Consider the following 53,139-nt stretch of genomic DNA (forward strand, 5'->3'; position numbering starts at 1 on the left):
TGTGCCAGACCGTGACTTCATCGAGGACGGCATCAGTGACCGCGGACATTGTTTCATGAGAGATATCTACCCGCATCGCTGTTGCCATATGATGCTGGATATCCCGAATGGTCATTCCGCCGGCATATAAGCTGACAATCATGTCGTCAACATCTGTCAGCCGCCTTAAGCCTTTGGGCACCATAGTAGGGGGAAAACGTGCCGTTTCTATCTCGTGGAACATCAATGCTTACTGGCCCAAAGTGAGAATCTACGGTTTTCGGATACGTCCCATTGCGGTAGTTATCTTCTTCCAACAGTAGCTTTAGCTGGGCTATCACCGGATGCATAGCCCAGGTGGGTATCCATTTCCGCGTTCAGACCGCGGGTAATTGAAGCTTGCAACATACCGCGAACCAAATCATTGGCATCCGTGGTGGACGTGCCTAGCTCGTCAATAAGTTTCGCCATCTCAGGGTTAGCAAGAAGCTTCTTTTCAATCGCATCAAATTGTGGCCTTATCAGCCGGGTCTCGTCGTGCCACACTAGTCATTCTGGCTTATCTCCTTATGTAGATTGGGAACCTACACACAAACCATTAGACACTCTCTTCCCCCACGTTGCCAGCTACCTGGAAGAAGCCCTCGACGAGCTCTTAGCTTTTACCAACGCCCCGAAATCCGTCTGGAAGAAAGTCTGGTCGAATACCCCTACTGAACGGCTCAATCGTGAAATCCGCAGGCGTACGGATGTTGTAGGCATCTTCCCCAATCGTGACGCTGTCGTGCGCCTTGTTGGTGCTGTCCTAGCAGAACAACACGATGACTGGATCCAGCAAAACCGCTACATGTCACTAACCAGCCTGGAACAGACCAAAGCATTGATTACCGCCAACGTCATAGACGCTGACACCACCAAGGAGGTCGCATGAACCAGTTAAAGCACCGAGCACGTGCTGGCCCCTGACACCATCACACTGCATGCTCTATCGAAAGGTAAAAACACCACTCAAACGGACTTGACCCGCAGCGCCCAATTGCTCATGTAGCGAAAGAAATTGGTGTCGCACCTGGTCTTTTAGGCCGATGGGTGAAAAATGAGCGTGAACGCCTAAGGATCCTCCGATGGGCTAAGCCAGGCGGATCTTCGTGCTGAAAATGCTCGTCTGCGCTGTGAGTTGGCAGAAGCCAAGATGGATAATGAGTTTTTGTCACAAGCGACAGCCTTTTTCGCCGCACAGCAACGCGAGAAGAAAAGTTCGAATTGATGTGGCCAGAGCAAGGCTAACTACAGTATCAAGCGCATGGCACGCCTTGTGAAGGTGTCCCGGTCTGGATACTACACATGGTTTCATATGCAGCAGCAACGCTTATCCGGAAAAGATGATCGGACATCTTTTTATGATGATGTTGATCGCAAGATTCACCAGATCTGAAAAAGACTCCGACGAGGTCTATGGTGCCCCGCGGATCACCGCAGAACTTACCGAGCGCTACCAGATCAGTGTGAATCGCAAGACTGTGGCTAAGCGGATGCGTCTGATGGGCATTGAAGGAATTTCACCGCGTGCTTTTGTGCCGGTGACAACAATCCAAGCCAAGCGTAAATCTGCTCTTGATGACCTGGTCAAGCGCATGTGTGATGCTGGTGAGCTCAACCGAGTATGGATGTCGGATATTACCTACCTGCGCACCGGTGAAGGCTGGTTGTACTTGTGTGCAGTCCGCGACGGTCATTCCCGCAGGGTACTGGGCCAGGCTATGGATAGCGTTCAAGATACATTCCTGGTTGAGCGGGCCCTACGGATGGCACATACACTTCCGTGGTGACGTTGTTGACGGGCTGGTGTTTCACGCTGACCGGGGGACGCAATTTACCAGCGAGCAGCTCTGGGAGGTGTGCCGCAACCTGGACATCGCTCAATCCGTGGGGCGTACCGGAGTGTGCTTCGATAACGCGATGGCCGAATCGTTCTGGTCGACGCTTAAGACTTAAGTTCTACGACCGGAAGCGCTGGCCAACCCGTGATGCCGCACGCAAGGCTGTGGCTTACTGGATTGAGGTGGTCTACAACCGTCGGCGTCGGCATTCCTCACTGGGGATGGTAAGCCCCGTCGACTTCGAGAACCACACCAGCCTAACCACCAGCAGAAAAGAAATAGCTGCCTAACCACTAGGTAGCTCCACTACGTGTCCACGATTTGCGGGCAACCCCAGATCGTTGGCTCACATGGATACCTGCAACTAGGAGTGGATTTCTATGGCCTGAGCTGAAAGCTCTACAACGTGTTCAGCGTCAGGATGCTGAGACAACAATTCAAGATACTCCTTTAGCTTTTCGTGATCTCCACTTGGATTCCGATTCCAAAATGTAACTAAAGCTTCTGCTGCTAGGTCAATTGAATGGGGTAGGTCAACTAAGGCAAGAACGTAGTTCTCCGCTAGTGCTTGCACTTTATCAAATTCAGTGTTTAATGGAAGGACACGCACGATTTGTTGGATGAACTCACTTACACGTAACGCATTTTCCTGTTTCCATTCGTATAGTTCGCTTCCCCATTCCGCAGCCGAGAACCTATCAAAAGTGCGGATGGCTGCGTCGAAGTCCCCCCGTTCGAGCGCGTCTATTGCGCTCTCAAAATCAGAATTATTCATAAGCACTGTCCTCCAATCTTGTTGCTCCAACCGTCGCTGATTTGACCGCCATTTCTATTATAGGTTACGGTTATCGTTCGTCCCCTGATAAGATCATCCAGCTTTCCGTGCCTGTGAACCATGATCACTGTGGTGCCATTAAGTCGTAGCACGCCTTAGCATATCCGCAATCTATTCCTTAGATTTAGCCCCGATCTTGCTCCAGCAATGTTTCGGGGCCATGATGTGTCCCCATTTGTTGGCGTTTTGTCGCAAAAGAAAAAATTTTGCCGCCTTCTTGACCTGAGCCTTACTGAATTGGTTGATAACCGCACGAAGCCCAATTCGAGGTAAAATTCCTAGCACGATTATTGCGGGAATCGCTTGCGTTGTCGCTGTCTCGCTGTTGACTAAAACAGATTGACCTGTCGTTCGTCCAGTTAGTGCGGCAGTGAAATTGTCGGAGGACTCTCCGGTCACAGCAAAATTATCGACGTCATAGACCTCAGAAATCTTCTCGCGGGCCCGACCTCCGAAAATGTGGACACATCGGGGGCTATAAGATTGCACCAGGAGTGCCGCCGGCGCGTGTTGTAGCGCATGCACCACCGGAAGACGTCCTGCCGGCAGGTCATCGGATCGTCAAAGATCTTCTTATCACGCAAGACTTCCCGCTTTAAGGTGGCGTTAAAGGATTCTGCTAGGGCGTTATCCGCACTCGTTCCTACCGCTGTCATGGACTGGCGCACACCCAACGACGAGCAATAGTTCCTAAACGTTTGTGAGGTGTACACACTGCCGTGATCGTCAATGTTAAATGGCCCCGTCAAGGCTGCCACGCACACCATGTGCGTGAGCTAAAGCATCGATGACCAGTGAGACCCGCATGTGGTCTGCGAATGCCATATCCTGTACGTGTACGCGAGTGAAGTGTCAATGACTGTGGCCACATACATGTTTTTGCCTCCCTTGCACGGCAGGTAGATACATGTCGCCGACATAGACACGGTTCGGTGCGCTGGCTGTGAATTTACGGCCTAGCAAATCCGGCATGACGCGGTGGCCAGGCTGACGCCTGGTAGTGATGCATCGGCGGCGCTTGGTAAAGCCCTTCAGGCCCATGGCTTTTGATAATTCGTGCAACTTTCTTGTGGTTGACCGGGGTAAACGCCGTGTCCTCCTTAAGGCTCGCAGCGATCCGTTTGAGCATCGTTAAAGACCAAGCTCATCATCAAAGATGGTTGTGATTCTTGCACCAATAACGGCATCGCGTGTGAACTGTTCTCAGTACCTTGACATGGTGGTAGATTACCAATCTTGCTAACTCGACTGGGCTGGATATCAGGTGTCCACCACATGGGGGTCGGGTCCTTTCGAATACGCCCGCTATGCGCACTAATGTTGAGCAATGGATTTGCTGTCCACCACGAAATCTCATCTAATCCCCTAGGAGAACACATGACGCACCGCTCGGACGCAGAGGTTGATACGGCGAAGAAGCCGGCATCGTCAGGCACCGGTGTGCCCCAGGCCGGCAACCAGGAGGCACGCCAGGCGGACTTGCGGCGGTGGAAGGCGATTGCGTTGTCGCTGCTACTGCTGGCGGCAGTGATCTTTTTGGGGTGCTCGTGGTGGCAGGCATCGGAAAGCGGGGCGCCGGTGTGGGTGGGCTACGTGCGTGCAGCGGCCGAAGCCGGCATGGTCGGTGGCCTGGCGGACTGGTTTGCGGTGACCGCACTCTTCCGTAGGCCGATGGGCTTGCCTATTCCGCACACGGCGCTGATTCCAAATAACAAGGACCGCGTGGGCGATGCGCTGAAAGACTTCGTGGAGGAGAACTTTCTTACCGCGGATGCGCTAAGCGCCAAGGTACGGGATGCGGAGCTGCCGCTGTGGCTGGCGCGCCAGGGGGCAGAACCCGGCAAGGCGGAGGAAGTCTCCGAATGGATTGGTCAGCGCGCCGCCAGCGTGGTCGAGGACCTTGACCCGGCTGAGGCGGAGCATCTCATCCGCACCCAGGTCATGGACCGCTTGGCGGAGCCGGAGTGGGGGCCGCCGTTGGGTCGGTTGCTGGAGGGCTATATTGCGGATGGCAAGGCGCGCCCGCTGGAGGATGACCTCATTGAGTGGGCGCACAAGGAGATTCTTGGCATGGAATCGACGGTAGTAACAGCAATCGATGAGCGCATGCCTGGGTGGGCGCCGCGCTTTGCGCGTGAGATGGTGGGGGACAAGGTCTATAGCGAGCTTGTTCATTTCGCCGAGGAAGTCCGTCGCGATGGCAACCACGAGGCCCGCCTGGCCATCCGCCGCAACCTATCCAAGCTGGCTGCGGATCTACAGTGGGATGCGGATATGCGCGAGCGCATTGAGAACATCAAGCAAGAGATGCTTGCTTCTGATCAAATGCAGCAGGCACCTGCGGCGATGTGGCGCACGGTGTCCACCGCGCTGATTGAACAGTTCAATGACCCGGAGTCTTTCCTGCGGCAAAAGATGACGGCTAAGGTGAAGGAATTAGCGCACCGTTTGCTGGAGGATTCCGAGTTCTTGGCCCAGGCCAATGAACTCGTAGACAAGGCCGCACGCTACGCGGTGGAGAAGTTCGCCCCGGAGGTTATCGCGATTATCCCGGAGACCATCAAGCGTTGGGATGCGCAGGAAGCCTCCCAGAATATCGAGCTGATGGTGGGCAAAGATCTGCAATTTATTCGCCTTAACGGCACGATCGTCGGTTCCCTGGCAGGATTGGTTATATATGCTGTCAATCATCTCATTTTCGGTGCCTAATGCGCCGTAATAAAAGCATCACACGGAGGGTCCTATGACTGAGAAGAAGAAGCTTTTTGATTCCCTGAAGGAAGCTGGCGCGTCCGCACTCAACACCGCTAAGGACTTCGGCGGACGCTTGCAGGAAGAGCGGGATAACCAGGGGTTGCAGGGCGCACGTGCACAGGGCGCGGATGCGCAGGCTTCCCAGGGGGACAATGACGGCATGCTGGATAAGGCCACCAACACCGCTAAGCGGTGGGGTGCGTCCATTAAGAAGGCGGCGGAAGAAACCCGCGAGTCGGAGGCTTTCTCTGAGACGAAGGACAAGTTTGCGGATGCCTACCGGAAAACCCGCGGGGGCGTCAAGGATGCGTATGACTACGCCCAAAAGCGCATGAATGAGAAGAACAACGCGCCCCAGAATGGTAATTCCGCTGCTGCGGACAAGGACGATAATATTATCGATGGCGAAGTTATCGATACCGACGAAACCACGAATTAATCTGCATGTACGTATTACTTGATATTGCCTTTAAGTTTCCCATCTACTTATTCCAGGCCCTGACCATCGCTGCCATCATCGGGGCGGTACTCGCGGCATCTACGCGCGAGGACGCATTTCGGGCCGGCGACCGCAAGGGTAAATGGGTATGGGTAGGTCTGCTTGCGGGATCGGCGGTTGCGATGGCTACCGGCCTGCAGTTTCTGGCATGGATTGGCACGGTCATTACCGGCGTCTACTGGTTTGACGTGCGACCGCAGCTCAAGGCCATTATCAACGGCGACTACAGCTACTAAACATGAAAAATCTTTTGCACGCTGCAGCCGCTGAGGTCAGGGAGCAGGCCGCCGGGCAGCATGTTGTGGTCTCGCCGCACCACGTGACGGTGGCAGCAGCAGCTGAACCGACGGGGATCATTGCCGTGGCGGGCTATCCCACCGGCCGGCACCACTCGCTCATCAAGGCCTCTGAGGCCCGCTTGGCCATCCAATCCGGCGCGGACGAGGTGTGGGTCAGCGTTGACGCCACGCTTGTCGATGGCTCCCCTATCCTCTCCGAGCTCATAACTATCCGCGAGGCCTGCCCAGAACCGGCTCGCGTAGGCCTCATCCTGCCAGAAACGGAACCAGCACGGACCCTCGCGGAAACCGCCGCCGCTCAGGCTGGTTTTCAAAGGCTCGTCATAGAAAAAGGCAGCGAGCTAAAAAGCTCGCTGCCGATCGTAGAATTTCCCACTGCCTAAGTTGGCTCAGTCTAAGTCGGCTCAGCCTAGGATAGTTCCGTCCCTAGGCCGTCGTTTCTAGGCGTCTTTCTTCTGCTCGTTGCTGTCGCCCGAGAAGTGTTCCAAATCATTCACCGGGACATCGGTGCCGGTGACGGTCAGCGTGAGCTGGCCATCGCCCACGTCCACGGATTCGACCTGCATGTGATGGGCAACGAGTTGTTTAGACAGGCCGTCCTGTAGGGCATCAGAAATGGCGCTGGTGGCTTGCTCGGGCAGCGAGAGGCCAAAGATGGCAGCCTTGGTGGTAGTGATCTCCAGCTTGCCGTCATGGGCGCTGGGTTTGAGCGACAGGCTGGCCACGCCGCCGCCGAATTTCACTTCCAGCTCGTCGCCTTGGTCATTTGCGGTGATTTCAGTGACCACCATATTCCCGATGATTTCACTGCCGGATTGGTCTGCGATTCCTTTTTGGAAGCTGGCCAGCAGGTACTCATCCGGAACGGTGGTGGTAGCGCGGAGGAAGCCGGCCACGGGGTTACTCGAATCTGTGGACAGATCTTTTGCGTGAATTTCAGCGGCGGGTTGTCCCTTGATGTGGGAGCCTTCGATCTGCAGCGTCGATGGCGTTGTCATATCCACCTGGGAAATCGAGCCCCGTAGCAGTCCAAAAAGCAAGGGACTACCGCCGAAGCTTATCGAGGGATCCTCCGTGACCGCGATGCCTTGTTCTTTGGCGCTATTTTTAAACTCTTCGGTCATTTGATGACCGATGAACCAGCGCAGGCCAAACTCGGCGATGAGGATGATAACAAGCAGCGCTACGAGGACGCCTAAGACAATTTTCCAAGCGAGCGATCCGCCCGATTTCTTTCCAGCCATGACTACCAGTGTGGCGCATGAGGCGGCCGGTGGCAACGTGTGCTGGATATTAGCGGGGTGCGATGCTCGCCCAGCTCACAGTGAGCGTATTATCGCGCAGCCGGCGGCGGGGAGGCTGGAGGTTAAAGGGGGCACCAGCAAGCAAGGCCTGTGCCATGCGCCACCGCACCCGCGGGCCATGCGGCGCCCATCCAGCAGCGCGATCCCACGCCCTATCTGCGGCCTGCAGGAGCTCGTGGATGGGCTCGCCGGGGACATTGCGGTGGATGAGCACCTTGGGCAGGCGCTCGGCCACATCGGAGGGGCGAGCCACGTCGAAGGGATCCCACGCGAGCGTCAATGTTTTCGGGCCATGCTGATCGAGCAGGATCCACGCCGCGCGACGGCCCAGCTCATCGCAGGTGCCCTCGACGAAGAAACCGCCGGGGGCCAGGTGCGAGCACACGGTGCGCCAGGCCTTAGCAACCTGGTCTACGTCGTACTGACGCAAGACATTAAAGGCGCGCACCACCTGGGGCCGATATCCCGCGAGCTCAAATCCGCCCAGTTCAAAGCGCACGCCATCGCGCGGCGGCAGCACCCGGTCCGGGTGTATTTCCAGCCCGCGCACATCCACGCGCGGATTGATGCGCCGCAGCCATCGCGCCCACTCCACCGTGGTGGTATGGGAAGCGCCATAGCCCACGTCGAGGGCGAGCGGGGTGGGCACGTGGCGCAGCAGCGCTGAAATCTCCGGGTGGGCCACCATCCACCTATCGCAGCGCCGCAGGCGGTTGTAGTTGGTGGTGCCACGGGTAATAACGCCAAAAGGCCGACCCGCTGCTGCGCTGGCGCGCAGGTTATGAGCGTGGTCGGCCATATGGGTGTGAGGGCGATTCTGAGGTCGGAGTGCTCTAGGCGTTTTCAGAGATCCACTGTTCGGTCAGCTTGCCCTCGTTATCAAAGAGCTCGGCGAGGGATTCGCCCACCTTTGGCTCGATGGCCGCGCCCATCATCGGGATCTTGACGGAGATCTCATTGGTGTAGGTCAGTGTGGTCGTCTCACCCTCGCCGGCCAGGGAAATATCCCCCTTGAAGTCGACCGGGGTGCCCTTGACGTCTGCGGTGTAGTTGACGTCAGCGGCCTGGCCGTTGAGCTCACCCACGGTGACCACGCGCTTGACCTTGAGGTCCTGCGAGACCATGGCGCGCACGGCTTCCGGCAAGAGGCTTGTCGGCAGGACTTCGTAGAGTGTTGCTACGTTATCGGAGAAATCGTGGACCTCGCCTGCCTCTGGAGAGAGATTTTCTACAATGTACTCCCAGTACTCCTGGGTCAGCAGCGCCTTGTGAACCATGTCGATGGGCTGATTGATGGTTACGGTGTTTTCACTACGAGTTGACATGCTCAACAGACTACCTTGGTATACGTGCTTGATAAATTTTTTACGCAACAACTCACAGCAATCGACGGCGTTGACGTGGATCCCACGGCGAGCTTTGCTGATCTCACCACCTTGCGCGTGGGGGGAAAGCCACGGGTAACGTTGCGTTGTTCGCTGCCTGGATCAGCGGTTGCTGCATTGCGGTACCTCGAGAAAGAAAGTATTCCTTTCATTGTGGTCGGCGGCGGTTCCAATCTGCTGGTCGCAGATGGTGAGGTCGACGTGGTTGCCGTTGTTCTCGACTTTGCCGCAGTGGATATGGATACCGAAACTGGCCTCGTGCGCGCCCAAGCCGGTGCGGTATGGGATGAGGTCGTAGAAGAATCCGTGGGGAAGTCCTTGGGCGGTATCGAGTGCCTTTCCGGAATCCCTGGCTCGGTGGGCGCCGTGCCCGTGCAAAACGTGGGTGCCTATGGTGCCGAAATCGCTGAGGTTTTGACCCGCGTGCGCCTGTATAACCTGCGTACAGATACCGATGAGTGGGTTCCGGTATCCGATCTTGATTTGGCCTACCGCTATTCCAACCTGAAATTTACCGGTCGCGCGGTGGTGCTTGAGGTCGAACTGCAATTGACTCCGGATGGGATGTCTCGACCCTTGCGTTTTGGCCAACTTACTGATAATCCCGGCGAGCGCCGACCCGTCGCGCAGGTGCGCGAAGAGGTCCTCGCGCTGCGCCGCGGTAAGGGCATGGTGCTCGATGCTGCCGACCACGACACGTGGTCCGCCGGGTCCTTTTTTACCAACCCCGTGGTTGAATCCAGCGTTGCTGATGTCATCCAGGACAGGGTGCGTGCCACGCTTGGTGATGCCCCCGCCGACCGCATGCCCCGCCACGCCGCCGCTGCTCCAGCGCAGGGTGAGTCGTCTTCTTACGAGAAGCTTTCGGCCGCCTGGCTTATCGATAATGCCGGTTTTACAAAGGGCTACCCTGGCTCCGGTCCGGCAACGCTATCGACCAAGCACACCCTGGCATTGACCAACCGTGGCACCGCTACCGCCGCAGATATCGTCGCGCTGGCTCGTATTATCCGCGATGGTGTTCGCGAGGCCTTCGGTGTTGAGCTTGTGCCCGAGCCGGTGTGGGTGGGCGTATCTTTGGACGAGGATTAGGCCGCGCCTCTCGGCGTGAGCGCCATAAAGTCGCCCTTGTGCGCCGCCCGGCGCAATGCCAGGCACTATGGACGGCGCATTCTTAGGCGGCCATGACCTTGAGCCAGACCGCCTTGGCGTCCAAGAACTTGCGAGTCGCATCTTGGGCACCCTGCAAGCTGTGGTGAGCGCCCCAACCGCACTGCTTTTCGTTGGCGGCGGGAACCTCGGTGGCAGTGAGGATATCGTTGAGCGCACCCTCGACGGCGTGCAGCAATTCATCCTGCTCCATGCCATTGGTGATGGCGTAGAAGCCCGTGCGGCAACCCATAGGGGCAAAGCCGATGAGCTTATCGGTGTAGTTGCGCATAAAGTTGGCCATCATGTGTTCTACGGAGTGCAGCGTTTCGGTGTCTAAGTGCTCCTTATTAGGCTGGCAGAAGCGTAGGTCATACTTGATAATTTCCACGCCGCCGCCCAAATCGGTGCGGTCAGCCACGCGGATATAAGGCGCGCTAACGAGGCGGTGATCGAGCTCGAAGGACTTGACGTTAATTTTCTCTTCGGTTTGTTCAGTCATACTCCTCAGCCTAATCGCGGCGGGTGTTACTTCACAGAATAGATTCTTCAACCGAATGCGTGCCGCGAATTAGCGGGATACATCCGCCAGCAAGATTTCTCGCACCTCGTGGCGGCGGAGCTTGCCCAATTGGTCGGTAGGTAATTCTTTGCGTATCACAAAATGGCGCGGGACCTTATAGCGAGCTAAGAGGCCGCGGCAGTGCTCGCGCAGCGCTGTCGCGTCGAAGGTCGTGCCGGGGTGGAGCACCAGGCAGGCGGCGACGTCTTCGGAACCATCGGCGCGCGGCACGCCCGCCACCGCGGCTTGGCTCACCATCGGGTGGCTCAACAATGCGTGTTCCACTTCGCTGGGGTAGACGTTAAACCCACCGGTGATAATGACTTCTTTAATCCTGCCCACCAGCCGAAAATGGCCATCGGCCTCGCGCACACCCAGATCGCCGGTGCGCAGCCAATCGCCGTGGAAAGCCTCCCGGGTGGCGGTGGGATTATCGAGGTAGCCCGCAAAAACCTGGGGTCCGCGGGCGAGGATTTCGCCGGGCGTGCCATCGGGGAGGCTGCGGTCTAGGTCAGTGGGATCCCCAATGCGCAATTCGGTATTGCTCAGTGGTTTGCCGATGGTCCCCACGCGCCGCTCTTCATTGAGCGGGTTAATGGTCAGCACGGGGGACGCCTCGGTGAGTCCGTAGCCCTCGACGAGCATGCCACCGGTTCGGTCTTGCCAGGGCTCGATGATGCGTGCAGGCAGCGATGCTGCCCCGGAAATGGCGTAGCGCACCCCACCTAAGTCCGCGGTTTGCTCGGCGGCTGGTTTAGCAGTGGCTCCGGCCTCAGATCCAGTTGCCGGTTCGCTCATTGCGCGCTCATAAATGGTTGGGACACCCGGCATCCATGTCGGGCGGTGCTGTGTCAAGGCGCTGACGACGGCCGCGGGGCGGGGGGAAGGTAGCAGGATGATTTCGGCGGCGCAGCGCACGGCGAGCAAGACACTCATGGTCAATCCATAGGAATGGAACATCGGGAGCGTGGCGAGGAAGCGCTCGTGTCCGGGGCGCAGATCGGCCTGGGCTTCCAATTGCAGGCAGTTGGCGGCGAGGTTGCGGTGCGTGAGTACCACCCCCTTGGGCTGGCCTGTGGTGCCGGAGGTGTAGAGAATAAGGGCGGCATCGGCAAGCATGGCCTGGCGGTGGGGCACTGGGGCTCCGGAAAGGGGAAGGGGGACCGCCAAGGACACGGGGATTACCGTGCTGGCCAAGCCGTTGACCACGGCGGTGACCTGATCCCAGACCAGGGCGATGCGGGCGCCGTGGTGGGCAAAGAGCGGGGCCAGTTCGTGAGCGGTGTAGTGCGGGTTATGTTCGACGACGACTGCGCCCAGACGCAGTACTGCAAAAAACGCAATGACATGCTGCGGGCAGTTGGGCAAGACCAGCGCTACACGGTCGCCGGGGCGGATTCCCATTTCCTGCAGGCCGCCGGCGGCAGCGGCGATGCGGGTATCAAGCTCCTTGTAGCTCAGGGTCTCGCCCTCGAAAAAGGTGGCGGGACGGTGGGGAAAGTTGGCTACTGCGGTGGCGAGGAAATCCGTCAGCGTGGCGTCGTATTCGTGGTCTGACATGGTGGTTAATATTAAGCCTTCTGCTTTATGAGGTCGAGCAGATCCTCCTGCACCATGCGGCGGCGGACCTTGCCCAACTGGTCCGAGGCTAGCTCCTTAAAGTGGTAGAAGGTGCGCGGGACCTTGTAGCGGGTCAGGCGCTGGCGGCAGAAGGACTTGAGGCCGTCTGGGTCCAGCACTGCGCCATCGCGCAGGACGACGCAGGCAACGACATCCTCGGAGCCATCCTTGCGCGGACGGCCCACCACCGCGACGTCTTTGACGTCTGGGTGCTTGCGCACTACTTCTTCGACCTCTGCTGGGTACACGTTAAATCCGCCGGTGATAATGATTTCCTTGATGCGGCTAACCAGCCGGACCCAGCCGTCTTCGTCCATGATGGCCATATCGCCGGTGCGGAACCACCCATTGTGGAAGCACTCCTCGGTGGCTTTCTCGTTATTGAAATAGCCTTGGAAGACCTGCGGTCCGCGGGCCAGCATCTCGCCCGGCTCGCCATCCGGCTGGGTTTCATCGAGGTTATCTGGGTTGCCAATGCGCACCTCGACATCGGGAAAGGGCAGGCCTATATATCCGGGGCGGCGGTTGCCGTTCATGGGGTTGCCAACGAGGACCGGGGAGGTCTCCGTCATGCCAAAGCCCTCGACAAGGCGGCCGCCGGTCATAAATTCCCAGCGCTCCATGACATCAACCGGCAGGGTAGCGGCGCCGGAAAAGGCATTGCTTATCCCGGCGAGATCCACCCCCTTTTCCTCGGCGGCGTCCATGATTTTCTCGTATAGCGTGGGTACGCCTGGTAGCCAGGTGGGGGTGTGCTTCTTGATGGTGTCTATGATGAGCGGCATGTGCGGGGAAGGGACCAGGATGAGCTCGGCGCCGAAGTAGATGCTGAGTACGCAGAGCGTGGTCATGCCGTAGGCATGAAAGAGTGGTAAGGCGGCGAGGAAGCGCTGTTCGCCGGCGTCCATATTTGTCAGCCAGGCTTCGCCCTGTACGCAGTTGGCAATGAGGTTGCCGTGCGAAAGCAGCGCGCCCTTGGGTTTGCCGGTGGTGCCGGAGGTATAGAGGATGAGCGCGATATCTTTCTGTGTGACCTGGGCAATCTCGAGGTCCTTGCCGTCACCGCCGATGGCGGAGCCGATCAGGGTGGACCAGGCCACGGTGTTAGGAGCCGCTCCGGTCAGCTGCTCGCGTTTGGCGGCCAGCGGGGGCAGGGGAATCCGGAGCGCGAGGCGCTTGAGCGGCGGCATTGCATCGATCATATTGACGGACACGATGGTCTCTAGCGGGGTGGTGGCGCGAATTTTCTCCAAGGTGGGCGCGGTTTTATCCCAGGCGATGACCACGCGCGCGCCGTGATCCTGGAAAAGCCCCTCGAGCTCGTGGGCGGTGTAGAGCGGGTTGTGTTCTACTGCGGTGGCGCCGAGCAGCTGGATGGCATAAAACGCCACCACGTGTTGGGGGCAGTTGGGCATGACGATGGCGACCCGATCACCAGGACGGATGCCAAAGGCCTTAAGTCCTGCGGCAGCGGCGCGCACCTGTGCGTCTAATTCCGCGTAGTTTTGCGTATTGCCAAAGAAGTAGGTAGCGGATTTATTCGCATTGATGCGGAGGTTATTGACGTAGTAGTCAACGATGGTTTTATCGCCGTAATCAAGCGTGGCGGGGGTCCAGTCGCTGTAGTGCTTAATCCAGGCCCGGGATTCATATGCAGACACACTCTTCCCTTTCGTTTGGTGAACAAAAATAATATTAGGGGAGAGTATATCCGGAACGTGCGGAACTCCTCTAGTTTTCTTCGAGTGCCAGCAAAAAACGCTTGATGTCCAGACCTCCGGCATAGCCGCCGAGCGATCCATCGCTGCGCAGTACGCGGTGGCAGGGCCGAATAATCGGCAGGGGATTGGCGCCGCAGGCGCTGCCAACCGCCCGGCTAGCAGTGGGGCGCCCTACGGCGGCCGCGAGTTCGCCATAGCTTGAGACCATGCCGTAGCCAATGGTGTCGAGCTGCGCGTGAATTTGGGCGCGAAACTCGGTTGTCGGCGCCGGGTTAAGCGGCAGTTCGAACTCACGGCGGCACCCGGCGAAATATTCCGCCAACTGCTCATGCGTCGCGTCTAAGATAGCTGCACTGCGCTTGTTGATGCCCCCATTTTCCGCGCTGGTGACCTCTCCGTGAACTTTGCTAGCTTCGGTGCAGCCCGCCCTGAGCACACCGAAATCGACGCGGGACAGCCCGTCTGCGTCCGCGGTGAGCAATAGGGGGCCGATGGGGGTATCGATGATGCGCAGCATGGTGGCGTGAACTTTAGGAGTCCTTTTCCGCCTCGAGGCGGTTAATGAGGTCTTCTTGCACCTCGCGGCGCCGAATTTTACCCATCTGGTCCTTGGCTAGCTCCTCAAAGTGGTAGAAGGTGCGCGGTACCTTGTAGCGGGTTAAGCGCTCGCGGCAGTAGTCCTTAAGGCCCTCGGGATCGAGTGCGGCGCCATCAGCAAGGTCGAGGCAGGCCACAACGTCTTCAGAGCCATCGTCGCGCGGCCGGCCCACCACGGCAGCTTCGTCGATGCTGGGGTGCTCGCACAGGATTTGTTCGACTTCGCCGGGGTAGACGTTGAAACCGCCGGTGATGATGATTTCCTTGATGCGGCTGACCAGGCGGATGAAGCCGTCTTCCTCCATGATGCCCATGTCACCGGTGCGGAACCAGTCACCGTGGAAGGCGGCGTCGGTGGCTTCCGGGTTATTGAGATAGCCCTTGAAAACCTGGGGGCCGCGGGCCAGCACCTCGCCCTCGACGCCGTCCGGCTGGGTCTCATCCAGGTTATCGGGGTTGGCGATGCGCACCTCGGTATCCGGGAAGGGGATGCCCACGTAGCCCGGGCGGCGGTCAGTACTCATGGGGTTTGCCACGATGATGGGTGAGCACTCGGTAAGGCCATAGCCCTCCACGAGCAGACCGCTGGTGGCGTGTTCCCACCTAGTGACGGTCTCTGAAGGCAGGGTGGATGCGCCAGAGAAGGCCGCGCGCACGCCCTTGATGGGAACCTCTTGCTTCTCGGCGGCCTTGACTATGCGCTCGTACAGAGTAGGAACGCCCGGGACCCAGGTCGGGGTGTGCTTCTTCATTAGCTGCATAATGAGCGGGATCTGCGGCATGGGTAGGATGACCAATTCGCCGCCGATGAGCTGGGCCAAGGTGACGTTCATGGTCAGGCCATAGGCGTGAAAGAAAGGCAAAGCGGCAAGCATGCGCTCCGGTTTATCACCCAAGCCCGGAACCCAGGCCTTGCCATGGAGCAGGTTGGATACGAGGTTGCCGTGCGAGAGCATCGCCCCCTTGGGGGCACCAGTGGTACCAGAGGTGTACATCACCAGCGCGATGGTGTCCTTATCAATGTCCTCCGGTGTCTTAATATCGCTGCCGTTGCCGCCGATCGCATCGCCAATCAGCGCCTCCCACGGCACGGTATTTGGGGCGGGGGTAGAAAGCTGCTCGCGCTTGGCCTTGAGCGGGGGAAGCGGCAGGCGCAGCGCGGCGCGCTGCAGGGCGGGCATGGCGTTGATCATGTTGATGGACACGACCGTTTCCAGATTGGTGGTAGCCCGCAACTTCTCCAGAGTGGGTGCGGCTTTGTCCCAAGCGATGGCGATGCGCGCTCCGTGGTCTTGGAACAGGCCCTCCAGTTCGTGGGCGGTGTAGAGCGGGTTGTGCAGCACCACCTGGGCGCCCAACTTCAAAATGGCATAAAAGGCCGCGATGTACTGCGGGTTATTGGGGGCGACGATGGCTACTCGGTCACCGGGGCGCACGCCAAAGGCCTTCAGACCGGCTGCGGCGGCGCGCACTTGGCGGTCCAGCTCGGAATAGTTTTGGGTGCGTCCGAAGAAATACGTGGCTGACCTATCGCCATTGACCTCGAGATTATTGTCATACAAGTCCAACAGGGTGGTGTTGCCATAGTCGAGGCTATGCGGCGTCCATTCTGGGTAATACTGGAGCCATGCCTTTGATTCATAAGCGGACAATGCGTGGCCTTTCGGTAGCGTAGGTTGCTGGCAGGGGCCAGTATAGCGTCGCTAAAATGGAGCAACATGCGCATCGCCATGATTTCTATGCATACCTCCCCTATTGAGCAGCCTGGCTCCGGAGATGCCGGCGGAATGAATGTTTACGTTTTAAATGTTGCCTGCCAATTAGCCAAACTTGGCGTTGAGGTAGATGTCTTTACCCGCGCTACGCGCCCCAGCCACAAAGAAATCATGGACGTGGCCTCCAACTTGCGGGTGATTAATATTGTGGCCGGCCCCTTTGAGGGTCTAGAAAAGGAAGATCTGCCCACCCAGCTCGCAGCCTTTTCCGGCGGGATGGTGCAATTTGCCAGGCGGCAGGGCAAAAAATATGACCTCATTCACTCCCACTACTGGCTCTCCGGCCAGGTGGGGTGGCTGTTGCGCGATCTCTGGGGCATTCCCCTAGTCCACACGGCCCACACTCTGGCCGCGGTTAAAAACGCCCACCGCACCGCCGAAGACACCGTGGAATCGGAGGCGCGGCGCATCTGCGAGCAGCAATTGGTGGATAATGCTGATGTCCTCGTGGTCAATACCGATCAGGAAGCCCGCGATCTTGCCGAGCATTATGATGCCGAGCGTGACATTATCCGCGTGGTCTCGCCGGGTGCTGACGTGGGCCTTTTCACCCACGGTACCGACCGCAACACTGAGCGCTCCCGCCGCGAGCTGGGTATCCCGCTGCACACCAAGGTCGTGGCTTTTGTTGGCCGCTTGCAGAAATTCAAGGGGCCGGAGGTACTCATCCGCGCTGCCGCCGAGCTCTATCGCCGGGAACCCACCCGCGATTTTCAGGTCCTCATCTGTGGCGGGCCATCTGGGGCAAATGCCTCGCCGGAGGCTTATAGAGAACTGGCCCGGGAGTTGGGCGTTTACAAGCGCGTGCGCTTTCTCGGCCCCCGGCCTCCCGAAGAGCTGGTGGGGGTGTACCGCGCTGCGGATATTGTTGCGGTGCCCAGCTACAACGAATCCTTTGGACTGGTGGCGCTCGAGGCCCAGGCCTCGGGGACGCCGGTCGTCGCCGCAGCCGTGGGTGGGCTGCCCATCGCCGTTCTCGATGGTCAAACCGGCCTACTGGTGCCGTCCCATTCGCCGCAGGAGTGGGCAGATTCGCTGAGCGAGCTACTTGCTGATGACGCCCGGCGCATCGCCATGGGAGAGGCTGCTGTCGCGCATGCCGCTCGCTTTAGCTGGACTAATACGGCCCGGGCACTGAGGAAGATTTATGCCGACACCCAGCAGATCCCAGTGCCTGACTGCTATCAACGTCGCGCGAAGGGAGACTAGCCTCACTGACGCGCCGGTCAGTTTCGTGGCATGCTGGAGGCATGACTAACGGAAAACTGATTCTTCTTCGTCACGGCCAATCCACTTGGAATGAATCCAACCAATTTACCGGTTGGGTTGATGTTGATCTGACAGAAAAGGGTGAAGCAGAGGCCAAGCGCGGCGGCGAGCTACTCGCACAAGAAGGCATCCTGCCCAACGTGCTGTACACCTCCTTGCTGCGCCGTGCCATCCGCACCGCCAATATCGCTCTGAATGCGGCCGACCGCCACTGGATCCCGGTCATCCGCGACTGGCGCCTCAATGAGCGCCACTACGGTGCCTTGCAGGGGCTGAACAAGGCAGAAACCAAGGAAAAATACGGCGAGGACCAGTTCATGGCCTGGCGCCGTTCCTATGACACGCGCCCGCCCGAGCTTGCCGATGGCGCCGAGTACTCCCAGGCCGACGATCCCCGCTACGCGGATGTGAGCAAGGTTCCACAGACGGAGTGTCTAAAGGACGTTGTCGAGCGCTTTGTTCCCTACTTCGAGGAAGAGATCCTGCCGCGGGCCAAGAAGGGCGAGTCCGTCATGATCGCAGCGCACGGCAATTCCCTGCGTGCCTTGGTCAAACATCTCGATGGCATTTCCGATGATGACATCGCCGGGCTGAATATCCCGACCGGTATTCCGCTGGTTTATGAGATTGCGGAGGATGGCTCCGTGGTCAATGAGGGCGGCACGTACCTAGACCCAGAGGCCGCCGAGGCTGGGGCCGCTGCCGTCGCCGCGCAGGGTGGTAAGTAACCCATCGCTATATATTAAGTCCCCGGGGAGATACTTCCTGGGGGCTTTCTAATGGTTAGTCTTAAAGACGTGGAAGTAATTTTGGTCTTTCTCGCGGGCATGCTCGCCAGCGCGGTGGCGTTGCCATTAATTTCGCGGGTGCGCAAGCACATGGCCCGCCGCCAGCGTGCCAGCGATGCCCAGGCAAACCAGGTCACCACGGTGAGTCAAGGTCTACATCTTGCGGTGCAAGGCGCCCCCACGGCGCTGACGGTGCTTGATAGGAACCAGGACATCATCCTGTCCAATCCTGCGGCACACGAGATGTCCGTGGTTCACGATCGTGCGGTCAACCCGGAAATCTGGAAGACCGCAGAAAAGGTCTTCGAGGATAAGGAAACCCGGACCGTGGACCTGGCCATACCCAAACGCCGCACTGGCCACCGAGTCACGCAGGTCAAGGCCGTTGTCAAGCCGCTGACGCTAAATGATGGCCGCTTCATCATTATCTATGGCACCGATGAGAGCGAAAACGTGCGCATGGAATCCGCGCGCCGCGATTTCGTGGCCAATGTCTCCCACGAGCTGAAAAACCCGGTGGGGGGCATCGCACTGCTGTCCGAGGCCCTGCTTCAAGACCCTGCGGATCCGGAGCACGTGAAGTACTTCGCCACCAAGGTACAAAAAGAGGCCAACCGCATGGCGGACATGGTCAGTGAACTCATCTCCTTGTCCAAGCTGCAGGGCGCCGAAGCGCTGCCAGAGATGGAACCGCTCTACGTCGACGATGTCATCGACGAGGCAATGTCGCGTAACCAGCTCGCTGCGGACGCACGCTCTATTACGCTCACCCAGGGGCCCTCTGAAGGTGTGCAGGTCAAAGGTGACCGCTCCCTCTTGGTAACCGCGTTGTCCAACCTGATTTCCAATGCGATTAATTATTCTCCGGAGGAATTGCCGGTCTCTATCTCGCAGAAAGTGGTGGGAGATGATGTCGTGCTGATCCGGGTGACGGACCGCGGCATTGGCATCCCGCCGGAGCATCAAAAGCGCGTCTTCGAGCGCTTTTTCCGCGTAGACCAAGCCCGGTCGCGGCAGACGGGAGGCACTGGCCTAGGATTAGCAATTGTCAAACACGTCGTGGCCAACCACGGGGGCAATATCAAGTTGTGGTCGCGCCCGGGCACGGGCTCTACTTTTACCATCGAGTTGCCCATATACAAGGAAAAGAAGCCAGCGCACGAGGCTGACTTGCAGGATAATGAAGATAAGGAATCCGTCGATGCGGCGGCTCCCGGGCTTCAGCGTGCGGTAGCACGCGTTGCAGCACGTCGAAAGGATAAAGCACAATGACCACCATTCTCATCGTGGAAGATGAAGAGTCGCTGGCTGATCCGCTGGCATTCTTGCTCCGCAAGGAGGGATTCGACCCAATTATCGCCCTCGATGGTCCATCAGCGCTGGAGAAATTCGCCGATAATGACATCGACATCGTGCTGCTCGACCTCATGCTGCCCGGCATGTCTGGCACCGACGTGTGCAAGCAGCTGCGCGCTACCTCATCCGTTCCAGTCATTATGGTCACCGCACGCGACGCGGAAATCGATAAGGTGGTGGGGCTTGAGCTAGGCGCGGACGATTACGTCACCAAACCGTATTCCTCCCGCGAGCTCATCGCACGCATACGGGCCGTGCTGCGTCGCGGCAACGAACAGTCCTTTCACGCGGACGCAGCGGAGAGCGCAAAGGTTGAAGACGAGCAGATCCTGTGCGGCGGCCGCGTGAAGATGGATGTGGAGCGCCACATCGTCACCGTGGCGGATGAGCCGGTACCCATGCCGCTCAAAGAATTTGACCTGCTGGAATACCTCCTACGCAATGCCGGGCGCGTGCTGACCCGCGGCCAGCTTATTGATCGCATCTGGGGTGCCGATTACGTAGGCGATACCAAGACACTAGATGTGCACATTAAGCGCCTGCGCACCAAGATTGAAGAACACCCCTCCCGCCCCCAGCACCTGGTGACCGTGCGCGGGCTCGGCTATAAATTCGAGCTTTAGTGCCAGCCGGCCTTAATGCTGGCTGGGTGTTGGGTCAGTTGTACACCGTGCTCGGCGGCTTGCGCGCGGGCCTTACATTGTTGTGCCAAAATATCGTAGCTTTCGCGTCCCATGAGTGCGACGAGCTCGTCTTCGTGTGATTGCCAGATCGGCAGCGGATTAGCGTGGCAGGTGCTATCGGTAGAGCAGTACCAATCAAAGTCCTCGCCGCCATTGCCCCAGCCACGGCGGTCATATTCGCCGATGGTGGTGCGTAAAATCTCCTGCCCATCGGGGCGCTCTTCGTAGTCCTCGTAGCGCCGTAGTGGAAGCTGCCAGCACACCTCCGGCTTGACTACGGTAAGCTCCTCGTCGCTGTCGACGGCCCATTGGTGCAGTGCGCAGCCGCTGCCCGTGTCCCAGTCGGCACGATTGGCAAAAATGCAGGCTCCATCAACAATGGGCGTTTTCAGTGCGGGTTCGGGCTCGCCGTCCTCACCATCGAGCTCGTCCCATTCTAACCACGGCTCTAGTTCATCGGTATTTCCTTGCGCAAGGAACTCATCTACCCCCGCCGGGCGTAGCTGCCAGTAGCGCGCAGGCATGCGGGCGACGGCATCATAAAGCTGGTCGCGGTCTTGTTCATCGGCCATATAGGCACCGTGCACGCAGCAGCCTACATCGGGCTGGTTCTTATCTATGCCCCGGCATGCCGGCGTGCCAAATTGGCAGCTGTAGTGCGATTCCACCCACGTGAGATCGATTGAAAAGACGTGGTAAGGGTCGTTTGGGTTAGTAAATTCGAACCACTCCCGTGGAAAATCTGGGGCCTCTTCGCACCCGGCTTTAATCGATGCCGCCGCTGGCGAGCTCGCGGGAAAACCTAGGTAAACGGTGTCAGATTTAGGGCGATTCACACCTAACCACGGTAGACCTACTACGCTATTGGTGTGCGATTAGGTGTATTAGACGTTGGAAGTAATACCGTCCACCTCGTTGCGGTCGATGCCGCAATGGGGGGACGGCCTACTCCGATGAGCGATTGGAAGACCCCACTGCGTCTGGTAGAACAGCTGGATAAGAAGGGAAACATCCACGAAAAAGGCCTGAAAAAGCTCATTAGCGCCGTCGGTGAGGCAAGCGAGCTGGGTGAAAAACTCGGGTGTGCCGAATTTATTGCTTTCGCAACTTCCGCGGTTCGCTCTGCCCCTAACTCTGAAGCAGTACTCGATGAGGTGGAAAAGCAGACCGGCGTGCGCCTGCAGATACTCTCTGGTGTGGAAGAAGCGCAGCTTACCTTCCTCGCCGTCCGCCGCTGGTACGGCTGGTCCGCCGGACGCATTACTAACCTAGACATCGGCGGTGGCTCCCTGGAACTATCCACCGGTACCGATGAACACCCCGACCTGGCTTTCTCGCTCGATCTGGGCGCAGGGCGGCTTACTCACAACTGGTTCGATACCGATCCGCCGGAGAAAAAGAAGGTCAGTGCGCTGCGCGATTTTATCGATGCAGAGCTAGAGGATGCCACTACGCAGATGAAGGCGAGGGGGCCTGTCGGCCTTGCCGTGGGTACCTCGAAAACCTTCCGTACCCTGTCGCGGCTGACGGGCGCGCAACCCTCGTCTGCAGGGCCATATGTCAAACGAACATTGACCGCGCCGGGTCTCCGCCAGTTGATTTCATTCATCACGCGCATGACTGCAGCCGACAGAGCGGACCTGGAGGGTGTAAGTTCGAACCGATCGCACCAAATCGTCGCCGGCGCTTTGGTTGCTGAGGCAAGCATGCGAGCTCTGGGAATTGAAAAGCTAGAAATCTGCCCGTGGGCGCTGCGTGAAGGTGTTATTTTGCGCCGGACCGACAAGGGATTGGAATAGGAAGAGATCATGGCTGACGAAAAACAGTTGACCGTGGCCGAGCTGCTGGCTCGCAATAAGAAGGATCATACGGATGAGAGCGGGAAGACCTCCCGCCGCCGTCGGCGGAGCGTCGAGGAGGGCGGCGTATCCGTTGCCGAGCTCACCGGAAGCCTAAAGAAAGTAAAGTCCACTCCGCCTGAGGCGAAGCACACCAACGTATCCATTGACGATGGCGCACCGGTTATACGTGTACCGAAGTCTAAGGATGAGCAGGCAGCGGAGGACAAGACGCAGCGGGCGAGCGATTCCACGGCGAAGTCGGCCGGTTCCAAGGCTGCCGAGGCCAAGTCCGCCGAGGCTAAGCTCGCTGCCAGCAAGCCCGCACAGTCGGAGCCGGATGATATGGCGGGCACTGAGGCCACCGAGAAGACGTTCCAGCAGCCTTCCGCGGATGACACTGCGGTGATTCAGCGGATTGACAAGTCGCCATCCTCGAAGGGCGAGCCCAAGGACGTTCGGGACGCTGACATTGAGGGTAAGTCCGCTGCCCCTGGGCACCAGCCTGCGGCGGCTGTGCAGAAATCCGACGATACCGGCGAGCTGCCCCAGGTACAGGACGAAGAAATCACCGAAGAGAACGAGAAGCTCAACCCCATGTCCATCCTCATGATGGTGGTTGTGGGCATCGTCCTAGCGATTATCATCTTTAAGGGCTTTGAAGTGCTGTGGGATAACTTCCCGCGCATCGTCGTAGCCATCCTGGCGCTCTGCGTTACCGCAATTATGGTGGGTGTTACGCATGCGCTGCGCTCCGCTCACGATGGCTTTTCCATGTTCCTAGCAGGCATGACCGGCCTTATATTGACTTTTGGGCCACTTCTTTTGGTCATGCTTTAAAACCGGCGACTCGCTGAGAATCACCCGACTGCTTCCGCGGTGGAGGTAGCCGGGTGTCGTTATTTTTGGCATGGTGGGGGCTATGACAAAGATTGCAATCTTAGGTGGAGGACAGATTGGTGAGGCGTTGACCTCGGGGCTCGTGGAATCGGGTTTTAATGCCTCTGATATCACTGTGACCAACCGCACTGCCTCCCGCGGTGAAGAACTCAAGAGCAGGTACGGCGTTAACGTCACGACGGATAATGCCGCGGCCGTCGATGGCGCGGATTATATTTTCGCGTCTGTCAAGCCTTATGCCATCCTGGACCTGCTGAGTGAGATTAACCCTGCCAAAGATGCCGTGGTGGTTTCTATGGCCGCGGGGTTGACACTGGAGGCGCTGCAGTCCGCTGCGGGCCAGGGCGTGCCGATTGTGCGCGTTATGCCCAATACGCCGATGCTCGTGCGCCGCGGAATGTGCACCTGCGCTGCCGGCGAACACGTGACCAAGGCCCAGATGCGGAGCGTAACGGAGCTGCTTGAGGCCGTGGGTGAGGTCGCTGTCATTCCGGAGAAAAATATCGATGCCGCGACCGCTTTGGCGGGTTCCTCGCCGGCATACTTTTTTCTCGTGGCAGAGGCGCTTGTTGATGCCGGTGTGCAGCTCGGCCTTCCCCGCGATATCGCCGAAAAGCTCGCCGCCCAGGCGGCTGCGGGTGCTGGAGATATGCTGGCAAAGTCCGGTCGCTCGGCCACGCAGCTGCGTGCAGGCGTGACCTCGCCCGGCGGCACTACTGCTGCAGCCGTGCGGGAGCTAGAGGAGTCTGGGCTGCGTGGCGCCTTCTACCGCGCCGCTGAGGCATGCTCCGAGAAGGCCAAGGAGCTTGGTTAGGAGCCAACCTAACGCGGCCCCGTTCCCGGTGGTGGGGTGTAGCCCCGTGGTGGGGTGTAGTTACCCTCTGCGCGGGACCCCTGAGGTGGTTGTTACGCAGCGCTTTTCACGGTGAACTGAACAACTGCTGTGAAAAAATTTGGCACTTGGGTCGCATTAGTCACATGTTTCACGATAGGCTAGAACGAGCACGTGCGTGAAGTCCTGTGGGAGGGGAAGCCTACAGCGCGTAACGAGCTGAAGGGTTAGATAATTATGGCAAATGAAGAAAAAGGAACCTTTCTGACGATAGCGGAGGTCGCCGAAATTATGCGCGTCTCCAAGATGACTGTCTACCGTTTGGTTCATGCAGGCGAAATGCCGGCAGTGCGCGTCGGACGTTCTTTCCGCGTTCACGAGTCCGCTGTTAACGAGTACCTCGAGGCATCCGTTTACGGAGCGTAGGTTCTCGCGCCTTTAAGGCAGCGCCCACTTCTGTTGGCCATCTTGGTCAGCGGTGGTGGGCGCTGTCTCGTTCTACTGCGTGTGTAATTGCCGTGGGCTCGCCTTTTAACGCGCGCGCCATGGTGCCATTCGCTTCGTTTCCGTGTACTGCCGCTGGGGTGACTTTGGAGACGCGCTGGGGACTAGGTAAGATGAACCGCATTCGTGTCGGCACGCCGTGATGGCCCGCATATGTGCGGCCAAGGTGGCAAAGAGTGCACCTTTGCCGTTTTAGGCGCCGACAGGTTCACAGTACGTACTAAAAGAAAGTGAGGACGCCTGTTATGGGTTCTGTCATCAAGAAGCGCCGCAAGCGCATGTCCAAGAAGAAGCACCGCAAGATGCTGCGCCGCACCCGCGTGCAGCGTCGTAAGTTGGGTAAGTAAACCTAGCAGCCCAGGGTTCCTCCGCACCGCGCCTTAGCGCGGCGGCGGAGGTTTTCTGTTTTCGGATTAAGCTTGAGTTCAGAGGGGTCGTTCCTCCGCTGCACATCTCCACATACACTCGATTTTTTGAGCTGTAGAATCAATTCAACCCAATAAATGGGTCATGCGATGCTTCATGTGCTGAGCATCTGTTTCTAGGGAGGTTGCTGAGTGGGGTCATTATCTGTATTCGGTACGTATCTACTAGCCATCGTTTTGATCGGCGATGCCGTGCTTTCTGTGAAGCCGCCCAAGTTCATTAGTCGCTGCCTTAGCGGAGTCAATTTTCCGCAAGATTGGTGGTGGGCGCTTATCGGAATTAAGGCACTCGCTGCGCTTGGCTAGATCGTCGGAGCCGTTGTGAATAATCCTTCGATTTTAACCACTGTATCCGTCGGCGTACTTGCTTACTTTATTTTCGCCATTATCGCTCATATCAAGGCGAATTTCGTGGGGAAGGAGTTTTGGGTAAATTGCCTCGGGATGACAATCCTTAGTGCGGTTGTGCTCGTGTTGAACTTCGCGGCGATGGGGTAGCAATAGCCACACCGATGGGCTTGAGAAAGCAATTTGCCGTGGGCCCGTTTAGAAATGGCAGTGCTGGCTGTATTTCTATTTTCGGAAGTAGCGCCAGCCGCCATAGGAGAAGGCGGCCGTAACCAGGGCTGGCAGGCCGTAGGTGCGGATGGCACGGTGGATGGAGCGGTAATCGCGGACGATCCAGCCGCGCTCCTCTGCGATGTTGCGCAGTTTGCGGTCAGGGTTGATGGCCACGGGGGTTCCTACCATGGTGAGCATGGGGATATCGTTTGCAGAATCCGAGTAGGCGGTGCACCTGTCCAAATCGAGGCCCTCGATGGTGGCGAGGGCCGCCACGGCGTGTTTCTTACCTGGGCCGTGAAGGATATCGCCCACCAGACGGCCGGTGAATTTGCCGTCTTCTACCTCCGCGACGGTGCCCAGGGCGCCGGTAAAGCCGAAGCGGCGCGCTAATACCTGTGCGAGCTGGACTGGGGTAGCGGTGACCAGCCATACCTGTTGGCCGGCGGCCAGGTGCATTTCTGCGAGCTGCGTCGTGCCGGGGTACGCGCGGCGCGCCAGTGAGGCATCGACGATTTCCTCGCAGAGGTCAATCAGCTCGTCTACGTTGCGGCCTTTAACAAACTCCAAGGCCTGCGCGCGCCCCGCGGCAACGTCCTTGGCATTCTCCGCGCCAGAGAGACGGAATTTAAGCTGCTTCCAGGCAACTGGGAGTATCTCAGAGATGCGAATATAGCGCCGCCGGGCGAGCCCAAAGCCAAATTCCACCAAGGAGGAACCTTGCACGAGGGTATTATCAACGTCAAAAAAGGCGGCGGCGCCGGCATCGATGGGAACATCCGGGTCCTGGTCTGTGATGCGCTTGGAGCCTGCGGCATTATAAGAGCCGGAGACGGAGGCGATGCCGGAGGCGAAGTCCTCGAGCTCGAGCCCGAATTCTTCCAAGGCGGCGGTAGCGGCCGCCTCACCTGCAGCGCGCTGTTCTTCTTCGCCCAAGGGGGCCAGCGCCTGGTTTTCTAAGAAATTGCGCAGATTGCCGCGCGAGGCCGTCCAATTGGCCAAAAAGTCGCGGGGAGATTCGGGAAATCCGGGGGGAGGTGAAACGGACACGAGTGGAATAAACAGCTTTCGCAAACGCGGGGTGGATTACTATGTCCATAGTAAGCGTTGCACAGTAAGCGTTTCCACCGTCGGTGTCCTTATGAGGAGAATCCCGCCCTATGTCCCAGCATGTAGTCGAGCTCATGGTGCGCCCTACCTGCGGTTCCTGTAACCGGGTAAAAGAGCAAATTACCCCCGTTATCCAAGAGGCCGGTGCCAGGCTGGAAGTGCGCAACGTGGAAGACAACCGCGAGCTCGAGGTGGAATTTGGTGACCGCGTTCCCGTTGTAGTGATTGACGGGGAAGAATTTGCCTGCTGGGAAGTCGATAATGAAGAGCTGGCTGCCGAGCTGCGCTGACGATTCGGGTTCCGCGCCCATGCGGGGTAGTCTTTGGAACCATTGCGTTCAATCAAAAGGTTGAGGAGTGTGGGGCATGAGCGTGCTTGTTGTGGGGATGTCCCACCAATCGGCACCCGTGGCGTTGCTGGAAAAGTTGAGCATGGACGATGTGGTGCAGCATTCCGCCTGCGGGCAGTTGGTTGCCGCCGACTCCCTTACTGAGGCGATGATCATTTCCACGTGCAACCGCCTTGAGGTCTATACGGTGACCAATTCTTTCCACACCGGTGTGCAGGACGTCATTCGGGTGCTCACGAACGTCTCCCAGGTCGATGAGGAAGAGCTGCGCAATTACCTCTACGTGCGCTATGCTGACGCCGCCGCAGAGCACCTCATGTCCGTTACCTCCGGTTTGGATTCGATGGTGGTGGGCGAGCAGCAGATTATCGGCCAGGTGCGTTCTGCCTACCAGTCCGCCTCCGTGCAGGGCACAGTCGGCCCGCGCATCCACGCCTTGGCGCAGTCCGCGCTGCGGGCCGGTAAACGCGTGCACTCGGAAACGGAAATCGATAAGGCAGGCGTTTCGATGGTGACCTTCGCCTTTGACCAAGCGCTGCAGCGCCTCGATGCGGAGGATCTGCGGGGCAAGTCCGCGCTCGTTCTCGGGGCCGGGGCGATGGCGTCGCTTGCGGCCACCCATGCGGGCCGGCTGGGCATTGGCGAGCTGGTGATTGCTAACCGTACTCGCGAGCGCGCCGAGCGCCTTGCCGGTCACGCCGAGGAAGCCGGGGTGCGCACCCGCGTAGTGGATTTTCAGGATCGCGCCGTCGCGCTTGCCGATGTCGACCTTGCCATCTCCGCCACCGGGGCCGAGGGTTTTACCGTCACCGCGGCCGATATCCCGCCCGCGCACCCACTGATGCTCATTGATCTCTCCCTCCCGCGCGATATCGATGATGCAGCAACGAAAATCGATGACGTGGACCTGGTGAATATCGAGCGCCTCAGCAAATCCCTGTCAGCGGCCGGTACCGATGTTGCAGCCGGAACAAGCCCACACGAGCAGGCCCGCAGCATCGTAGACGAGGAGCTTGCCGCCTATACCTCCGAGCAGCGCGTGCGCGATGTGGCACCGGCGGTGAGCGCTCTGCACCGCCGCGCGGCAGACCTCGTGGAGTGCGAGGCTGCCCGCCTGCAGCAAAAACACCCGGAGCTAGAAGGAAAGCAGCTTGCTGATGTCCAGGGTGCTCTCAAGCGCGTCGCCGACAAACTACTGCATGAACCAACGGTGCGGGCGAAGAAGCTCGCGGCATCGGATAGCAGCTTTAGCAGAGAAAATGCCCTGCAGGAACTCTTCGGATTGCAGCTAGAAGGATCTGGCGTTGCCGTGACCGTCAATGAATTGCCCACGCTGAATGAGGAGGCGTAAATGTTCCAGATTGGTACCCGTGGCTCCAAGCTCGCCACAACCCAGGCAGGACACGTCCGCGACTGGCTTATCGATGCCGGATTTTCTTCCGAACTCCACATCGTCACTACCGCAGGCGATATCAATATGGCGCCGGTCGAGCGCATTGGCGTGGGCGTATTCACCCAAGCGCTGCGGGAGGCGCTGTACCGCGGTGAGTGCGATATCGCCGTGCACTCTTTTAAGGATCTGCCCACGGCCGCTGATGAGCGCTTTCGCCTGGTCATCCCCCAGCGTCAAGACAGCCGCGAGGCGCTGGTCGCCCGCGATGGGTTGTCGCTGATGCAGCTGCCAGAAGGCGCGCGGGTAGGGACCTCGGCGCCGCGCCGCATCTCCCAGCTGGCCGCTTTGCGTCCGGACTTGGAGATTCGTCCGTTGCGCGGCAATATCGATACCCGCATGTCGAAGGTAACTGATGGTGAACTCGATGCTGTGGTGCTGGCTTATGCTGGCCTGCTGCGCGGCGGCTATGAGGGCCGAGTCAGTGATATCTTCGATCCGGAATTATTCATGCCCGCCCCAGCCCAGGGTGCGCTGGCCATCGAGGCCGTCGCCGGCACCGAGGCGGCCGCGGCACTAGACGCGCTTGTTGATGAACGCGCTACCGCCGCCGCACTCGCCGAGCGTGCGGTCCTCGCCCGGCTCGAGGCCGGCTGCACTGCCCCCGTGGCCGCTACTTCTCGCTGGAACGGCGATCAACTGACGGTGCGTGGCGGCGTCTTTGCGCTCGATGGTTCCCGCCAATTGACCGCCACGGCCGCAGGCACCGCCGTCGGTACCGCCGTTGTTACCGCGGAGGAAGCGATGGAGTTGGGTGCACAGGTCTCTGACGAGCTTTTCGCCCAAGGCGCGGCCGATTTATTAGGCCAGTAATTTCTACTTTAAGCGCTAATAACTTATGGTGTAGATACCATAGATCATTTTTTGCAATGATAACCGGCCCCCTTTAAGGGCATCCCAGGACGTCGCGCCTGGGATTTCGGCCGTCATGACCTTGATACCCACCGACGGCGCGGGGAGAAACACTGCAGGCGATCATGTCCGTGTGCGGTGCCGCGGGCCCAGATCTAGAAAAGAACTTTATGAGCAATGCTGTGTCAGACACCCAGTTGGGCAAGATCGTTTTCGTGGGCGCAGGTCCAGGAAACCCAGACCTGCTGACCGTTCGCGCCCGCGAAGTTCTGGCCAATAACGCTATCGCTGTGGCTGACCCACAGGTTATGCAAGGCGTGCGCGATGCCATCGCCACCGCGCTGCCCGTCCCGCACGAGCTACTGGATGCTGCAGAAGAGGAATACGCGCAAATGTGCGCCGATGCCAAGGCAAAAGGCGCGCGCCGCAGGCCGCCCCGCCCGCCGACACCGACCGCGGCGGTGGTCTATGCACCGGGGGAGGACATCGTAGGCCAGTTGCGCGAGTGCCTCGTTGAGGCCGATGGCGAAGACGTCATCCGCCTCGTGACCGGCAATCCACTCAACCGCGAAACCACTAAGGCCGAGATCAACGCCGTGGCCTCTGCGGGCCTAGAATTCCAGGTAGTGCCGGGGATGTCTCTGCCCTCGACCGTGCCTTCTTTCGCCGGGCTGGCGCTGGGGTCAACGTACACGGAAGCCGATGTCACCGACGGTGCCGAATGGGACGCGCTCGCTAACGCCACCCAGCCTATCGTATTGCAGGCCACCAAGGATGACCTCGCGGATATTTCCGCCGAGCTACAGCAGCGCGGTATGCCAGCAGAAACCGAGGCGTTTGTGACCGCCCATGGCACCACGCGTCTGCAGCGCACCTATGAGACGACGCTCGGGACCATTGCCAAGCTGGATGCGGATTTATCCGGTCCGCTGGTGGTCACGCTGGGCCGCAACATCGATGACCGTACCAAGTACTCATGGTGGGAAAATCGCCCGCTCTATGGTTGGCGCGTGCTAGTTCCGCGCACCAAGGAACAAGCAGGAGCGATGTCTGCCCGCCTGGCCGGCTACGGCGCCATCCCACAGAACGTGCCAACTATTTCTATCGAGCCGCCGCGCAACCCGGCGCAGATGGACCGCGCCGTCAAGGGCATCGTCGAGGGCCGCTACAAGTGGATCGTCTTTACTTCCGTCAACGCCGTTACCGCCGTGTGGGATAAGATTTCCCAGCTCGGCCTGGACGCGCGCGATTTCGCCGGCGTGCATCTTGCTGCGGTGGGCACCAAGACCGCCAATGCTATCCGCGCCAAGGGCATGGTGCCGGAGCTTTTGCCACACAAGAAGAAGCAAAACGCCGAGGGCCTGCTCGAGGTTTTTCCTAATTATGTCGAAGACATCGACGCGGTCAGCCGCGTGCTCCTCCCGCGCACAGATATCGCCGCCGACACACTAGTTGACGGTCTCCAGGCCCTCCAGTGGGAAGTCGATGACGTCGTGGCCTACCGCACCGTACGTGCCGCCCCGCCCTCGGCCGAAATACGCGACATGATTAAGACCGGCGGCTTCGACGCCGCGGCCTTCACCTCCGGTTCCACCGTGCGCAACCTGGTAGGTATTGCGGGTAAGCCGCACCAGCGGACGATCATTGCGTGCATTGGGCCATCGGCAAGCGCAGCTGCCAAAGAGCTCGGCTTGCGCGTCGATGTCGTGCCTGAGGTTGCGGATGTGCCCGCGCTTGTCGATGCCCTCGCCGACCACGTTGCCGCCCTCCGTGCCGCCGGTAACCTGCCCGCGCCCCGCAAGAAGCGCCGCGCGCGCAAGAAGACTACTAAGGTCGAGAAGGCGTAAGTTTTTAGTCTTGCTCTAAGGAGTACCCAATGAGCTCTTTCCCTGCCCGTCGCCCCCGCCGTCTGCGCGTCACGCCGCTGATGCGCAACCTTGTGGCCGAAACCACGCTGCGCCCCTCGGATTTGATCCTGCCGATGTTTATCGCAGACGGTCTCGTTGAGCCGAACGAGATTTCTTCAATGCCCGGTGTTTATCAGCACACCTTTGACTCGCTGCGCCGCGCGACGGAAGAGGCCCTCGAAGCCGGGGTTACCTGTGTCGACCTTTTCGGCGTTCCGCTGGAAAAGGATAAGGATGCCACCGGTTCCGCGGCCTGGAATCCAGACGGTATTTTAAACCGTGGCATCGCCGCCCTGCGCGAAGAATTCGGTGATGATCTCATCATCATGGCCGATACCTGCCTCGATGAATTCACCTCGCATGGACACTGCGGCGTCCTTGATTCCCAGGGCCGTGTGCTTAACGATGAATCCATCCAGCTCTATCAAAAAATGGCCCGCTCCCAGGCAGAAGCCGGCGCGCAGATCGTTTCGCCGTCCGGCATGATGGATGGCCAGGTTGCCGCCATCCGCGCAGAACTCGATAAAGCTGGGCGTAATGATGTATCCATCATGGCTTACTCCGCGAAGTACGCCTCCGCCTTTTTCGGTCCCTTCCGCGAGGCCGTCGGTTCTTCCCTAGAGGGTGACCGCCGCGCTTACCAGCAGGATCCGCGCAACTTCCGGGAGTCTCTGCTGGAGGCCGAGCTTGATATCGAGGAAGGTGCCGACTTCGTCATGGTGAAGCCTGGCTTGCCATATTTGGATGTCCTGTCCGCAATCGCCGAGACTTCTTCGGTGCCCGTCGCGGTCTACCAGGTCTCTGGCGAGTACGCGATGATCAAGGCCGGCGACGCCCACGGCTGGGTCGATGGTGAGGCGATAATGCTCGAATCGCTCACCGCCCTCAAGCGCGCCGGCGCCGACCAGATCCTGACGTATTTCGCTACCGAAGCCGCACGCCTGCTCAAATAAAGGATTCTTGTGACACAGCCTTCTTCTCTTCCGTCGCCGCGACCCGGGTCGCCGCAGCCTGCTTCGCCGCAGTCTGCTTCGCCGCAGCCCGGCGAACCGCGTGGCAAGAACTCGCAGGCCGGCTCCAAGCGCCCCGATACCGTGATCTACATGCTGTGGCTCTGGCTTGGCGTCGTCGCCGGCGAGACCGTCCACCAGATCCTCAACGTGGTGCTGACTCTCCTCAACCACGATGTGCTCATGGCGCAGGCCAAGCAGATGATCGAAAGTGCCTCGGGTGGCGGAGACGGCGAAGAAGTTTCGGACTCCTTTATTGAAATGGTCGCCTATGGGTCTGTGGTGCTGTCGGCTGCCTTTGCTATCGGCGTGCTGGTCCTGCTGCTCTTTTTGCTGAAATCGCTGGCGGGGCCATCAAAACGCGCAGGCACCTCACGGCGTATCTGGTTCGCCTTTTCCATTTACTTTGGTTTCCGCATCCTACTGACCTTCATGGTTACCCCCGCCGGCGCCGATGTTCCCGACTGGCTCTTTGTTGCCGACGGCATGGTGCAAATCGTCGTCGGCGTCGCCGCCGTATTGGGGCTTATCTTCTCCGTAAAGCCCGATACCCTCGACTACACCGGCGAGCTTGAGCAAATGCGCGAGTTGGAAAAAGAACTCGAACAGGCGCGCCGGGATAAAAAGCGCGAGAAGCGCGAAAAGCAGGAAGCCAAAGAGAGGGACATCAAGCAAAAGGGCCGCAAGGATACGAACAGTCGAAATCAGCGCCCGCGGGTGGACAGCGTCCACAACGAGGGCGACGATGATGCTGATCACAAGGACAACCGATGAACAGCATGTTTCCCGGCCACGGCCGACGCGATGGCGGTCACGACGCAGGCGGCGGTGCTGCGGATAAAAATTATCGCCCTGGTCCCCGCGACTACAACCGCCCTGTACATAACATCACCCAGGACCAAGACTTATCTACCTGGCCGCACCCACTCCGGTGGGCATATTGGGTGCTCGTCGTCGCTGCCGTCATCATGCTGGTCAGCGGCATGGTCGGCATCTTCGGTGGAGGTGGCGTACAGGTAGAGCCTTCGGATTCGCGCATCGCCGAATATGTGCGGTCGAACCGCCTATTTGTCTCGGCATTCAATATCATCGGCGCGATAATACTGGCGCTCTTTTCCGCTCAACTTGCCACTGGATCGAAGTGGGCGCGCCGCATTATTTCCGTTGTCATCGCAATTACCCTCTTTTTCAATATTGCGGCCCTGGCGCTTGGCATTGGCGGGCTCGGCCTTCTGTTCATCGCTGTGACGCTGCTTATTGCGGTAGTACTACTCTTTCGGCCCCAGTCCAACCGGTTCATTGCCCACCGCAGCCTGCACGGGCGCAACTGACGGGGCGAGGAACGCACGACCAACGGCGCGGCAAATTAGCCCCCGCTCCAACTTGTGATTCATAATGAGGGGTATGTCTCGACTTAACCGCGCCCCTATTATTGACGCCGCGCTCGGCCGCACCCCCTCCCGCCCGCCGGTGTGGTTGATGCGTCAAGCTGGCCGATCTCTGCCAGAGTACCGTGCCGCCCGTGAGGGCATAAGCATGCTGGATTCCTGCTTCATGCCGGAACTCCTAGCAGAAATCACCCTGCAGCCGGTGCGTCGTCATGACGTGGACGCGGCCATCCTCTTTTCCGATATCGTGGTCCCACTCAAGGCCGCCGGCGTCAAGGTCGATATCGTGCCTGGACGCGGGCCAGTGATGGAGAAAGCGGTGAGGGACAAGGGGGACATTAGCAAGCTGCCTATTCTTGACGCCGATGTGCCCGAAGTCGCCCAAGGCATCGCTGGAATCCTCGACGAGCTTACTGAGACCCAAGCGCTCATCGGTTTTGTTGGCGCGCCATTTACCCTGGCCAGTTATCTGATTGAGGGCGGGCCGTCCAAGAACCACGAGCGCACCAAGGCGCTCATGCACGCTGAGCCCGAGACGTGGCATATGCTTATGCGACGGCTGGTGCCTACCCTTGTCAATTTCCTGCGAGTGCAGGTCGATGCTGGCATTGACGCGATGCAGCTTTTCGATTCCTGGGCCGGCTACCTCAACGAGCGTGACTACCGCGAGTTCGTGCTGCCATATTCGCAGGAAATCCTGGCCAGCGTCGATATTCCCCGGATCCACTTCGGCGTGGGCACCAGCGAGTTGCTGCCGGCGATGTCCGAAGCCGGCTCGGAGGTCATGGGCGTGGATTACCGTGTGACTATGGACGCTGCCGCGCGACGCGTGAGCTCCCGCGTCTTGCAGGGCAACCTCGATCCGGCGCTGCTTTTCGCCGGCGATGATGCCGTGCGCCAGGCCGTATGTACCATTCGTGACGAGGTGGAACGCGCCCGGCAGCGCGGCGATATTGATTCCCATATCTGGAATTTAGGACACGGGGTGCTGCCCACTACCGACCCGGAGGCTATTACCCGCGCCGTATCCATCATTCACGAGGAGGGCTAAATGCGTATTGCCATCATTGGTGCCGGCCTCGCCGGCCTTACCGCTGCTTATGAACTGCGCCTACACGACGTCGAGGTTTTCGAGGCCGCCGGGCGCATTGGCGGAAAGCTGTATTCCGTGCCGTTTAATGACGGCCCTACCGACATGGGTGCCGAGGCTTTCCTCGCCCGGCGGCGCGATGCCGTGGATTTCTTCCATACCCTCGGCTTAGCCGGCAGTTTGGTTGATCCGTCAGGGTTGCGCTCGTTGGTGTACAGCGGGGAGCTCAAAGCGCTGCCGCAGGGCGGGGTGATGGGCATTCCGTCTCATTCTGCGCCAGTTGCGCACTTGGTTTCGCAGGACACGGCGCGGCGTATCGACAACGAGCAGCCCTTTGAGTGGACCGTAGGCGGTGATGTCTCGGTCGGTGAGTTGGTGCGTCGACAATACGGCGGCGACCTGGTAGACCGCGTGGTTTCTGCGCTGCTGGGTGGGGTGTACTCGTGCACAGCCGATGATCTAGGCCTGCGCGCCACCATCCCCATGCTGGCCGATGCCCTCGATGCCCTTGCTACCTCCGGCCCCGTCACCCTCTCTGCGGCCGTGCGCTCTCTTGAGGAAAACCGTGGGGATAACCCCAACGCTGGTGGACCCGTATTCCAGACCTTCTCCGGCGGTTACGCTGAGCTCTACGAGACCCTGGCCGAAAAATCCCACGCCAAGATTTTCGTTGATACGTTCATTTCTGAGATCGTGCGCGAAGGCGACAAGTTCCGCCTAGCCGGCGCGCCGGGCGATTCTGCGCTCTTCGACCGCGTGCTGGTAGCTACTCCGGCGCCCACAGCCGCGCGCCTGCTGTCCAAAGTGACAGCGGAGGCGGCGACGCGGTTGAAGGGGGTGAAGCTGGCGGCATCGGCAGTTGTGGGCCTTAAATTCGAGTCCGACATCGATCCCTCCGGTACCGCGCTCCCCCAAAACTCCGGTATCCTCGTCGCCACTGACCAAGATGATGTACACGCAAAAGCATTCACGCTGTCATCGCGCAAGTGGCCGCACCTTGCGCAGCGCGGCGGGGCATTGGTGCGCGCTTCGTTCGGCCGATTTGGCGATGACGCCATCGTCAGCGCTGCAGAAGACACCCTCGTGGACTACGCCCTCGATGAACTGCAGCACCTGACTGGCTTCGATGGCCGCGCTACTGGCGTTACCGAAATTTTTACTCAGCGTTGGTTCGGCGGCTTGCCGCGCTTTGATGCCACCCATCTCGAAACCGTGGCAGCAGTGCGTGATGCTTTGTCCCAATCCCCAGGTGTCGACGTAACGGGTGCCTGGGCCGGCGGCGTGGGTGTCCCCGCGGTCATTGCGGATGCGCGAGCTGCCGCCGCTCGTATCGCTAGCAGCTAGCCGACGCAGCTAAGCCGCGCAGCTAGGTCACACTGCTGGCAACCGCAGCTAGGTCACACTGCTGGCAACCGCTGCTAGGCACAGCGCGTAGCACCGGTTCCCACTGGCACTGCCGGAAGTTAGTATCGCCTGCAATTGATGCCGCTGGTGCTTAAGCATCATCAGTAGTTGCGCGCGGCTCAATTGTGGCGTGGGCCGAATATGAAGCAGGGCGGTTTTGGGCATGCTTAAACAGGCAGCAGGGCGACTGCTGCCTGAACAGGCTCACGCGGGCTATACCGTGCAGGTGTGCTGACCTTAGGTGCTGCCGCTAGGGTCGGGCACGGCATCAGCCCAGGGTGGTTGCCACACCACCTTTCCGCGTCTGCGGGTGAGGCGACCGCGGCGCGGCGGCGCATTCGGGTCATCGTCGTTGACTCCGTTGTGGTACGGGCAGCAGGCCGCGAGGTTGGCCATATTGGTATCGCCACCGTGCCGCCAGGCTTCCAGGTGGTGGATTTGACACTTATCCGCGGGATAGTTGCACCGCGGCCACGGGCAGATGGGATTTTCGGCGGCGGCCATGAGCCGCTGTTTTTCGTTAGCCATGCGCTCGGTGCGGTAGAGATTCACCGCGCCTTCGAAGGGATGCACGAGGGTGATAAGGCCGCGCTCTGCAAGCGTGCGCGACACCAGTTCGGCGCCGGTAAGCCGCGCCCCATTGGTTAGTTGAATGGTGATTTCTTCGCCGTCGCCGTCGATGATGCGATCGAGCTCGTCGAGGGTGATGATTGCATTGGTCGTCACCGTGGGGCGCGGAGCGACGGAGCCGGAGAAAAGCCCTGCGACGGAATCTAAGGGAGCATCCTCGTCCAGGTTGGACTCCAAATCCGCGATGAGCGCTGAGGGTCCAGTAATCGCGAGCGTCCACGGTGCGTCCTTGCGGCGGTGGATACGCACGCCGGGGCGGGGCGGGGCGGGGTGGGCGGATTAATTTCGCGTAATTTCTTACGTGCGAGCTTTTCCATCTCATCGGTATCCGCAGCGGTGCGGCATAGCTCTACCCGCAGCTGCCACTCCTGGCGCTTAGTTTTGGCGCGCGTGGCATAGCGTTCGATGACCTCGAGTGTCGGCAGCGCGTGGGCGCGTTCGCGGGCAGCGGCTACGGCGCGGCGTTGTTGCCGGGAAAAGGAGGTGGGGGAGAAGAAGGCATCGGCAAGCGTGAGTAGCGTACGCGCCGTCCGATTTGGCGCACCGGCCGCGCGCAGCTCGCGGGCGGACATGCCTATGCACCCGGCGACTATGTCTATGCCGGGCGCCAGAGCCGCGAGGTATGCCTGAAGTGCTGTCACACCAAGCAGCTTAGGGCGATAGCGCAACTAAAATGCGGCGCGTGGGTGGAGCCTGTGGATAACTCGCCCCCAAACCGCTACAAAGCCGCGATTAATTGACGCGACATGTGAATAACTAGCCTTTATTGCGGAAGACGAAGATGGATGAGAAGTCCTGGTTCCCATGCCCCATGTCCTGCATCTCGGCGAAACGCTCGATGGCGGCGGATACGGCGGGCAGCGGTTTGTTGGAGGTCCTCTCTATGAGTTTGGCGTCCTTGGCCAGGGCGTCGACGGTGAAATCGCCTGGCTCAGTATTGCGTTCGCCGGTGATGAATGGGCCCTTCATAGTGGACATGAACGATAGGCCGGTGTGGTCGAGCATCTGCAGGATGACCTTGGAATCGAGCCCCTCGGATTCGCCGAGTTGCAGGGCTTCGAGTAGACCTTCAGCGGTCACCGCTAGGGCAAGGTTGGCCAGCAGCTTGCCGATGGCCGCCGTCGCCGCCGTTTCCACCCCAATCAGCTTTCCTTCTCCGGCCCAGGACTCGGCAAGGCCGAGGGCAACCTCGCGACGGTCATCGTCGGGCGTGCCGACATAAACGCCTAAAGTGCCTTCGCGTGCCGGTCCCAGCGATCCTATGACGGGGGAATGGACGTAGGAGTCAACGGCGGCGGCAAACTCACGGGCATCGTTAGGTGAGACCGTCGTGGTGTCGATCCAGGTAATGCCCTCGGGAATGAGCTGCGGCTCTATAACCACTTCTCGAATCTGGTCGGGGCCGAAGAGGGAGGTGATGATGACCTCGGCGCCCTCGATGGCGGCGGCGGGAGTATCGGCGCGCGCCGCGCCCTCATCCACGAGCGGTTGCGCACGTGTGGCGGTGCGGTTCCACACCGTCACCTCGTGGTTAGACAGTAGGTGGCGTGCGAGTTCGGTGCCCATGCGGCCAGTTCCCAAAAATGCAATCTTCATGCTTTCCCAGTGTGCCATCTCCGCGAGATTGCCGTTTCCGGGACGTGTCACGGAACTTCGCGGAAGGTTAGTGGGTTGCTGTGAATTACACCGGCATACGCAGTCACACTTTTGTATGGCGCGCGAATCGCTAGAATGACAGACATGCCTGATACTTCCCAGTCGCAACAGTGGTTCGAGCGTTCCTCCAAACTTATTCCGGGCGGGGTGAACTCGCCGGTGCGCGCTTTCAACTCCGTGGGCGGCCAGGCCCGCGTGATTGAGCGGGGTGAAGGATCGCGCCTGTGGGATGTCGACGGCAATGAGTACGTCGACCTGGTGAGCTCTTATGGCCCGATGATTCACGGCAATGCGCACCCGGAAATCGTGGAGGCCGTGCAGCAGGCGGCCAGTGGTGGGCTGAGTTTTGGTGCGCCGACAGAGGGTGAGGCGCTGCTGGCGGAGGAAATTGTCAAGCGCACCGCAGCTGATAAGGTGCGCATGGTTAACTCCGGCACGGAGGCGACCATGTCGGCGGTACGCTTGGCTCGCGGCTACACGGGGCGCGCGAAGGTGCTGAAGTTCGAGGGTTGCTACCACGGGCACGTGGATGCGCTGTTGACATCGGCAGGCTCGGGCGTGGCGACGTTCGGCCTGCCGGATTCGCCGGGTGTGACGGAGGCGACGGTGAAGGACACCATCGTCGTTCCTTATAATGATTTGGCTGCGGTGCGCGAGGCCTTTGCAGCGAATGAGGGCCAGATTGCCTGCATCATCGCGGAGGCGGCCGCCGGCAATATGGGCACCGTTCCCCCGCACGAGGGCTTTAATGCGGCGCTGAAAGAGATCGCGCATGCCGATGGAGCCCTGCTCATCCTTGATGAAGTCATGACCGGTTTCCGCACTTCTTATAAGGGCTGGTACGGCGTTGATGGCGTGGCGGCAGACCTGGTGACTTTTGGCAAGGTGGTCTCCGGTGGCTTGCCAGCCGCGGCCTTTGGTGGTCGCGCCGAGGTCATGGACCACTTGGCGCCGCATGGTCCGGTTTACCAGGCGGGCACCCTGTCTGGTAACCCGGTTGCGATGGCCTCGGGCCTGAAGTCACTGCAGCTTGCTGATGAGTCCCTCTACTCCCGCCTGGAAGAAAAGGCCGACCAGCTCGGCGCGATGATTTCCGCCGCCCTGGCGGCTGAGGGCGTGGCACACCATATTCAGCGCGCGGCGTCCATGTTCTCTATCCGCTTCGCCGAAGGCGAGGGCCGCGACTTCGCGGATATGCAGGCAGCGGAGACCTTCCGCTTTGCGCCGTTCTTCCACGCGTTGCTTGACAATGGGATTTACGTGGCACCGAGTGCGTTTGAGACGTGGTTCGTCTCTGATGCTCTTGGCGATGCCGACTTTGAGCGCATCGATGCTGCCCTCAAGCCCGCCGCCCGGGCCGCGGCTGCTGCGGTGCCCGGACAATAAGGCCTGAGTAATAAGGCTCGGATAACTCGGCCCGGATAACTAGGCCCCGACAATAAGCCCCGGATAATTAGGCCCCGACAATACGGCCTGAACAAAAGGCCGGCACAAAAAGCCGGCACAAAAAGGAGAAACATGACACGAACTATCGTGCACCTCGTGCGCCATGGCGAGGTATATAACCCGGATAAGATCCTATACGGCCGTACTCCCGGCTACCATCTATCCTCGCGCGGCCATTCCATGGCTGCGCGGACAGCGGAAAGCTTCCGCGATCATGATGTGACCTATTTGGCGGCCTCGCCGCTGCAGCGCACGCAGGAAACCGCGCGTCCGATTGCGCAGGTGACGGGCCTGAATGTCGACGTCGATAAGGCACTCATTGAGTCCGGCAACCAATTCGAGGGCTTGCACATCAAGGGTCTGCGCTCGGCGCTGTGGAACCCGCGGCACTGGCCCAACCTGGTCAACCCGCTGGAGCCATCGTGGGGTGAGGCTTATGAGGGTATCGCTGAGCGCATGCTCGGTGCGGTCGACCGTGCGCGTACCGCGGCAGAAGGCCACGAGGCCGTGCTGGTAAGCCACCAGCTGCCCATCGTTATGGTGCAGCGCACGGTGCTAGGCCAGCGCCTGCCGCATGCGCCGTGGAACCGCGAGTGCGCTTTGGCCTCGGTAACTTCGCTGCTCTTTGCGGATAACCAGATTACGGATATCTTCTATTCCTCGCCGGCGCAGGAAATTTAATGGCACGCACACGCACCCGTGCAGCAACGCGCGTTGTGGCAACCGCGCTTTCTGTAACCGCCTTGACTCTTTCCGCCTGCACGCAGGACGCCGAGAACGCGCAAAATGCGGTGGCTACCGGCGGCGAGTTCAAATTCATCTCCCCGGGCGGGGAGCGGGAAATCCACTACGAGGAAGCCGATAGGAAACCGCTTCGCAGCTTCAGCGGCGCGGATGTCCGCGATACGGATAAGACCATTTCCTTGGACGATTACGAGGGCGAAGTCGTGGTCTTGAACTCCTGGGGCCAGTGGTGCGCGCCGTGCCGCGCCGAGGCCGATGACCTGCAGGCGGTACACGCTGAGCTGCAAAAACGAGACATGGGTACCGTATTAGGCATCAATGTGCGCGACTATAACCCGCAGGTATCCAATGACTTCTTGGATGATAACGGCTTGGAGTACCCCTCCATCTATGACCCGCCGTTTAAGACGGCCGCGGCGCTAGGCGGCGTGCCTACATCCGTGGTGCCGACCACGATCGTCTTGGATAAGCAGCACCGTCCGGCTACCGTTTTCTTGCGGTCTATCACTACCGATGACGTGATGGATGTTGTGGATAAGTTAGAAAAGGAATAAATGGATTACGCAGCAAATATCGGCGGTTCGTTTGCTGAGGCTGCCACCTCCGGCCCGTTGATCCTCGGCATTCTCGCCGCGGCTTTGGCGGGTCTTGTCAGCTTTGCCAGTCCCTGCGTAATCCCCTTAGTGCCCGGCTATATCTCCTACCTCGCCAGCGTCGTTGGTGGTGAGGTGAGCTATGACGAGAAGCTGGGGGTGGGCATCGGCAAGCGCAGGCAATGGGCCGTCGTGCTGGCGGCAGCGCTGTTCATTTTGGGCTTTACCGTGGTCTTTTTGCTGGCGACGGTCTCGGTCTTTGGTGCGATTTCCGCGCTCACGCTCAACGCGGATACGCTGATGCGTGTGGGCGGTGGCGTCACTATCGTGATGGGCATGGTCTTCTTGGGCGCGATTCCGGCGCTGCAGAAAGACACCCGCTTCGCACCTAAGCGCTGGACCACGTGGTTGGGGGCGCCGCTTCTGGGTGGCGTTTTCGCGCTGGGCTGGACGCCGTGCCTGGGACCCACACTGGCGGCGATAATTTCCATTTCCGTGGGCACCGAAGGCATAACCGCCGCCCGCGGTGTCCTGCTCATTATGGGCTATTGCCTAGGTCTTGGACTGCCGTTCCTGCTGGTGGCGTTGGGGTCCGCGCGGGCGATGCGCACCATTTCGTGGGCGCGCAAGCACTCGCGCACCATTCAAAAGATTGGTGGCGTGGCGATGATCCTCGTGGGCCTTGCCCTGCTTACTGGCCTGTGGGGCGAGTTTATTTCCTTTATTCAGAAATGGACCGTGGACTACGGTGCAACCCTTATCTAGGAGAGACGTGTTTTATATCCGCAAAGCCTGGCGCTGGCTCACCAGCATGCGCACCGCGCTGGCCCTGCTATTTCTGCTGGCGCTCGCAGCTATTCCAGGTTCCCTCCTGCCGCAGCGCGACCTCAACGAGCAGAACGTGCAGAAGTTCATCGAATCCAATGGCACCGTAGCGGAAATTTACGATAAGCTACAGCTTTTTGATGTCTTTTCCTCCGTCTGGTTCCAGGCTATCTTCCTGCTCTTGGCGGTTTCGCTTATTGGCTGCATCATTCCGCGCTCTATCGACCACTACAAGGCGTGGCGCACACAACCCACGCGCGCACCGAAGTACTTGCACCGCTTGCCGCTGAGTGCTGAGGGGCATTCGGATAAGAGCGAAGAAGAGCTCAGCGCGGAGATCCACAAAAGCCTGAAAAAGTGGCGCGTGGCGGAATACACCCCGGATAAAGACCGCGCCGGGGCGCACACCTTTTCCGCCGAGCGCGGCTACGGCCGCGAGCTGGCCAACCTCATTTTTCACGTCGCGCTGGTGGCGATTTTGGTCACCGTGGCCGCCGGCCGCCTGGTTAACTATGAGGGCCAGGTTATCGTCGTCACCGAGTCCGGCTCGCGCGGCGGAAATATCTCGCTGGAGCAGTCCGCGGAGTTCTGCAATACCTCCACCTCGAACTTTGACTCTTTCCGCGCAGGGCCGCTTTTCGATGGTACCGGGCTCCATCCCTTCTGCATGATCGCGCACAACTTTACCGCGAAGTACCTGCCTAATGGACAGGCGGAGATGTTTACCTCCAACGTCTCTTACGCGGAGGGAGACGATATTTATAAAGATTCTTCCGAGTGGAAGGACTATGAGCTCAAGGTCAACCACCCACTGCGCCTGGCACATAACCGGGTCTACCTGCAAGGTCACGGCTACGCGCCGACGGTGACGGTGGAGTGGCCTAATGGTGAAAAACGCACGCAGACCATCCAATTCCAGCCCACTGACACGACTTTCTTTCTGTCCTCGGGCGTGTTGCGCTTTGACCCGCCGGCGGGTATGTACCCGGATCTTTTTGAGCGCCGCCAAAACCAGCTGGCCATCCAGGGTCTATTCGCCCCGACGGCGGAGTGGAGTGGCGAGAACGGCAAGCTTTTGCAGTCCTCCCACCCGGGCCTTAATGATCCGGCGCTAGCGGTCGATATTTACCGCGGTGATGCTGGCCTCGATACCGGAACGCCACAGTCGCTCTTCTCGCTGGATTCCAGTCTCGTGCACTCGGGGCAGCTGCAGAAGATCGACCGTGTGAACTTGAGCCAGGGCGATGACGTGACGTTGGATGATGGCACCAAGATCACCTTTGAAGGGGCCAATGAATTTGCTAATTACCAAGTCTCCTATGACCCATTCCAAAAGTGGGTACTGGCATCCGCTTTGGTCATGCTGGTGTCCCTCGTGGCTTCGTTGATGATTAAGCGCCGCCGCGTCTACATTCGCTTGCGGCCGGATTCCGCTGGCGGAACCAATATCGAGATGGGTGGTCTTGCCCGCACCGATCGTGCCGGCTGGTCCGAGGAATTCAACAAGCTGCACCGTGCGCTCTTGGAGCTTCCGGATCCAGATGAGGTGGAAGAAGACAAACTCTATACTGATAATTGATCCAACTATAGTTGGATCCGGCTGCTTGTATGAGTAAGGTAATCAGCACGATCCCGCACGTGTGAAGGTTAGGTGGACTCTCTTGCAGATCGATCAGAATCTGTCGAACTTCTCAGATATCGCGGTGCAGACCGCATTCGTGGTGTATTGCATCGCGCTATTCATGTCGCTGTTGTACTACGGTCGCATGCGCAGTCTCATCGAGGCGCGGCGAGTCAACTCCTCGGCGGCGTCCAAGGTATTGGTCGGCACTGGGGCTGATGGCGGCGTGGATGTTAAAGCTGGAACGGATACGACAGCTGCCAACACCGATTATGAGGCTGAGGTCTCCGCCGCGGCCGCAACCTTGGACCCGGAAGAAGTCGCGGACAGGGAACGCAAGCTAGATAAGCTCGGCGGCATGACCAGCTCGCTGATGTGGGTGGCCATTGCGTTGCATGCCGCTGCCATTGTGTTGCGCGGGCTGGCCACGGGCCGTTTCCCTTTTGGCAACCTCTATGAGTACGTATTGATGGTGTGCTTCGGCGTGCTGCTGGTGGGCAATATTGCCATGCAGCGAAAGGAATGGCGCACCGTTTGGCCGTGGATCCTTACCCCGGTGTTGGCACTGATGTTTTACGGCTCGACCAAGCTCTATGCGGATTCCGCACCGGTGGTGCCAGCGCTGCAATCGCACTGGTTGCCCATCCACGTCACGGTGGTGTCCTTGGGTGCATCCATCGGCATTATTTCCGGCATCGCCTCGTTGTTGAGCCTACTTCGCCAGTGGCAGCCAAAGCACGCGGAGCGCGGGTTCTTCGGCGCGTTGGCTTATCCGCTGCCGTCTGCGGTAAAGATTGACCGCTTGGCGTATCGTTTGGGCGTTATCACCCTGCCGACGCTGGGCCTGGGAATTATCCTGGGCGCGATCTGGGCCGAATCTGCGTGGGGCCGTCCCTGGGGTTGGGATCCGAAGGAAACCGTGTCCTTTGCCACTTGGATTCTTTATGCTGCTTATCTGCACGCGCGTGCGACCCCGGCGTTTCGCAAGGCGGCGCCGTGGATTAACGTCTTGGCGATGGCGGTGATGGTATTCAACCTGTTCTTCATCAATATGGTGGTCTCCGGTCTGCACTCCTATGCGGGGTTGAACTAAATGGCCACCCACCATAGCCCACGCAATAAGCAGGGCAAGCCCGCCGGCGATAATGAGCTCATTTTGGCCTTGGGTGCGCAGATCGCGCAGCGGCGGCGTGAGTTGGGCATAGTCCAGCAGCAGCTTGCCGATGCCGCCCAGATCTCCCGCTCCACCCTCCACACTATTGAGCATGGGGGAGCAGGTGTGCGGTGGGAAAAGGTTACCGCCGTGGCAGAAGCGCTGGGTTTAGAGATGCGGTTCGTGCCAAAGGATTAGTCCTGGTCCTTGGCGTTGTTAGTGCCATCATTGCCGTCGGTGTCGCGGGTGCGACGCTGGCGGCGTTTTTCTTCCTCGGCCTCCTGCTTGCGGCGCTGTTTGAAGCGCTCCTTTTCCAGGTTCCACAGGAACTCCTCGTCATCATCGGGGCCCTTGATGGCACGCGGTTGTTCTTCAACCTGGCGGGATTTCCAGGAGGATGGCCCGAAGGCCTTCCACACCAAGTAGGCGGCGAGTACAAAAAGCAGTAGGAGGATTAGTCGACCCATGCAGATTATTCTACCTGTGCGGCGTACAATCGACCCCCATGATGCACAACCCTGAGCCACCAAAACCGGACCTCGAACTGCGCCGTCGTTCGCGGAAGGCGCTATGGAAATATGGACTCGCGCGAGTGGTTCTTTTCATAGCGCTCACTGTGATTATCGAGTTGCTGGCGGTACTGATCGGTGTCCCCATCCCCATCCTTTTGGCAGCGCTTTTGGCGCTTTTTGTCGCCCTACCGCTGTCTATGCTGATCTTTAAAAATTGGCGCGTTGAGGCCACGCAGACACTGGCAGAGTACTCTGCGCAGCGGAAGGCACACAAGCGCTGGGTGCAAGCCGAATTGGAAGGCCGCGCGCAGGGCTAGGCGCGGAGGCCTAGACACGGAGGCCTAGGCGCGGCGGCTTAGGCGCGGCGGCTTGGGCCTAGACCGCAGCGACGGCGATGGCCTCGATCACTGCCCAAATGAGCATGGTGCGCCCGGTTAGCCCCAGGACGGGGATGAGCTCGGGCCCGGTGGCGCCGCGATTGACGGTGCGCACGGTGCGCAGTGCAAACGGGAAGTAGACCAGGCCGACAAGCGCCAGCCAGCTGTCGAACGCAACCGCGATGGTAAGTACGAAGGGTAGCAGCAACAGGCCGGTAAAGAGCAGGCGTGCGTTCTTATCGCCCAAGCGCACCGCGAGGGTCACCTTACCAGCCTCGGCATCGGAGGGAATATCGCGGATATTATTGACTAGGTTCACCCCGGAGCTCATGGCGCCGATGCCAATCGCCATGGCCAGGCCGGTCCAGGAAATGCGGCCAGCCTGGGTAAATTCGGTGCCGAGCACGGCAACGAGTCCGAAGAAGACAAAGACGGCGACCTCACCCAGTCCGCGGTAACCGTAAGGGTTTTTGCCGCCGGTATAAAACCACGCGCCGGCGATGCACAGCGCGCCGATGAGGATAAGCCACCAGGCACCGGCTGCCAGGGACAGGATGATTCCGGCCAGGCCGGCGACGGCGAAGCATCCGAACGCGGCGTGTTTTACGTGGTGCGGTTGCGCGAGGCCGCTACCGGTCAGCCGCTGCGGGCCGGTGCGGTCATCATCGGTACCGCGGATGCCATCGGAGTAATCATTGGCATAGTTTACGCCGATGATAAGTGCCCACGCCACGATGAGCGCGAGTACCGCGCGACCGATATGCCCCCCATTAATGCCGAAGGCCGCACCCGTACCGGCGATAACGGGTGCGACGGCATTGGCCCATGTATGCGGGCGAGCACCAGTGAACCAATCCTGTGCGGTAGCGGAATAATTACCGGCTGATTTCGGCGAAGTCATAGCCACCATTGTGCCACTGCGGATACGGCGTGTAGCAATCAGGAAGCCGGACCCTCCGGCTGGGTTAGGCGTTAAAGAGGGCGGCAACAGCGTGTCGGTCGACCTTGCCCGGGCCGGTAGTGGGAAATTCCGCGAGGTGCTTTAAGTCCTTAGGCAGCTGCCAGCGGGGGAGATCGGTGTCTTCGAGAGCTTCAAAGACACCGCCAAACTCGACCTGACCGGTATAGGCGGCCACGATGGCCTGGCCCAGCCGTGGGTGCGGGATGCCGACGACGCACGCCTCTGTAACGCCAGGCACGCGCAAGATCTCGCGTTCCAAGACTTCTGGGTGCAGCTTTAGCCCACCGGAGTCGATGACATTATCTAAGCGCCCGGTGACGGTAAGGATGCCGTCCTCTATGACGCCGGCATCGGATGTAGCAAACCACCCGTTCCCGGGAAATGCCTCGTGGTTAGGGGCATTGCGGTAGCCCTGCGCGATAGTGGGCCCGCCGAGTAGGACGCGGCCATCCTGGACGCGGGCGGTCGTCCCGGGCAGCGGGCGGCCGTTGTACACGCAGCCGCCGGCGGTCTCGGAGGAACCGTAGGTAGTGGTGATATTGATGCCTCGATCTGTGGCCGCGACGTGCAGGCGCGGGTGGATGGCGGCACCGCCCACCAAGATGGCAGTGAAGCTGCGGAGCGCGTCGATGCCCTCTGGGAAGTCCATGGCCTTGGCCAGCTGCAGCGGGGTAAGGGCGGTATAGGTGCGGTCGCCGGTGCGAGAGAGCTCCGCGGCGGCGCGAGCGAAAGCAGAGATATCGAAGCCCGCGCTGAGATCGAGGCAAAGCGGATCCACCCCGGCCACCAGGGAGCGGACGAGGACCTGGATGCCGGCGATGTGGTGGGCGGGCATCGCCAAGAGCCATTGGCCGGGGCCGCCGAGGACCTGGTGGGTGGCATCGGCGCTGGTCACCAGGTTAGCCGGTGTTAATTGCGCGCCCTTTGGGGTGCCGGTGGATCCGGAGGTTGAAACCACGAGGGCGATGTCATCGGCGATGGGCTCACCGGCGCGTTGGGAATTGCGCAGGAGGGTGGTACGGGTGGCATCGGCAAGCGGCACCGGCAAAAAGCAGGATTGACCTGCAATGGCAGATTCGAGATCCGGCAAGATTGCCGCGGGGTCGTGCGGATCGACGGGCAAGGGGGCGAGGATAGTCACGGCACTAGATCTTAAGGCCACCTTGGGATAAACCCCGGTTGCTTCCGGGGTGAGTCGATGCAGGAATCAGCGGTAGGTGTCCTCGTGATCGCAGGGCCGCTCGTTATTGGCTGCAGCCTCTTTGATGCGGCGTAGCAACCATGCGCGCGAGCCGAGAACGCCCGCGACGGCGAGGACCGCGAGCAGGACACAAAAGACGATGAGCACAGTGTGAGGCACTCCTTAGTAGTAATAGGGGAACTCGTCCCAGTTGGGTTCGCGCTTGTCCAGGAAGGACTGCTTGCCCTCAACGGCCTCATCAGTCATATAAGCAAGGCGGGTGGCCTCGCCGGCGAAGACCTGCTGGCCCATTAGGCCATCATCGGTAAGGTTGAATGCGAACTTCAGCATGCGCTGGGCGGTGGGGGATTTCATGTTGATTTCCTGGCCCATGCGGATGGCGGCGTCCTCGAGCTCGCCGTGGTCTGCGACCTCATTGACCGCGCCCATCTCATACATGCGCTGCGCATCGTAGGTCCGGCCCAAAAAGAAGATCTCGCGGGCGAATTTCTGGCCCACCATTTTAGCCAGGTAAGCCGAGCCATAGCCTGCATCGAAGGAGCCGACGTCCGCGTCCGTCTGCTTAAAGCGCGCCTCCTGGCGGGAGGCCACAGTCATATCGCAGACCACATGCAGCGAGTGCCCGCCGCCGGCCGCCCAACCGTTGACCGCGGCGATCACAATCTTGGGCATGGTGCGGATAAGGCGCTGGACCTCCAAAATGTGCAGGCGGCCGCCTTCGACCTTGGCGCGGGCCTCATCGACGCTGGATTCATCCGCCGTAGCGTCATTGCGTATGTGCTCGGTGGCGTAGCGATACCCCGACCGGCCGCGAATGCGCTGGTCACCGCCGGAACAAAACGCCCAGCCTCCATCCTTTTGCGAGGGCCCATTGCCGGTAAGCAAGACCGTGCCTACATCCGGGGTGCGGCGAGCGTGATCCAAGGTGCGATACAGCTCATCCACGGTGTGCGGCCGGAAGGCATTGCGCACCTCGGGCCTGTCGATGGCGATGCGTACAATCCCATTCTTCCGACCGTCCGCCGCCAGGCGGTGGTAGGTGACGTCCGTGAGATTTTCAAAGCCTTCAATCGGGCACCATAATTCCTTGCGGAATGGATTATCGGTGCTGTATTTCTTTTGCTCGCTCATAGCGCCCAGCATAGTGGGCGCGAAAAAGTTTAGTCCCCATTCCCAACCCTCACCTCTACGCACTGCCCAGCATGCTGGTAATAATCAATACTCGCTAACTGCGAGGGGGTTATCCCCGCAATGTACCCGTGTACCCTATGCCGGCGCGGTCATCAATACTGTGGGAAGACTTGAACTCCCTCGACCCTTTAACGCCAAAAGGGTGCCTAGTGTCTTCGATTTCCCCTCGAAGGCGGGGGCATACTCGCTGCTAGTGCGTAAAGGCTACCGCCACGCGCGCGGCGTGGCATGACTAAAATTTTCGCTATGGAGTTATCAGTTCCGTATTCCAGTTCAACTGCTGGATGCGGGTATCAAGTTCCCGGTACTGCTTGGACAGGTCATCGACCCGCTTGCGTAGCTCTGCTACCGGAAGCGTGGCCACGAACTTAATCTCCGAGCGAGAGTAGCGGTCCTGGCGCGCGCCCGCGGCCTGGGCGAGGTCGTGGTAGATGCGGCGGGTGCGCAGGAGGCCATCACGAAGCGCAAGTGCCTGCATCAAGTTCTTCTCACCATCAAATTCGGTGGCCACGTTCGTGGCATTAATGGCCTGCACCAGCTTATCGATGCGCCCGGTAATACCCTCTAGCTCGCGCAAAAGCTCGGCTGGGTCCTCATCCGGGGTATCGCCCTCCTGCACGCGGACTACGGAGAGCAGGCGATCACGCAGCTCATTGAGCCGATCCTGCGCCTGCGCGCGCTCTGCTAATGCCTCTGCTAATAGCATGGTTCCTCCTTCAGGATAGTTAGGGACCACAGTAGCCGGGGTGGAGAGCTGGGGTCAATGGGTTTGGGACTACCCGATGAACAAGAAGGCAAAGAGCGTGTTGAGTACGGTCGCGACGATCATCGGAACCGCAGTGCGCTTGACCAGCCGGATGGGGTTGACGTTAATGGCCCCGGACACGATGAGTACCGCAGCATTAACCGGTGAAACCTGGCGCATGAGGTTGGAGGTTCCCCAGGTAGCAGTGAGCATCTGTGGAGCGTGGATCGAGGTCTGCGCAGCCAAATCGGGTACTGCCTCCGCGAAGGCAAAGTAGGGTGCGGTGCCGGAACCGGTGAGTGCGGCCATGACTGCCGTGGCGGCGACAAAGATAAGCACGAGCGTGATGGCGGCACCCGAAGAATCCTGTGCCACGTTAATAAGCATCTCTATGACGCCCATCTGTGTGATGCCTTCTACCAAGACGGCGGCCGCCACGAGGAGCGCGACGACCCCAGCCGCACCCTCGCCCATGCCTTTAAAGAAGATGGCAGCGGAATCAATGGCACCAGTAACGGTGCGCTTGCGAATGGACTCGATAGCCATCGCAATAAATAATGACGCCACAGTAACCGGCAATATTCCCGCCTCGAAAGAAAGGACGCCAAGCTGCTTCAAGATAGCCGATATCACGATGAGCAAGAGCGGCAGTAACGGAAGAACTGCGTAATAGCCGGGGAGGGAAGAAGCACGGGTAATGGATTCTTCGGTATCTGCCAAGGACGCGTTCTCACCATCTGCAAACCCTGCGGTATCGGCCTCTTTTTTATCGCAGCGCCGTTGCCACCACATGTGTACAAAGGCGGTTATCACCAAGGTTGGTAGGGCCGCATACGCGACTGAGCCGAAGACGAATTCCGTTACCTGCATATTTGTAAGCCCCGCACCTTGAATAAGTCCCGCTTCCAGGGGAGTAGGCATGATAGTGGACGACGTTACGACAATTGCAGCGACGGTCAGGGGAGTAAGCCCTGCGGCGATAAGAGCTGGCAGCAGCGTTGCGACCAACAACAACGAAAGTGCAGAGGCGGAAGGAACCACCAGCGATAGAAGGCTACCGATGAGGAAGCCGATTGGGACCAACCAATAGGAACCTTTAAAGCGCTTGAGAGGGGAAGAGAGAATCACCACTGCTTTGGCATCGGCCCCGATGTGGTGCATATAGGAGACGAAACCAAATAGCACCATGATGGCCATGCCGATGCCGGAAAAGCGTTCTTTGAAAAGGGCGTCTACTACCAAGAGCTGGTCATAGAAAGAATTACCGGTAGTGTCGATCTCGACGGTTTTAAATTCGGCGCGGCCAGTGACTGCGGCGATCATTAGGAGGGCGACACCTACTGAGAAAATTGCCGCCGCGGCGTGGACTTTTTTGTAGATAAGGTAGACCACGGCCGCAAGCGCTGCCGAGGCTATCAAGAGGTAAAGCATCGCAAAACTTGCAATCTGGTTATAACCACTTACAGATTTAATGTACCACTCATAAATAAGATGAGTACTATAAACCCATGAACATCGATGACGTTCTTGATCGCGCCCACGTAGTTTCCCTCCCGCTGGCCGTGAAGTTTCGCGGCATTACCACGCGGGAGGCGTTGCTTATTGATGGGCCTGCCGGTTGGGGTGAATTTGCGCCGTTTTTGGAATATGGGCCTGCGGAATCGGCCGCGTGGCTGCGCGCCGGACTGGAGGCTGCGTACGAGGGCTTTCCACAGCCCGTTCGCGAGTGGGTAGAGGTCAATGCCACCATTCCCGCCGTTCCCGCAAGTGAGGTCTCCACGATTGTGGATCGCTACCCTGGCTGCCGGACGTTCAAGATTAAGGTGGCGGAGAAAGGCCAAACGCTTGCTGATGATATTGCGCGCGTCCACGCCGTCCGCGATTACGTAAGCGCCCGCGGTGTTATCCCGGTGTTGCGCGTGGATGCCAATGGCGGCTGGAGCGTGGCCGAAGCGGTAGAAGCCGCCCAGGCGCTCATGCCGCTGGACTATATGGAACAACCCTGCGCGAGTGTGGAAGAACTGGTGGCGGTGCGCAGGCAGCTTATGCGCAACGGACTTTTTGTGCGCGTGGCCGCGGATGAATCCATTCGCAAGGTGGAGGATCCGTACCGCGTGGCGGATCTGCAGGCGGCCGATGTAGCGGTGGTCAAACCCGCGCCGCTGGGCGGGGTGCGCCGCGTCCTCGAAGTGGCACAGCACCTGCGCGAACGGCACATGGATATTACGGTAGCCTCAGCGCTGGATACCTCCATCGGCATCAATATGGGCTTGGCGGCGGTGGCGGCGCTGCCGCAAATGTATGACGATGAGGACATTGACGTCACCCCGGCCGCAGCGGGCCTGGCCACGGGCAGCCTTTTCGAAGAAGACGTCACCGCGCCCCGCCAGCTACACGACGGTCACCTGCGCGCCGAGATCCTCGCCCCAGAACCTAACCGCCTGTCTGACCTAGCCGCCCCGGCCGATCGCCGCGAGTGGTGGTTCGAGCGCCTGCGGGAATCGTGGCAATTCCTGTAGTTTGCTCCTGACAGCACAAACTACAGGTGCTTAACAGCTAATCTTGCGTTGAGAGGGTCGTTGCAACACTTTCTCTTCAGTTGGGCGTTGCAACGACCCCTAGAATTCAAGGTTTATTGTTGCTGCTTGGGCTTTTTCTGGAGACCAAATATTCAATGAACACTAGGCCAAACCAAACAATGATAACCGTTGCAATTACCTGCCACTCGATTGCAAAGTAGAGTGCTAATCCTAGAAAGACTAGTGGTGGAATAAAGTCGCGAGCTTTTAACGGCATTGTGATCCTCGTAATCGTCCTACCCTCGGAAAGTGGACCCGTCGGGGTTAGCTATGCTGCACTAGTCAGAGTAGCTGAAGTCTTGGCTTTAGAAACATCAGGAGCCACAAGATTGCACTAGGAGTGCCGCCGGCGCATGTTGTAGCGCAGGCACTACCGGAAGACTTCCTGACGGCAGCTGATCGGATTGTGGAGTGCCCCGGGTTTTGTTCCTAGGCATGTGCCTTGATTTCTATTATTCCCTGTTGCGGGTTCTTCTTCCACAATTCGGTTTCCACCTCGACCGGGGTTCGGTACCCCAGGCTTTGGTGGAGCCTTACCTCGTTCCACCATGACACCCACTCAAACGTGGCGATTTCTACCTCGACAACGTCATTCCACCTGCGAGTATGGATCAGCTCACCTCTTGTAAGAGCCGTTAACGTTTTCAGCCAGTGCATTGTCATTTCAGTCGCCGACAGTCTCAGTGGAAGCGGCAATCCCGTGCTGGAAAAGGCGCTGGTTGTAGACAACACTGACGCACTCTAAAACATGATCCGAATGGTGAATGAGACCTGTTGTTTCCCTAGCACTCGTGGGTCGCTTGGTTGAGTGCTTGCAGCGGTAATGCCT

56 protein-coding genes and 4 pseudogenes are annotated in these 53,139 nt (G+C 59.5%); 36 read left to right on the plus strand and 24 right to left on the minus strand.

The genetic code is table 11. The features are described from left to right. A pseudogene (locus D9V82_RS08735) lies at positions 1 to 532 on the minus strand (transposase); the annotation flags it as partial. Between the two features lie 57 nt (positions 533 to 589). Between D9V82_RS08735 and D9V82_RS08740 the strand changes: the two are divergent. The 3 genes and pseudogenes from D9V82_RS08740 to D9V82_RS12680 form a co-directional block, all read left to right on the plus strand. Next, positions 590 to 910, plus strand: a pseudogene (locus D9V82_RS08740) (transposase); the annotation flags it as partial. 469 nt (positions 911 to 1,379) lie between these two features. Beyond that, positions 1,380 to 1,808 carry an IS3 family transposase gene (locus D9V82_RS08750; RefSeq protein ID WP_167449766.1) on the plus strand — a complete coding sequence of 143 codons (429 nt, stop codon included), beginning with the start codon at positions 1,380 to 1,382 and terminating at the stop codon, positions 1,806 to 1,808. After that, positions 1,805 to 2,149, plus strand: coding sequence for an integrase core domain-containing protein (locus D9V82_RS12680; protein WP_167449767.1), 345 nt, complete (start codon positions 1,805 to 1,807; stop codon positions 2,147 to 2,149). Before D9V82_RS08750 ends, D9V82_RS12680 begins: the two co-directional genes overlap by 4 nt. Before the next feature lie 74 nt (positions 2,150 to 2,223). Here the strand turns inward: D9V82_RS12680 and D9V82_RS08760 are convergent, their stop codons facing one another. The 3 genes from D9V82_RS08760 to D9V82_RS13110 form a co-directional block, all read right to left on the minus strand. Further along, positions 2,224 to 2,634, minus strand: a complete 411-nt coding sequence (locus D9V82_RS08760; RefSeq protein ID WP_121912020.1) for a hypothetical protein — start codon at positions 2,632 to 2,634, stop codon at positions 2,224 to 2,226. A 171-nt stretch (positions 2,635 to 2,805) separates the two neighbouring features. Next, positions 2,806 to 3,093, minus strand: coding sequence for a hypothetical protein (locus D9V82_RS12240; RefSeq protein WP_121912021.1), 288 nt, complete (start codon positions 3,091 to 3,093; stop codon positions 2,806 to 2,808). After that, positions 3,090 to 3,452 (minus strand): integrase core domain-containing protein, encoded by a 363-nt coding sequence (locus D9V82_RS13110; protein WP_167449768.1) that lies wholly within the window; start codon positions 3,450 to 3,452, stop codon positions 3,090 to 3,092. Before D9V82_RS13110 ends, D9V82_RS12240 begins: the two co-directional genes overlap by 4 nt. A 619-nt stretch (positions 3,453 to 4,071) precedes the next feature. On the opposite strand from D9V82_RS13110, the gene D9V82_RS08775 reads away from it, so the two are divergent. Genes D9V82_RS08775 through D9V82_RS08790 form a run of 4 tightly spaced genes read left to right on the plus strand, consistent with a single transcriptional unit; the run spans position 4,072 to position 6,629 of the window. Beyond that, entirely contained in the window at positions 4,072 to 5,403 is a 1,332-nt protein-coding gene (locus D9V82_RS08775) for a DUF445 domain-containing protein (RefSeq protein WP_121912023.1), read from the plus strand. 34 nt (positions 5,404 to 5,437) lie between these two features. Next, positions 5,438 to 5,887: a CGLAU_01105 family protein gene (locus D9V82_RS08780; RefSeq protein ID WP_121912024.1), complete on the plus strand. Its 450-nt coding sequence runs from the start codon at positions 5,438 to 5,440 to the stop codon at positions 5,885 to 5,887. Between the two features lie 5 nt (positions 5,888 to 5,892). Continuing rightward, complete coding sequence (locus tag D9V82_RS08785; RefSeq protein ID WP_121912025.1) at positions 5,893 to 6,183, plus strand: DUF2516 family protein; 291 nt, start codon at positions 5,893 to 5,895, stop codon at positions 6,181 to 6,183. A 2-nt stretch (positions 6,184 to 6,185) separates the two neighbouring features. Continuing rightward, entirely contained in the window at positions 6,186 to 6,629 is a 444-nt protein-coding gene (locus D9V82_RS08790; RefSeq protein ID WP_121912026.1) for a deoxyribose-phosphate aldolase, read from the plus strand. Positions 6,630 to 6,686: 57 nt separating this feature from the next. On the opposite strand, the gene D9V82_RS08795 is transcribed toward D9V82_RS08790, so the two are convergent. From D9V82_RS08795 to D9V82_RS08805, 3 genes are read right to left on the minus strand one after another with little or no spacing between them, the layout of a single operon-like run. Beyond that, on the minus strand, positions 6,687 to 7,490 hold the full coding sequence (locus D9V82_RS08795; protein ID WP_121912027.1) for an LmeA family phospholipid-binding protein: 804 nt from the start codon (positions 7,488 to 7,490) through the stop codon (positions 6,687 to 6,689). A gap of 49 nt (positions 7,491 to 7,539) precedes the next feature. Beyond that, positions 7,540 to 8,349 (minus strand): class I SAM-dependent methyltransferase, encoded by an 810-nt coding sequence (locus D9V82_RS08800; protein ID WP_121912028.1) that lies wholly within the window; start codon positions 8,347 to 8,349, stop codon positions 7,540 to 7,542. A gap of 34 nt (positions 8,350 to 8,383) precedes the next feature. Beyond that, complete coding sequence (locus D9V82_RS08805) at positions 8,384 to 8,875, minus strand: DUF2505 domain-containing protein (RefSeq protein ID WP_121912029.1); 492 nt, start codon at positions 8,873 to 8,875, stop codon at positions 8,384 to 8,386. A gap of 24 nt (positions 8,876 to 8,899) precedes the next feature. Between D9V82_RS08805 and D9V82_RS08810 the strand changes: the two genes are divergently transcribed. Continuing rightward, positions 8,900 to 10,027, plus strand: a complete 1,128-nt coding sequence (locus D9V82_RS08810) for a UDP-N-acetylmuramate dehydrogenase (RefSeq protein WP_121912030.1) — start codon at positions 8,900 to 8,902, stop codon at positions 10,025 to 10,027. Between the two features lie 82 nt (positions 10,028 to 10,109). Here D9V82_RS08810 and D9V82_RS08815 read toward each other — a convergent pair whose 3' ends face one another. From D9V82_RS08815 to D9V82_RS08835, 5 genes are all read right to left on the minus strand, one after another. Next, positions 10,110 to 10,586: an S-ribosylhomocysteine lyase gene (locus D9V82_RS08815; protein ID WP_121912031.1), complete on the minus strand. Its 477-nt coding sequence runs from the start codon at positions 10,584 to 10,586 to the stop codon at positions 10,110 to 10,112. A 69-nt stretch (positions 10,587 to 10,655) separates the two neighbouring features. Then, complete coding sequence (locus D9V82_RS08820) at positions 10,656 to 12,206, minus strand: AMP-binding protein (protein WP_121912032.1); 1,551 nt, start codon at positions 12,204 to 12,206, stop codon at positions 10,656 to 10,658. An 11-nt stretch (positions 12,207 to 12,217) separates the two neighbouring features. Continuing rightward, positions 12,218 to 13,957, minus strand: a complete 1,740-nt coding sequence (locus D9V82_RS08825; RefSeq protein WP_425267144.1) for a long-chain-fatty-acid--CoA ligase — start codon at positions 13,955 to 13,957, stop codon at positions 12,218 to 12,220. 40 nt (positions 13,958 to 13,997) lie between these two features. Beyond that, complete coding sequence (locus D9V82_RS08830; protein WP_121912034.1) at positions 13,998 to 14,504, minus strand: methylated-DNA--[protein]-cysteine S-methyltransferase; 507 nt, start codon at positions 14,502 to 14,504, stop codon at positions 13,998 to 14,000. Positions 14,505 to 14,517: 13 nt separating this feature from the next. Further along, positions 14,518 to 16,236 (minus strand): long-chain-fatty-acid--CoA ligase, encoded by a 1,719-nt coding sequence (locus D9V82_RS08835; RefSeq protein ID WP_121912035.1) that lies wholly within the window; start codon positions 16,234 to 16,236, stop codon positions 14,518 to 14,520. Between the two features lie 66 nt (positions 16,237 to 16,302). Between D9V82_RS08835 and mshA the strand changes: the two genes are divergently transcribed. From mshA to D9V82_RS08855, 4 genes are read left to right on the plus strand one after another with little or no spacing between them, the layout of a single operon-like run. Next, positions 16,303 to 17,568 carry a D-inositol-3-phosphate glycosyltransferase gene (gene mshA, locus D9V82_RS08840; protein WP_121912036.1) on the plus strand — a complete coding sequence of 422 codons (1,266 nt, stop codon included), beginning with the start codon at positions 16,303 to 16,305 and terminating at the stop codon, positions 17,566 to 17,568. Between the two features lie 41 nt (positions 17,569 to 17,609). Continuing rightward, positions 17,610 to 18,356, plus strand: coding sequence for a phosphoglyceromutase (locus D9V82_RS08845; RefSeq protein WP_121912037.1), 747 nt, complete (start codon positions 17,610 to 17,612; stop codon positions 18,354 to 18,356). Positions 18,357 to 18,407: 51 nt separating this feature from the next. After that, entirely contained in the window at positions 18,408 to 19,688 is a 1,281-nt protein-coding gene (locus tag D9V82_RS08850; protein ID WP_121912038.1) for a sensor histidine kinase, read from the plus strand. After that, positions 19,685 to 20,395: a response regulator transcription factor gene (locus D9V82_RS08855; RefSeq protein ID WP_121912039.1), complete on the plus strand. Its 711-nt coding sequence runs from the start codon at positions 19,685 to 19,687 to the stop codon at positions 20,393 to 20,395. The genes D9V82_RS08850 and D9V82_RS08855 overlap by 4 nt, the downstream gene beginning before the upstream one ends. Here the strand turns inward: D9V82_RS08855 and D9V82_RS08860 are convergent. Beyond that, on the minus strand, positions 20,392 to 21,291 hold the full coding sequence (locus D9V82_RS08860) for a DUF3109 family protein (protein ID WP_121912040.1): 900 nt from the start codon (positions 21,289 to 21,291) through the stop codon (positions 20,392 to 20,394). The two genes, D9V82_RS08855 and D9V82_RS08860, sit on opposite strands and share 4 nt — an antisense overlap. Before the next feature lie 33 nt (positions 21,292 to 21,324). On the opposite strand from D9V82_RS08860, the gene D9V82_RS08865 reads away from it, so the two are divergent. The 6 genes and pseudogenes from D9V82_RS08865 to D9V82_RS12690 all read left to right on the plus strand — a co-directional run bounded on the left by D9V82_RS08865 (position 21,325) and on the right by D9V82_RS12690 (position 25,452). Beyond that, positions 21,325 to 22,254, plus strand: a complete 930-nt coding sequence (locus D9V82_RS08865; protein WP_200437265.1) for a Ppx/GppA family phosphatase — start codon at positions 21,325 to 21,327, stop codon at positions 22,252 to 22,254. Positions 22,255 to 22,263: 9 nt separating this feature from the next. Then, complete coding sequence (locus tag D9V82_RS08870; protein WP_121912042.1) at positions 22,264 to 23,133, plus strand: tripartite tricarboxylate transporter TctB family protein; 870 nt, start codon at positions 22,264 to 22,266, stop codon at positions 23,131 to 23,133. Between the two features lie 82 nt (positions 23,134 to 23,215). Beyond that, positions 23,216 to 24,007, plus strand: a complete 792-nt coding sequence (gene proC / locus D9V82_RS08875) for a pyrroline-5-carboxylate reductase (protein ID WP_234456615.1) — start codon at positions 23,216 to 23,218, stop codon at positions 24,005 to 24,007. Between the two features lie 255 nt (positions 24,008 to 24,262). Further along, positions 24,263 to 24,451, plus strand: a complete 189-nt coding sequence (locus D9V82_RS08880; protein ID WP_005276651.1) for a helix-turn-helix domain-containing protein — start codon at positions 24,263 to 24,265, stop codon at positions 24,449 to 24,451. A gap of 323 nt (positions 24,452 to 24,774) precedes the next feature. After that, positions 24,775 to 24,876 (plus strand): 30S ribosomal protein bS22, encoded by a 102-nt coding sequence (locus D9V82_RS08885; RefSeq protein WP_003855542.1) that lies wholly within the window; start codon positions 24,775 to 24,777, stop codon positions 24,874 to 24,876. A gap of 210 nt (positions 24,877 to 25,086) precedes the next feature. Next, positions 25,087 to 25,452 (plus strand): annotated as a pseudogene (locus tag D9V82_RS12690) (DoxX family protein). 75 nt (positions 25,453 to 25,527) lie between these two features. On the opposite strand, the gene D9V82_RS08895 reads toward D9V82_RS12690, so the two are convergent. Then, complete coding sequence (locus tag D9V82_RS08895; RefSeq protein WP_204084069.1) at positions 25,528 to 26,565, minus strand: HAD family hydrolase; 1,038 nt, start codon at positions 26,563 to 26,565, stop codon at positions 25,528 to 25,530. A 110-nt stretch (positions 26,566 to 26,675) separates the two neighbouring features. On the opposite strand from D9V82_RS08895, the gene D9V82_RS08900 reads away from it, so the two are divergent. The 9 genes from D9V82_RS08900 (at position 26,676) to D9V82_RS08940 (ending at position 36,016) form a co-directional block, all read left to right on the plus strand. Next, the gene (locus D9V82_RS08900; protein WP_121912044.1) at positions 26,676 to 26,915 is read left to right on the plus strand and encodes a glutaredoxin family protein; all 240 of its coding nucleotides are present in this window, start codon (positions 26,676 to 26,678) and stop codon (positions 26,913 to 26,915) included. Positions 26,916 to 26,991: 76 nt separating this feature from the next. Then, a complete protein-coding gene (locus D9V82_RS08905; protein WP_121912045.1) occupies positions 26,992 to 28,326 on the plus strand; it encodes a glutamyl-tRNA reductase in 1,335 nt (444 codons plus the stop codon). Then, on the plus strand, positions 28,327 to 29,238 hold the full coding sequence (gene hemC / locus D9V82_RS08910) for a hydroxymethylbilane synthase (RefSeq protein WP_121912046.1): 912 nt from the start codon (positions 28,327 to 28,329) through the stop codon (positions 29,236 to 29,238). A gap of 164 nt (positions 29,239 to 29,402) precedes the next feature. Then, the gene (locus D9V82_RS08915) at positions 29,403 to 31,124 is read left to right on the plus strand and encodes a bifunctional uroporphyrinogen-III C-methyltransferase/uroporphyrinogen-III synthase (RefSeq protein WP_121912047.1); all 1,722 of its coding nucleotides are present in this window, start codon (positions 29,403 to 29,405) and stop codon (positions 31,122 to 31,124) included. A 29-nt stretch (positions 31,125 to 31,153) separates the two neighbouring features. Continuing rightward, positions 31,154 to 32,137: a porphobilinogen synthase gene (hemB, locus tag D9V82_RS08920; protein WP_121912048.1), complete on the plus strand. Its 984-nt coding sequence runs from the start codon at positions 31,154 to 31,156 to the stop codon at positions 32,135 to 32,137. 9 nt (positions 32,138 to 32,146) lie between these two features. Then, entirely contained in the window at positions 32,147 to 32,968 is an 822-nt protein-coding gene (locus D9V82_RS08925; protein WP_239088623.1) for a CGR1 family protein, read from the plus strand. Then, complete coding sequence (locus D9V82_RS08930) at positions 32,965 to 33,525, plus strand: tellurium resistance protein TerC (protein ID WP_121912049.1); 561 nt, start codon at positions 32,965 to 32,967, stop codon at positions 33,523 to 33,525. The genes D9V82_RS08925 and D9V82_RS08930 overlap by 4 nt, the downstream gene beginning before the upstream one ends. Before the next feature lie 73 nt (positions 33,526 to 33,598). After that, entirely contained in the window at positions 33,599 to 34,633 is a 1,035-nt protein-coding gene (hemE, locus tag D9V82_RS08935; protein ID WP_121912050.1) for a uroporphyrinogen decarboxylase, read from the plus strand. Next, positions 34,634 to 36,016 carry a protoporphyrinogen oxidase gene (locus D9V82_RS08940; protein WP_121912051.1) on the plus strand — a complete coding sequence of 461 codons (1,383 nt, stop codon included), beginning with the start codon at positions 34,634 to 34,636 and terminating at the stop codon, positions 36,014 to 36,016. It abuts the gene before it with no gap. 297 nt (positions 36,017 to 36,313) lie between these two features. Here the strand turns inward: D9V82_RS08940 and D9V82_RS08945 are convergent. Next, positions 36,314 to 37,347, minus strand: a pseudogene (locus D9V82_RS08945) (HNH endonuclease signature motif containing protein). A gap of 115 nt (positions 37,348 to 37,462) precedes the next feature. After that, the gene (locus tag D9V82_RS08950) at positions 37,463 to 38,302 is read right to left on the minus strand and encodes an NAD(P)-dependent oxidoreductase (protein ID WP_121912068.1); all 840 of its coding nucleotides are present in this window, start codon (positions 38,300 to 38,302) and stop codon (positions 37,463 to 37,465) included. Positions 38,303 to 38,437: 135 nt separating this feature from the next. On the opposite strand from D9V82_RS08950, the gene hemL reads away from it, so the two are divergent. From hemL to D9V82_RS08985, 7 genes are all read left to right on the plus strand, one after another. Further along, entirely contained in the window at positions 38,438 to 39,748 is a 1,311-nt protein-coding gene (hemL, locus tag D9V82_RS08955; RefSeq protein WP_121912052.1) for a glutamate-1-semialdehyde 2,1-aminomutase, read from the plus strand. 132 nt (positions 39,749 to 39,880) lie between these two features. After that, entirely contained in the window at positions 39,881 to 40,489 is a 609-nt protein-coding gene (locus tag D9V82_RS08960) for a histidine phosphatase family protein (protein WP_121912053.1), read from the plus strand. Then, positions 40,489 to 41,106: a TlpA disulfide reductase family protein gene (locus D9V82_RS08965; RefSeq protein ID WP_121912054.1), complete on the plus strand. Its 618-nt coding sequence runs from the start codon at positions 40,489 to 40,491 to the stop codon at positions 41,104 to 41,106. Before D9V82_RS08960 ends, D9V82_RS08965 begins: the two co-directional genes overlap by 1 nt. Then, positions 41,107 to 41,910: a cytochrome c biogenesis CcdA family protein gene (locus tag D9V82_RS08970; RefSeq protein WP_121912055.1), complete on the plus strand. Its 804-nt coding sequence runs from the start codon at positions 41,107 to 41,109 to the stop codon at positions 41,908 to 41,910. It abuts the gene before it with no gap. 7 nt (positions 41,911 to 41,917) lie between these two features. Next, the gene (locus tag D9V82_RS08975) at positions 41,918 to 43,549 is read left to right on the plus strand and encodes a cytochrome c biogenesis protein ResB (RefSeq protein WP_121912056.1); all 1,632 of its coding nucleotides are present in this window, start codon (positions 41,918 to 41,920) and stop codon (positions 43,547 to 43,549) included. 82 nt (positions 43,550 to 43,631) lie between these two features. Next, positions 43,632 to 44,684: a c-type cytochrome biogenesis protein CcsB gene (gene ccsB / locus D9V82_RS08980; protein WP_121912057.1), complete on the plus strand. Its 1,053-nt coding sequence runs from the start codon at positions 43,632 to 43,634 to the stop codon at positions 44,682 to 44,684. Next, positions 44,685 to 44,942 (plus strand): helix-turn-helix domain-containing protein, encoded by a 258-nt coding sequence (locus D9V82_RS08985; RefSeq protein ID WP_121912058.1) that lies wholly within the window; start codon positions 44,685 to 44,687, stop codon positions 44,940 to 44,942. Here D9V82_RS08985 and D9V82_RS08990 read toward each other — a convergent pair. Further along, entirely contained in the window at positions 44,939 to 45,211 is a 273-nt protein-coding gene (locus tag D9V82_RS08990) for a hypothetical protein (protein ID WP_121912059.1), read from the minus strand. The two genes, D9V82_RS08985 and D9V82_RS08990, sit on opposite strands and share 4 nt — an antisense overlap. 38 nt (positions 45,212 to 45,249) lie before the next feature. Between D9V82_RS08990 and D9V82_RS08995 the strand changes: the two genes are divergently transcribed. Next, positions 45,250 to 45,573, plus strand: a complete 324-nt coding sequence (locus D9V82_RS08995) for a DUF4229 domain-containing protein (protein WP_121912060.1) — start codon at positions 45,250 to 45,252, stop codon at positions 45,571 to 45,573. Positions 45,574 to 45,631: 58 nt separating this feature from the next. Here D9V82_RS08995 and D9V82_RS09000 read toward each other — a convergent pair whose 3' ends face one another. The 6 genes from D9V82_RS09000 to dcuC form a co-directional block, all read right to left on the minus strand. After that, positions 45,632 to 46,543 carry a 1,4-dihydroxy-2-naphthoate polyprenyltransferase gene (locus D9V82_RS09000; RefSeq protein ID WP_121912061.1) on the minus strand — a complete coding sequence of 304 codons (912 nt, stop codon included), beginning with the start codon at positions 46,541 to 46,543 and terminating at the stop codon, positions 45,632 to 45,634. A 55-nt stretch (positions 46,544 to 46,598) separates the two neighbouring features. Beyond that, positions 46,599 to 47,735: an o-succinylbenzoate--CoA ligase gene (gene menE / locus D9V82_RS09005; RefSeq protein ID WP_121912062.1), complete on the minus strand. Its 1,137-nt coding sequence runs from the start codon at positions 47,733 to 47,735 to the stop codon at positions 46,599 to 46,601. Between the two features lie 66 nt (positions 47,736 to 47,801). Beyond that, positions 47,802 to 47,942 carry a hypothetical protein gene (locus D9V82_RS12245; RefSeq protein WP_167449769.1) on the minus strand — a complete coding sequence of 47 codons (141 nt, stop codon included), beginning with the start codon at positions 47,940 to 47,942 and terminating at the stop codon, positions 47,802 to 47,804. A 15-nt stretch (positions 47,943 to 47,957) separates the two neighbouring features. Further along, complete coding sequence (locus tag D9V82_RS09010) at positions 47,958 to 48,926, minus strand: 1,4-dihydroxy-2-naphthoyl-CoA synthase (RefSeq protein ID WP_121912069.1); 969 nt, start codon at positions 48,924 to 48,926, stop codon at positions 47,958 to 47,960. A gap of 304 nt (positions 48,927 to 49,230) precedes the next feature. After that, positions 49,231 to 49,692 (minus strand): DIP1984 family protein, encoded by a 462-nt coding sequence (locus D9V82_RS09015; RefSeq protein ID WP_121912063.1) that lies wholly within the window; start codon positions 49,690 to 49,692, stop codon positions 49,231 to 49,233. A gap of 69 nt (positions 49,693 to 49,761) precedes the next feature. Further along, the gene (dcuC, locus tag D9V82_RS09020; RefSeq protein WP_121912064.1) at positions 49,762 to 51,162 is read right to left on the minus strand and encodes a C4-dicarboxylate transporter DcuC; all 1,401 of its coding nucleotides are present in this window, start codon (positions 51,160 to 51,162) and stop codon (positions 49,762 to 49,764) included. A gap of 77 nt (positions 51,163 to 51,239) precedes the next feature. Here dcuC and D9V82_RS09025 point away from each other — a divergent pair, with 77 nt between their 5' ends. Continuing rightward, positions 51,240 to 52,250, plus strand: a complete 1,011-nt coding sequence (locus D9V82_RS09025) for an o-succinylbenzoate synthase (RefSeq protein WP_121912065.1) — start codon at positions 51,240 to 51,242, stop codon at positions 52,248 to 52,250. Positions 52,251 to 52,739: 489 nt separating this feature from the next. Here D9V82_RS09025 and D9V82_RS13115 read toward each other — a convergent pair whose 3' ends face one another. Further along, on the minus strand, positions 52,740 to 52,973 hold the full coding sequence (locus tag D9V82_RS13115; protein WP_121912066.1) for an integrase core domain-containing protein: 234 nt from the start codon (positions 52,971 to 52,973) through the stop codon (positions 52,740 to 52,742). Positions 52,974 to 53,139 lie beyond the last annotated feature (166 nt).

This window comes from Corynebacterium macginleyi (assembly GCF_003688935.1).
In the GTDB taxonomy this organism is placed as follows: Bacteria; Actinomycetota; Actinomycetes; order Mycobacteriales; family Mycobacteriaceae; genus Corynebacterium; species Corynebacterium macginleyi.

Excerpts from the sequence above, each read along its gene's own strand:
- D9V82_RS08930 (WP_121912049.1), top strand. The coding sequence starts at position 32,965 with ATGAACAGCATGTTTCCCGGCCACGGCCGACGCGATGGCGGTCACGAC.
- hemC (WP_121912046.1), top strand. The coding sequence starts at position 28,327 with ATGTTCCAGATTGGTACCCGTGGCTCCAAGCTCGCCACAACCCAGGCA.
- D9V82_RS08965 (WP_121912054.1), top strand. The coding sequence starts at position 40,489 with ATGGCACGCACACGCACCCGTGCAGCAACGCGCGTTGTGGCAACCGCG.
- D9V82_RS08795 (WP_121912027.1), bottom strand. The coding sequence starts at position 7,490 with ATGGCTGGAAAGAAATCGGGCGGATCGCTCGCTTGGAAAATTGTCTTA.
- D9V82_RS08775 (WP_121912023.1), top strand. The coding sequence starts at position 4,072 with ATGACGCACCGCTCGGACGCAGAGGTTGATACGGCGAAGAAGCCGGCA.
- D9V82_RS09025 (WP_121912065.1), top strand. The coding sequence starts at position 51,240 with ATGAACATCGATGACGTTCTTGATCGCGCCCACGTAGTTTCCCTCCCG.
- mshA (WP_121912036.1), top strand. The coding sequence starts at position 16,303 with ATGCGCATCGCCATGATTTCTATGCATACCTCCCCTATTGAGCAGCCT.
- D9V82_RS09015 (WP_121912063.1), bottom strand. The coding sequence starts at position 49,692 with ATGCTATTAGCAGAGGCATTAGCAGAGCGCGCGCAGGCGCAGGATCGG.
- D9V82_RS08750 (WP_167449766.1), top strand. The coding sequence starts at position 1,380 with ATGATGATGTTGATCGCAAGATTCACCAGATCTGAAAAAGACTCCGAC.
- D9V82_RS08950 (WP_121912068.1), bottom strand. The coding sequence starts at position 38,302 with ATGAAGATTGCATTTTTGGGAACTGGCCGCATGGGCACCGAACTCGCA.
- D9V82_RS08845 (WP_121912037.1), top strand. The coding sequence starts at position 17,610 with ATGACTAACGGAAAACTGATTCTTCTTCGTCACGGCCAATCCACTTGG.
- D9V82_RS08900 (WP_121912044.1), top strand. The coding sequence starts at position 26,676 with ATGTCCCAGCATGTAGTCGAGCTCATGGTGCGCCCTACCTGCGGTTCC.
- D9V82_RS08905 (WP_121912045.1), top strand. The coding sequence starts at position 26,992 with ATGAGCGTGCTTGTTGTGGGGATGTCCCACCAATCGGCACCCGTGGCG.
- D9V82_RS09010 (WP_121912069.1), bottom strand. The coding sequence starts at position 48,926 with ATGAGCGAGCAAAAGAAATACAGCACCGATAATCCATTCCGCAAGGAA.
- D9V82_RS08940 (WP_121912051.1), top strand. The coding sequence starts at position 34,634 with ATGCGTATTGCCATCATTGGTGCCGGCCTCGCCGGCCTTACCGCTGCT.
- D9V82_RS08830 (WP_121912034.1), bottom strand. The coding sequence starts at position 14,504 with ATGCTGCGCATCATCGATACCCCCATCGGCCCCCTATTGCTCACCGCG.
- D9V82_RS08815 (WP_121912031.1), bottom strand. The coding sequence starts at position 10,586 with ATGACTGAACAAACCGAAGAGAAAATTAACGTCAAGTCCTTCGAGCTC.
- D9V82_RS08785 (WP_121912025.1), top strand. The coding sequence starts at position 5,893 with ATGTACGTATTACTTGATATTGCCTTTAAGTTTCCCATCTACTTATTC.
- D9V82_RS08915 (WP_121912047.1), top strand. The coding sequence starts at position 29,403 with ATGTCCGTGTGCGGTGCCGCGGGCCCAGATCTAGAAAAGAACTTTATG.
- D9V82_RS08805 (WP_121912029.1), bottom strand. The coding sequence starts at position 8,875 with ATGTCAACTCGTAGTGAAAACACCGTAACCATCAATCAGCCCATCGAC.
- hemB (WP_121912048.1), top strand. The coding sequence starts at position 31,154 with ATGAGCTCTTTCCCTGCCCGTCGCCCCCGCCGTCTGCGCGTCACGCCG.
- D9V82_RS08780 (WP_121912024.1), top strand. The coding sequence starts at position 5,438 with ATGACTGAGAAGAAGAAGCTTTTTGATTCCCTGAAGGAAGCTGGCGCG.
- D9V82_RS08985 (WP_121912058.1), top strand. The coding sequence starts at position 44,685 with ATGGCCACCCACCATAGCCCACGCAATAAGCAGGGCAAGCCCGCCGGC.
- D9V82_RS08850 (WP_121912038.1), top strand. The coding sequence starts at position 18,408 with ATGGTTAGTCTTAAAGACGTGGAAGTAATTTTGGTCTTTCTCGCGGGC.
- D9V82_RS09000 (WP_121912061.1), bottom strand. The coding sequence starts at position 46,543 with ATGGTGGCTATGACTTCGCCGAAATCAGCCGGTAATTATTCCGCTACC.
- D9V82_RS08820 (WP_121912032.1), bottom strand. The coding sequence starts at position 12,206 with ATGTCAGACCACGAATACGACGCCACGCTGACGGATTTCCTCGCCACC.
- D9V82_RS08995 (WP_121912060.1), top strand. The coding sequence starts at position 45,250 with ATGATGCACAACCCTGAGCCACCAAAACCGGACCTCGAACTGCGCCGT.
- D9V82_RS08960 (WP_121912053.1), top strand. The coding sequence starts at position 39,881 with ATGACACGAACTATCGTGCACCTCGTGCGCCATGGCGAGGTATATAAC.
- D9V82_RS08970 (WP_121912055.1), top strand. The coding sequence starts at position 41,107 with ATGGATTACGCAGCAAATATCGGCGGTTCGTTTGCTGAGGCTGCCACC.
- D9V82_RS08880 (WP_005276651.1), top strand. The coding sequence starts at position 24,263 with ATGGCAAATGAAGAAAAAGGAACCTTTCTGACGATAGCGGAGGTCGCC.
- D9V82_RS08790 (WP_121912026.1), top strand. The coding sequence starts at position 6,186 with ATGAAAAATCTTTTGCACGCTGCAGCCGCTGAGGTCAGGGAGCAGGCC.
- D9V82_RS08990 (WP_121912059.1), bottom strand. The coding sequence starts at position 45,211 with ATGGGTCGACTAATCCTCCTACTGCTTTTTGTACTCGCCGCCTACTTG.
- D9V82_RS08885 (WP_003855542.1), top strand. The coding sequence starts at position 24,775 with ATGGGTTCTGTCATCAAGAAGCGCCGCAAGCGCATGTCCAAGAAGAAG.
- D9V82_RS08800 (WP_121912028.1), bottom strand. The coding sequence starts at position 8,349 with ATGGCCGACCACGCTCATAACCTGCGCGCCAGCGCAGCAGCGGGTCGG.
- hemL (WP_121912052.1), top strand. The coding sequence starts at position 38,438 with ATGACAGACATGCCTGATACTTCCCAGTCGCAACAGTGGTTCGAGCGT.
- D9V82_RS08760 (WP_121912020.1), bottom strand. The coding sequence starts at position 2,634 with ATGAATAATTCTGATTTTGAGAGCGCAATAGACGCGCTCGAACGGGGG.
- dcuC (WP_121912064.1), bottom strand. The coding sequence starts at position 51,162 with ATGCTTTACCTCTTGATAGCCTCGGCAGCGCTTGCGGCCGTGGTCTAC.
- D9V82_RS08870 (WP_121912042.1), top strand. The coding sequence starts at position 22,264 with ATGGCTGACGAAAAACAGTTGACCGTGGCCGAGCTGCTGGCTCGCAAT.
- hemE (WP_121912050.1), top strand. The coding sequence starts at position 33,599 with ATGTCTCGACTTAACCGCGCCCCTATTATTGACGCCGCGCTCGGCCGC.
- D9V82_RS13115 (WP_121912066.1), bottom strand. The coding sequence starts at position 52,973 with ATGACAATGCACTGGCTGAAAACGTTAACGGCTCTTACAAGAGGTGAG.
- proC (WP_234456615.1), top strand. The coding sequence starts at position 23,216 with ATGACAAAGATTGCAATCTTAGGTGGAGGACAGATTGGTGAGGCGTTG.
- D9V82_RS08855 (WP_121912039.1), top strand. The coding sequence starts at position 19,685 with ATGACCACCATTCTCATCGTGGAAGATGAAGAGTCGCTGGCTGATCCG.